This is a genomic window from Pantoea sp. UBA5923 (assembly GCF_002431095.1).
GTDB lineage: Bacteria > Pseudomonadota > Gammaproteobacteria > Enterobacterales > Enterobacteriaceae > Pantoea > Pantoea piersonii.
The window spans coordinates 1-57671 of the sequence record NZ_DJDN01000071.1 but is presented as its reverse complement, the minus strand read 5'-3'; the positions used below and the strand labels follow the sequence as shown (position 1 = coordinate 57671).

Here is a 57671-nt window from a genome sequence, read left to right as displayed (position 1 = left end):
GTAGACCTGACCGGCGCAAAGGATCCGGCGCAGCGCCAGATCCCGCTGCTGCAAACGCTGCTTAACGGCGTTGAGGCGATTGTGCAGGTCGGCGGCGGCATTCGCACGCGCGACGACGTCAGGGCGCTGCTGGATGCCGGCGCCAGCCGCGTCGTGGTCGGCTCCACGGCGGTGAAAGAGCCGGAGGAAGTGAAAAAGTGGTTTAGCGAGTTCGGTCCAGAGGCGATCGTGCTGGCGCTGGATGTGCGCATCGACGCGGCGAACCGTAAAGAGGTCGCCATCAGCGGCTGGCAGGAAGCGGCGGGCGTCACGCTGGAAGAGGTTATCGCGCAGTTTGCGCCGGTGGGCCTGAAGCATGTGCTCTGCACCGATATTTCGCGCGACGGCACCCTGAGCGGCTCTAACGTCGCGCTCTATCAGGAAATAACGGCGCGCTATCCCGATATTGCGTTTCAGTCTTCCGGCGGCATCGGCGGCATTGAGGATATCGCGGCGCTGCGCGGCAGCGGCGTTAAGGGCGTGATCGTCGGTCGCGCCTTACTGGAAGGTAAATTTACGGTTTCGGAGGCTATCGCATGCTGGCAAAACGCATAATTCCCTGTCTTGACGTGCGCGACGGTCAGGTCGTCAAAGGCGTCCAGTTCCGCAACCATGAGATCATCGGCGATATCGTGCCGCTGGCGCAGCGCTACGCGCAGGAAGGCGCGGACGAACTGGTCTTCTACGATATCACCGCCTCCAGCGACGGCCGCGTGGTCGACAAAAGCTGGGTGTCGCGCGTGGCGGAAGTGATCGATATCCCCTTCTGCGTGGCGGGCGGCATTAAAAGCGAGCAGGACGCGGCGCGCATTCTGGAATTCGGCGCCGACAAAATCTCTGTTAACTCACCTGCGCTGGCCGATCCTTCGCTTATCACCCGCCTGGCGGATCGCTTCGGCGTGCAGTGCATCGTGGTGGGAATTGATACCTGGTTTGACGAGGCCAGCGGCAAATACCATGTTAACCAGTATACCGGCGACGAAGCGCGCACGCGCGTCACCCAGTGGGAAACCCTGGAGTGGGTGCAGGAGGTGCAAAAGCGGGGCGCAGGCGAAATCGTACTGAACATGATGAACCAGGATGGCGTACGCAACGGCTACGATCTGGTGCAGCTGAAAAAAGTACGCGACGTCTGCAACGTGCCGCTGATCGCCTCCGGCGGCGCAGGCACCATGCAGCACTTCCTTGACGCTTTTGAACAGGCGAACGTCGACGGCGCGCTGGCCGCCTCGGTGTTCCATAAGCAAATTATTAATATTGGCGAGCTGAAGGGCTTTCTGAAAGAGAACGGAGTGGAGATTCGCGCGTGTTAACTGAAGAGCAACTGGCCCGCCTCGACTGGGTCAAAACCGAGGGCATGATGCCCGTTATCGTGCAGCACAACGTTTCCGGCGAAGTGCTGATGCACGGCTATATGAATCAGGACGCGCTGGCGAAAACCCTGAGCGAAGGCAACGTCACCTTTTTCTCGCGCACTAAACAGCGTCTCTGGACCAAAGGCGAAAGCTCCGGCCATTTCCTTAAGGTTGTGAGCATCACGCCGGACTGCGACAACGACACATTGCTGGTGCTGGCCGATCCTGTCGGCCCGACCTGCCACCGCGGCACCTCAAGCTGCTTCTCGCCCGCTGTGCCCGACTGGGCCTTTCTTTATCAGCTTGAGCAGCTGCTGGCGTCGCGCAAAAGCGCCGATCCCGCCAGCTCCTACACCGCACAGCTCTATGCCAGTGGCACCAAGCGTATCGCGCAGAAAGTGGGTGAAGAAGGCGTCGAGACCGCGCTGGCAGCGACGGTTAACGACCGCCACGAGCTGACTAACGAGGCTTCTGACCTGCTCTATCACCTGCTGGTGCTGCTACAGGACCAGGATCTCGACCTTAGCGCCATCATTAATAATCTGCGCGCGCGTCATAAGTAGCCAGGTTACGTTGCTCAAGACCGGGAAATCCACCGGGCCTTGAGCAACAACGAGCGTATTTTTCTCAGGAACCGCGATGACTACCCATGAAAAACTGCTCGCCCTGCTGGATCGGCATCAGGCGCGCTATCGGCTGATAACGCATGAAGCGACCGGCAAATGCGAGGCGGTGGCGGCAATCCGCGGCACCGCGGTGGGCCAGGGCGCAAAAGCGCTGGTGTGCCACGTCAAAGGCAACGGCGTCAAACAGCATGTGCTGGCGGTGCTGCCCGCAGATCAGCAGGCGGATTTAACCAGAGTGGCGGAGGCGGTTGGCGGTCGGCGCGCCTCGCTCGCCAGCCCGGCGGAAGTGGATATGCTGACCGGCTGTGTGTTCGGCGCTATTCCGCCCTTCTCTTTTCACCCCGATTTGACGCTGGTGGTCGATCCGCTGCTGTTCGAGCGTTTTGAGGAGATCGCCTTTAACGCCGGGCGGCTGGACAGGTCGGTCATAGTCAATACCGACGATTATCGCCGCCTCTGTAATGCTAACGTAGTGAAAATAATCCAGTAATTGTCATCGTGATAGCAGGCAGGTACTCTGCTTAATTCAACATCACGATAAAAGAAGATTAAATGGCTATTTACACTCCCTCACGTCTGCGCGCTGCGCTGATGACTGCTCTGCTGGCAGGCTGCGCCTTTGGCGCGCAGGCGAAAATCGAACAGGTACGCTTCGCGGTCGATCCGACCTATCCCCCGTTTGAATCCAAAACCTCGCAGGGCAAGCTGGTCGGCTTCGATATCGATCTGGGCAATGCGCTGTGCCAGCAGATGCAGGCAAAATGCGTCTGGGTGGAAAGTCAGTTCGACGGCATGATCCCGGCGCTCAAGGCGCGTAAGTTTGACGCCATCCTGTCAGATATGGGCATTACCGAAGAGCGTCTGAAGCAGATCGACTTTACCGTACCGCTCTATGACACCCATACCCAGCTGATTGCGCGTAAAGGTTCCGGCCTGCTGCCGACCGCCGAGTCGCTGAAGGGTAAAACTGTTGGCGTGGAGCAAGGCACGGTGCAGGAGCGTTACGCGCGCGCCAAATGGCAGCCGTATGGCGTGAACGTCGTGCCCTATGGCGATCAGGCACAGGTAGAGAGCGACCTTATCTCTGGCCGCCTGGATGTGGTATTTACCGATGCGGCGCAGGCGGCAAACGGCTTCCTGAAACATCCACAGGGCAAAGATTTCGAACTGGCCGGCCCGATTGTACAGGATCCGATTATCGGTCCGGGAACCGCGATTGGCCTGCGTAAAGGCGATACCGAACTGAAAACCGCGCTGGATAATGCCTTCGCCGAAATCAAAAAGAACGGCACCTTCGACAAGATCCAAAAGCAGTACTTCGCTACTGACATTTCTGTCCAGCCGTAACCCTGGAGCGACGCAACTGGTCGCCCGCTTTAATTCGGCACTATACTTTTCTTCATTTCCAGGGCGCAGCTGCGCCCCTTCTAAATGACAGGATACTCAGCGCCTTATGCATCAACAACATCATCCTCTTCTTAGCGCCTCGCTGGGCACTCAGCGCGAAATCGTCAGCTTTCACTTCGGCGAAGAAAAACACAAGCAGGTTTATATCCAGGCGTCGCTACACGGCGACGAGATCCCCGGTATGGCAGTCGCCTGGTTTCTTAAGCAGAAGCTGGCGGCGCTGGAGTCCGCCGGCAGGCTGCGCGCGAGCTTTACGCTGGTGCCGGTGGCGAACCCGCTGGCGCTGAGCCAGCACTGGAACGGCACGCATCTGGGACGTTTTCACTGCGAGTCTGGTCAGGACTTCAACCGTCGCTTCCCCGCGCTGGGCGAAAAGCTGGCGGCGGAGCTGGCCGGCTCGCTGTCGCCGAACGAAGGCGACAACAAGCGGCTGATCCGCGATGCGATCGATCGCCACTATCGCGATGTAATCGCCAAAAACGAACTGGAGGCGCAGCGGTTTACCCTGATGCGCATGGCGAGCCAGGCAGATCTGATGATTGATTTGCACTGCGACTGGGAAGCGCTGCCCCATCTCTACACCACGCCGCACGCCTGGCCCGATATCGAGCCGCTGGCGCGCTGGCTGGGCAGCGAGGTGCAGCTGCTGGCGCAGGTTTCAGGCGGGGAACCCTTCGATGAAGCCTGCTGCGAGCCCTGGCTGACGCTGGCGGAACGCTTTGGCGACAGCTATCCAATGCCGCGCGGCCTCCTGCCGGTAACGCTTGAGCTACGCGGGGTACGTGATGTCGATCCTGACCAGGCGGAGCATGACGCGGATGCGATTATCGCTGCGCTGCGCGAAGGCGGTTATATCGCGGCTGAAGAGACCCTGATATCAGCAGAAGTGGCCGCCCCGGTGATTGGCGGCGATGAGCTGGCGCTGGTGACGGCCAACGCTGACGATATTGCAGGTATGGCGGAGAGCAGCGCCGCGGCGAGCGCGCTGGAAGCGGTGGATATGCCAGAAGAGATGGGCGTTATTAAGCAGCGTCACACTGAAGGCGCAGCCGCCGTCTCCCCTGCCCTTAAACATCCCGCAACGCCGCTGGCAGGCTGCGAGTATATTCATTCGCCGGTATCGGGCCTGATTCTGCATCGCAAAAAACTGGGCGCGCATATTCGTCCGGGTGAAGTGGTCGCTGAGGTCGTCGATCCGATAACCGACAGCGTGACGCCGCTGGTGGCAGAGCACGGCGGTGTGCTCTATGCAAGGCACTGGGCGAAGTTCGCGACGGCGGGCATGCTGGTGGTCAGGCTGGCGGGAGATAAAGAGATTAGGAGCGGGGATTTGCTGGTGGGATAAAAAAAGGCTTCCTTATGGAAGCCTTTTTAATGATTAGTCCAGCCACTCGGTGTGGAACACACCTTCTTTATCGATGCGCTTATAGGTATGCGCGCCGAAGTAGTCGCGCTGCGCCTGAATCAGGTTAGCGGGCAATACTTCTGAACGATAGCTGTCGTAGTAAGCGATAGCGGCAGAAAAAGTCGGGGTCGGGATACCGTTTTGCACTGCATAAGCGACTACGTCGCGCAGCGCCTGCTGGTATTCGTCAGCGATATTCTTGAAGTAAGGTGCCAGCAGCAGGTTCGCAATATTGGCGTTTTCTGCATAGGCATCGGTGATCTTCTGCAGGAACTGCGCGCGAATGATGCAGCCAGCACGGAAGATTTTCGCGATTTCGCCGTAGTGCAGATCCCAGCTGTACTGCTCGGAAGCAGCACGCAGCTGTGAGAAGCCCTGCGCATAAGAGACGATTTTGCCCAGGTAAAGCGCGCGACGCACTTTCTCAATAAATTCCGCTTTGTCACCGGTGAAAGCCTGCGCCTGCGGGCCGCTTAACACTTTAGATGCGGCAACACGCTGTGTCTTCAGAGAAGAAAGGTAGCGGGCAAAAACAGACTCGGTAATCAGAGAGAGCGGCTCGCCGAGATCCAGTGAGCTCTGGCTGGTCCATTTACCGGTACCTTTGTTAGCGGCTTCATCCAGGATGACGTCAACCAGGTAGTTACCTTCATCATCTTTCTTAGTGAAGATATCTTTGGTGATGTCAATCAGGTAGCTGCTCAGCTCGCCGTTATTCCACTCGGTGAAGGTTTTCGCCAGCTCTTCGTTGCTCAGACCCAGCGCGCCTTTCAGTAGCGCATAAGCTTCGGCAATCAGCTGCATGTCGCCATATTCGATACCGTTATGCACCATCTTCACGTAGTGGCCAGCGCCGTCTGGACCGATATAGGTCACACAGGCTTCGCCATCTTCAGCGCGGGCAGCGATTTTGTCCAGAATCGGCGCAACCAGCTCGTAAGCCTCTTTCTGTCCGCCAGGCATGATAGATGGACCTTTCAGGGCGCCCTCTTCACCGCCGGAAACACCAGTACCGATGAAGTTGAAGCCCTGCTCAGAGAGCTCTTTGTTACGACGGATGGTGTCTTCGTAGAAGGTGTTGCCGCCGTCGATCAGGATGTCACCTTTGTCGAGATGCGGGGTCAGGGAAGCGATAGTTTTATCAGTCGCTTCGCCCGCCTGTACCATCAGCAGGATACGACGAGGTTTCTCAAGGGACTCTACAAACTCTTCGATGGTGTAGTAAGGCGCGAGTTTCTTGCCCTGGTTTTCTGCGATGACTTCGTCAGTCTTTTCACGTGAACGGTTGAAGATAGAGACGGTGTAACCGCGGCTCTCAATGTTGAGAGCCAGGTTACGACCCATCACTGCCATACCTACAACGCCGATCTGTTGCTTGGACATTACATACTCCTGTTTTGAGTCGCACTTTTAATGCACAACTTGAGAATAAAGCAATAAATATAATAACTTATAAAAGACGCAAGGTTTAGAAAATAATGCGGTTTAGAGTAAATAACATTCAGATCACTCGTGAGAACAAATTCCATCAAGAGCAATCAGTTCAAAAGCGTCACTTAACAAACAAACAAAGCAAAAATCAAAATAAATAATAGATTAGAATTCTAATGAATAGCTTTTGAAAACAACGTAATTTGAAGTAATAAATCGAGCCATTTAATAAAAATCAGTCTTTGGTCCGCGGCAAATCAGATAGGCATTTTAAATTTTGAGAGTTTCTATCCGGATCATATATCCACCCCCACTTATTAAAGTATTTACAAGCCGATTTTAGGTGATAGACTAAAAACTTTAAATCTTTATAAGAGCGCCTTTGTGATTCATGTATTACAGTTGAATCAGGACAATATCTTATAGAAAAGCCGGCCGATGTTATTCGCCGTGATAAATCCACATCTTCTAGATACATAAAATATCGAGAATCAAAACCACCTGTCCCTTTAAGGGACCTGTTACTCAATAGCATAAAACAGCCAGATATCGATGGCGCATAAAAGGATTTTGTATAATCTGCATCAGCCAGTTCATATTTTTTATTAAAATGAAAAGACAGGGTTGGAAAAAATCTTCTCATAAATAATTGCAAAGGAGAAGGTAAAAGTTTGCAACTATGCTGAATGCGGCCGTCAGGATATACTATCTTAGGTGTAGCTAAATCTACTAAATGCCTTATACTAAAATCATAAAGTTTGTCAAACTCACCATGCTCAAAGAATATATCTGGATTACATATAAGGAAGTATTTAAAATGTTCCTTATATCTTTCAATCGTAAGATTATGACCAGCGCCAAAACCGGCATTAATTTCACAAGAAAACACTTCTATTTTCTCATTAGATAGCTCTGATAACCAACCACAATGTGAACCGTTATCTAAAATGACCACTCTAGAAATACTGTCTTCAGAAATCAAACATTTGATTGTTTTTTCAACATCTTTCCAGGAATGCTTATATAACACTAGAGAAGCAATAACACTCATATTATACCTTATAATTTATTAAAGATGGCGTAACAGAAATTTGTTATGTTCCCCAGCAATGTTTGATGGTGCAACCCTGAATGGATATATATATGTAAACGTTTAAATAAACTTGACGATCTCATCTGAAAAAAAACATTAATAATATTAATAGCCTCTGTCGTCAAATATTCTTTAATTGATAACAAGTTTTTTAAATTAACATTATTCCATAGAATTTTTTGCCCATCATTTATTGTCTGTTTAAAATTCATAAATCGATTTGATAAGTGCATACCATTCCCAATCAGGTTATTCCCATGCTGCCGATAAAGAATAGTTGGCTTTTTATCATAAAATACAGTTCCTCCGCAGCCGGTTACGACTTGATACAAACTCCAGTCGTGAACTATTAATGGCTTGCCAGCAAAGAGCCTGAGTAATTCCCTTGCTTTTTTGTTGAAAACCATTGTATTGCCGCTAGCAATATTCTGAATAATTGAGTTTCCAAAACAGGGTTTCTTTACAAAATGTGGCGAAAGTCCGACAGGTAGGCTATTTTCATCAATTAAAGAAGTCCTTGAGCAGTACATGGCAGCTTTATCATTATCTAGTTTACTTAGAAAGTTCAATGCTGTTTCTAACTTGTCTTCTAACCAAATATCGTCCTGATCAGAGAAAGCAAAAAAATCAGCCTCGATATCAGAATTGTCAATTAATGCCATAAAATTTCTAGCAAAGCCTAATCTAGGCCCATTGAATATGGAGCATCGAGAATTTTTCGACTGGAAAGCATATAAATATTCCAGAGTTTTATCTTGAGAACCATCGTCTGAAACGTAAAGATGCCAGTTTTTGTGACTTTGACCGACAAATGAATTGAGCTGCTGTAATAAATAATTATCACCATTATAGGTGGCCATTAAAATCGCAACTGAGCATGAATGTTGATCCATAATCGCCTTGGTTTTGGACTTCAGTAAGAGCAATTAACTCTAAGAACAAGTAATGGTTGTTAAATAAATATTTTTTATTGTCAACCACAATACCCGTTTGGGTTTTGTTTTTGCCATCTCCAAGCGTCTTCCAGCATTTCTTTAATCCCTCTAGTTGCTCTCCAGTTAAGTACTTCATTAGCTAATGTAGGATCTGACCAACATTCGGCTATATCACCTTCGCGCCTCGCGGTGATTTCATAAGGTATTTTGACACCTGCAATTTTTTCGAAATTATATATAAGTTCAAGTACGGAATAGCCACAACCTGTTCCTAAATTAAAGACATACAGGTTTTTATTATTTTTATTATGATTCAATGCAGCGATATGACCTTCAGCTAAATCCATGACGTGTATATAATCACGTACACCTGTACCATCTGAAGTAGCATAATCGTTCCCAAAGACTTTCAATACTGATAATTTTCCCACTGCAACTTGAGTTATGTAAGGTAAAATATTATTCGGTATACCTTTAGGCGACTCACCTATCATGCCTGAATTATGTGCTCCAACTGGATTAAAATACCTTAATATTTTAACCTTAAGATTTTCATTTGCATTACAAATATCAACCAAGGCTTTTTCAACAAAATACTTGGAGGTTCCATAAGGATTGGTTGTTCCCCCAGTTTTACAATCCTCTGTAAGAGGTATTGCAGATGGGCTTCCATAAACTGTAGCCGATGAGCTGAAAATAAACTCATTTACCTGATATTTATTCATTACATCAAGCAGCTTTAAGGTGCCACTAAAATTCACATCGTAATATTCTAAAGGATGTTTAACAGACTCTCCAACAGATTTAAGACCAGCAAAGTGTATAACGCTTTTTATATCTCTGTTAGATTCAAATACTTTTTTTAAGAAAGATACATCTCTAATATCACCTTCATAAAAATCAAAATCTTTTCCAGTTAATTTCTTCACACGCTCTAGAGATGCTTCAGAAGAATTTACGAAATTGTCGACTACTACGACTTTGAATCCAGCTTCAAGTAGAGATAAAACTGTATGTGATCCAATATAACCTGCACCGCCAGTAACGAGAACACTCATATTTAATCCCTCTTAATGTCACTAATGATAAAAGCGTTCGATGAAAGATCAAAGGTATCAACTATATGGTTGGTGTCAATATTTTCAGACTCTTTTAATTGATTAAAAGCATTCAATATACTAATGTGGTTTGGATCTGCAATTTTAATTAAATGGTTATATTTAGGCTTTTCTTTAAGAAACATGTCTAATCCAACAGAGCTTTCAGTTATAACTCTCGAACCTCCAGCCAAACCTAATAAAATTCGAGGCTCAAAATTATCGCAATCATCTGCAGCAAAGTTCAGTACGACTTTCGAGCGAGAAATGTAAGAAGATAACTCTGACCAGCTTAAACCATTTTCAATCCAGACAAATTTTATATTAAGCTCTTTAAGCTTTGAGAATATATTTATTCTCCGATGGGATGCTCGACCAAAAAAAAGAATATCAATATCTCTAATATTTCCCGTGTTGAATAAGGATGTATTTACTGGAAGATAATGATAATTGAAATCAAGCCCCATGGCTTCCAAAAACCCTTTTCTTGACCTATCGTAATGATAATAATTAGAATAAGGAAATACATCTCTCAAACAGTGCATAAATTTTTTCACACCAAGCCATTGTGAGTATTTATTACAGAATGGATTGTCTGGATAAATTTCACTAGAGTACTCTATTTGATAAATACTTCTCAGCTTATATAATTGGGACCGGACTATATCACCACGGAAAACATATAGTAGATCAGGATTTATATCACTACAAAAATCTATCAATGTGCGATCATCTTTCCATGGATCATAATTAAAAGCCTGGATATTATTATCTGTAAAGGCAAAATGCGGTGAAAACCACTCAGTAGGTCCTATGTTAATTACCTTTAATTTAGTCATTATAAGTAAACCAATTAAAACGTTCAGAATAGAATTCGTTAAAGTTAAATTTTATGAGTTCGCTTTGATCATATATGACTTTTTCTTTTAATTTAACTTCAACGTGAGTATGCCATCCCAAGCTTTCTCTCTCGCTTGCAGAGCGCTCTAATCTTTTAGGCGAATACTTACTTTTTGCGTGCGCAACTGAACGAATGCTGTAATGAAAACGAGGCAAACGTATAGGGAATACTTTTTTAGCATCAAAGTTTACATCATGTCCGCCCATACTGCTTAAATCAACTTTTTCATCTCCTTGCAGCCAGATTTTATTTTGAAGGCCATAAGATATTATTGGCGATAACCGATAATATTTAAAATGAGTGACTGGATCACCAATAGTGAAAGAATCGTCGATAGGTGTAAAATCAATCATCCTTAAGGGTACGACATTATACCCCATTCTTGAAACTGCTTCTAAGACGTACCTGATATCAACATTTTGAAAAGGAGTAATTGTTATTTCATCGCTATCTTGATGAAGAATCCATCGGCCTTTAAAATTCAAGGCAATTTCGCTTTTTAAATCTAGCATTGCCTTCCAAAGATAGCTCTCTGTAGGCCCTTCAAAAGGGAAACGATGTATCTCAAGTATCGAATTTAGTTCTTTTTTTAACTTCTCAATGATTGGCCAAGTGCCATCATTAGACCAATTATCTATAACAATTTGTTCAAAACCTAGTTCTTCGTTTTTCCGTATAATCGCTTCAATGATGTCATGATCATTATAAGTAGTCATAATTAACACAGGTTTGAGAAGCGATGCATCTTCTACTTTTGCTTTAATGACTTCACGGTTAAGTTGATTGAAAGTTCTGTAGTGAAAATCATAATTACTGATAGATTTTTTATAATTTTTTATCCAGTTAGAATAACGATATAATGAAAGCATATTTTCAATGAAAGGGACTTTCTCAACAGTTTTGCGATATCCTTTTCTTACCAAATTGTTATTCTTTAAAAAGTTTATTGCTTTACGTTTCATTTTACTTTACCACCAAAAGCTAACTCAACAATGAAGTTTTTACGAGTAATATTCTCGTGCCAATTACCAAGATGTTGCAAAAGAATATCCTCATCACCGCGATGATTTTTCTGCATTGTCGAATCAGTCAGGCCTATAATGTTAAACGGATATATATTTAGATTTGGTGAATTGCCAGAAAATATCTCATTCAAAATACTTCCTTTAACTGCAGCAATAGGCTCGTCAGCACTATTGATATGCATGAAAGACTTTCCTATTTTCATACCATCTTTAGTTATAACATCAACTACAAGTTTAGTTTTCGATATAACATTAAAGCCATGATTATCTGCCAACGATATCTGCTCATCGACAGGAACTCTTAGCATAAGAGGCATCATAATAGTAGCATCGTTGTTTAGTAGATACCATGTATCATTTTCGAACTCTCGAAAGTCTAGCTCAACTGTAATATTCTTTAAATTCTTAATATTATACTCATTTTGGCAAGCCAAATTTTGGTTAAGAGTATGTGATATGGGTTCATACTCAAAGTACTTGCTGATGATACATAAAAGTGTTGCTTTTACGTTATTTAGATCATTTGAAATGGTCAACCCTGCGAGCAATCTATTCGTGAAGCCATAATCCATTAGCATTCTTGTAAATTCATCGAGTGTCCATTCTCTTACATGATATGGATTTGCAGGAGGACCATAGTCAAAAAGGCCTCTTTCTTCAGCACGATCCGGCGTTGATAGTACTATCGCCTTAGTCAAGCTTTTACATCTCATCAAAAACTCGATTAAAATCTCAGGTTTTAATAGATGTTCAATAACGTCACTACAAATAATAACTGAATCTTTCAGTTTATCTTCATCGATATCCGGAATTTCTACATCAAAGTCAGCCGTTATATATTCCGCAAAATCATATTTTTTTGAAATATTATTAATGATGAATTCATGATCTATCATGATCACTTTACAATCTGGACTATAATCTCTAACTTCAGCAACCTTAACGCCATCGCCACATCCGATATCGATTAAATATTTTGCGCCTGTTTTTTTTACAATTTCGAAAGCAGACTTATAGACCAACGGCTGGTAAATTGTAGAATTTAATGAGTCATGACCATCCACATATTTAAGATAATTAATTCGGGAGTTATAATCTACAGGAAGTCGATAATTATTTTTCATTTATTATCTCTGCAATGCAATTGTTTAATTGAATATAACCAGCCTGAGGAGAGTCTACTGTATTTGATATCCTAAGTGTAAAAGCATCATATACATGCGCTAATACTTCGCTGTTTCCGGGAACGCCATCATCCAAGCCAATAGCAATTAAATAATCACCAGGCCTAACGGAGGGAACGTCAACTCTGAATCTAATAATTCCTTGCAATCCAATATTAACTTCATTTAAGTATTCAACGCCACTATTATCGGTATTGTAGTGAAAAATAGGCTGATTTACTTCATTAAACATACCAATCGCCCATAATGGCTTGTTTACTTTATAAGCCATGACATATTTAGCTTCAACAATAAGGCTAAATTGTTTTGACTCAAACGAATGAGGATTAAGTTCACCATCAATTGAAACTTTTACCGCAGTAAAGTTAAACCCTTCTTTACATTCGATATGATTGCTGCTGCTTAACTTATTGAACCCAGACTCTGACTCAAACTGTACTTTGGTATCAACTTTTATACTTTCATTATTTTCATTGTCCAATCCACCAACCATAAAATTCTCATATGCTCGGACAACCTTTTTTGGCTCACCATCTAATTTAACCGCGCCGTCTTGTAACCAAATAGCCCTATCACAAAATAACTCTACCATTCTGGGACTGTGAGATACGAAAACAAAAGTACAGCCTTGCTCCCTTAACTTTTGGATTAACCTTAGGCATTTGGTTTGAAACTGCAGATCACCAACAGACAGGGCTTCATCAACTATTAAAATGTCAGGTTCCATTTGAGAGGCAATAGCAAACGCGAGACGTATAAACATTCCGCTTGAATAAACTTTAACTGGTTGATCGATAAAGCTACCAATATCTGCAAAGTCGATGATATTTTGCAATTTTTGCTCAGTTAACTTCACCCCATAAATACTTGAGCTTATTTCAATATTTTCTCTACCTGAAAACTCAGGATTAAATCCCGCGCCTAGCTCTAATAAAGCAGATACGTTTCCATTTACAACGATTTTCCCGCTCGATGGCGGAATAATACCAGCTAAAATCTGTAATAACGTTGACTTACCAGCACCATTTTTACCTAATATACCTATTGACTCACCTTTTTTTACCTTAAGGTTAAAATTCTTAAGCGCGAAAAAAGTAGTATTTTTCCCAAATTTTCCACCAGAAAATATATCCATAAACCTATGCTTTGGGCTAGCATACATTTTATATTGCTTTGAAATATTTTCAATTATAAGACTGTATTCAGAGGACATCTGCAAAACCTTTTTTTGATTTCATAAAGAACAAGTATCCAAAAATAGCAACTATTAGTGAAAATAAAATCGTGTTTATAAAATCATTTAATGCAGGGATTGTTCCAAATATACAAACTTGTCGCACCATTTCTATAGTGCTTGCAATTGGATTAAGATGAAAGAAAACTCTGAACTTTTCAGGAACCGCTGTAACTGAATAAAACACAGGCGAACAAAACATGAGCAACATTACTACTACGCCTATAAACTGCCCCACATCTCTAAAATATACGCCTAATGCTGATATAAGCCAACTCCCTCCTAATCCAATCAAGATAACAGGAAGGATATAAATAGGTAATAATACAATCGTAGCTGGCGGTAAACCATGGAAATAAGAATTCAATATAATCCAAGGCACAAACCCCATACAAAAATTAAACACAGCCGAAATAACATTAATTACTGGCAATATAGCAACTGGGAAGATAACTTTTTTTACAAAGTTAGCATTACCTGTAATAAGCCATGGGGAGCGTGAGACACAGTCCGAGAAAATATTATAGGTTAGCATTCCGATAAAAAGTACAATTGCAAAATCTCCTGAAGTTGTGTCGAAACCTACCCAACGAGATTTAAAAACGCTTCCAAAAACAAATGTGTAAACAAGTAAAAGCAATAAAGGAGTTATGACAGCCCACAAGTACCCTAAAAGTGAGCCTTTATATCGCGAAGCTATTTCTCTTTTAGCCAAATCAATCGTAAGCTTTATTACAGGTTTAATTTTACTCATGTTTTACTCGTATTGACAACAAACCATTCTTTAATACTTCATAGCAGTCGTTCAGTAAATGTTGATTTATAGATAAACAGCATCTTTGAACGCTTTCCCGCAACTATCTTTAGCAGAAACAACTGGAGGATTATCTTTATTGAATGGCCACTTGATATTCAGCTGTTTATCATCCCATATTATTGAATGCTCATGTTCTGGAGTATAATAGTTTGTACATTTATAAACGAACTCTGCAGATTCGCTAGTCACATAAAACCCATGAGCAAATCCTTCAGGAATCCATAATTGTTTTTTGTTGTCAGCTGAAAGGTATACACCTACCCATTGCCCAAAGGTAGGGGACGATTCACGCATATCTACTGCAACATCATAAACCTCGCCATCAACTACGCGCACAAGTTTTCCTTGTGTATTTACAGTTTGATAATGTAGGCCGCGCAGAATATTTTTTGACGATTTTGAATGGTTATCCTGGACAAACTTACGAGAGCAAACTAATTTATTAAACTTTTCATGTGACCAAGTTTCCATAAAAAAGCCTCGTTCATCCCCAAACACAGTAGGCTCGATTATTTTTACGTCTGGTATGCTAGTATTAACGACAATCATTTTAGTTTTCCATCGTAAATTGACATGAGATACTTGCCATACTCATTATTCAAATAAGGTTGCGCTAATTTTTTTAGTTGCTCGGCGTCAATGAATCCTAATCGGTAGCTAATTTCTTCAGGACAAGCTACTTTTAATCCTTGCCGCGTTTCGATAGTTTGAATAAAATTATTTGCTTCAATTAGACTTTGATGAGTGCCAGTATCAAGCCAAGCGTGACCACGCCCCATTATTGAGACCGAGAGCTCACCTTTTTGCAAGTAGAGGTTATTGATATCGGTAATCTCCAACTCGCCACGCGGTGAGGGTTTAAGGTTTTTTGCCATTTCAACTACTTGATTATCATAGAAGTAGAGACCTGTAACAGCATAGCTGCTGCGTGGCTCTTTCGGCTTTTCTACTAATGAGATTGCTTTGCCTAATTCATCAAACTCAACGACTCCGTAACGTTCTGGGTCATGAACATGATAGGCAAATACTGTAGCTCCTTTACTTTTCTGACACGTTTCTTCTAACTGCTTATAAAGGTCGTGACCATAGAAGATATTGTCGCCGAGAATAAGTGCAACCGGATCCTCGCCAATAAACTCTTCGCCAATTATAAATGCCTGGGCCAGCCCGTCAGGGCTTTTCTGAATTTTATACTGTATATCCAGTCCCCACTGCGACCCATTGCCCAGCAAGGCCTCAAATCTTGGCGTATCTTGTGGCGTGCTAATAATCAAAATTTCTCGAATACCTGCCAGCATAAGTGTACTAAGCGGGTAATAAATCATCGGTTTATCATACACCGGTAGGAGTTGCTTACTTACAGCCATTGTTACCGGGTAAAGGCGAGTTCCTGAGCCGCCAGCGAGAATAATACCTTTATTCTTTTTCACATTATCACCTTAAATTCGGGGAATTTAACATTACCCTTTGCTTTTTATTATTCGAGAATTTCATTTAACATACGTTCAACACCCATTTGCCATTCTGGTAAGGTTAGATTGAAAGTACGTCGGAATTTTTCTGTATTAAGCCGGGAGTTTTCTGGTCGTTTAGCTGGTGTAGGAAACGAACTAGTAGGCACCGGATTAATAGTCTGGACTTTTAATTCTACGCCTTTTTCTCTGGCTATGTTGATCACTTTAGTAGCATAGGCATGCCATGTAGTTTCGCCTGATGCAATTAAATGATAGATACCTGCAACGTTGTTATTCACAATAGCTGTTCTAATTGCATGCGCCGTACAATCAGCAATCAGATCTGCACCTGTTGGCGCACCATATTGGTCATTGATTACAGAAAGAGTATCGCGCTCTTTTGCCAGTTTAATCATTGTTTTAGCAAAGTTATTACCTTTTGCCGCGTAAACCCAGCTAGTCCGAAATATCAGGTGACGCGCGCAATAACGTTGAATTGCTTTTTCACCTTCTAACTTAGTCTGACCATAAACACTCAATGGGCCTGTTGCATCCTCTTCTCTCCAGGCCATGATGCCCTGACCATTAAACACGTAGTCTGTTGAGTAATGGATAAACCATGCACCAACTTCTTCTGCTGCTTTAGCGATTTCACTAACCGCTAATGTATTGATGCATTTAGCGCTTTCTTGTTCACTTTCAGCTTTATCAACAGCTGTATAAGCGGCTGCATTGACAATAATTTGCGGATTAATGGCTCTGACCGTTTCTGCTACACCCTCCGGGTCATTGAAATTGCCACAGTAGCGAGTGGAACGCGAATCAAGAGCTATCACATTACCTAATGGCGCGAGCGCACGTTGTAATTCCCAGCCTACCTGACCATTTTTGCCAAACAATAAAATATTCATCAATCGCGCTTCTCGTAGTTTTGTTCGATCCAGTTTTGATAAGCGCCACTTTTGACATTGTTTACCCAGTCAGCATTAGAAAGATACCACTCGACCGTTTTACGTAGACCCGTTTCAAAAGTTTCCGCAGGCTTCCAACCCAGCTCACGCTGAATTCTACTTGAGTCGATAGCATAACGGCGGTCATGGCCTGGTCGGTCAGCTACATAAGTGATCTGTTGCTGATATTTTTCAGGCTTCGGCATCAATTCATCAAGTAATTCACACACCTTGTAAACCACATCAATGTTTTTCTTTTCGTTGTGACCACCGATGTTATAAGTCGTACCCGGCTGAGCCTGAGTTACGACGATATAGAGTGCGCGAGCATGGTCTTCAACATAGAGCCAGTCACGAATTTGATCGCCTTTTCCATAAATCGGAAGAGGTTTGCCTTCCAGGGCGTTGCTGATAATTAAAGGAATCAGCTTCTCTGGAAAATGATACGGACCGTAATTGTTAGAACAGTTTGTAATGATAACCGGCAATTTATAGGTTCTTCCCCAGGCACGTACCAGATGGTCACTGGCTGCTTTGGTGGAAGAGTATGGGCTGCTGGGTGCGTATGGCGTAGTTTCCGTGAAGAGAGGCAGCTCACCACTCATTTCATCTGGATGCGGCAGATCGCCATAGACTTCATCAGTAGAGATATGATGAAAACGAAACGCTTGTTTGCGCTGTTCATCAAGCCCAGACCAATATTGGCGACTTGCTTCTAGCAGGCTATAAGTGCCAACAACATTGGTTTGGACGAATTCTGCTGGCCCAGTGATTGAGCGGTCAACATGGCTTTCCGCTGCAAGATGCATAACAACATCGGGCTGAAACTCATTCAGAATGGCTGAAATCGTCGCAGTATCGCAGATATCTGCCTGTCGGAACTGATAGCGCGAGCTGTCTGCTACCTCTTTTAATGATTCGAGATTGCCAGCATAAGTCAGCTTATCCACATTAATGACTTCATCCTGAGTTTCATTGATGATGTGCCTGACAACTGCCGATCCAATAAAGCCCGCGCCACCCGTTACTAAAATCTTCATAGTTTTCCATTCATCCTTTACGACACCCATACCTGCGCCCATTCAGAAGCAACTCAAACGCTTAGCTGCAGGATAGAACTGAATATTGTTTACACCATGTGTTTAAAGCAAGCTACTGGCTGATTCGGTTTGAACTGAAAAGCTCAGTTGAACATAGAACAAGCCAAAGCTTAATAAGGCACCGCCAGATCCCTTAACTGACAGGTCATACTAGCATCGATGGCTAAATATTAGCCAAAAAGAGAGAAAATGACCACGCTACCGCCCTTGGCATGCAAGCGCCAATGCAATATGCGAAAATATATTATTACTACTAACCTTTATACTTCGTATACTATTCACCCAGGACTTACCAGGTGATAATTCACAACCGTAAATAGTACCTTGTGTAGTAGCAAATTAACACAGGTTTCTATGGTCAGTCGCTGCCTTGCATGGCTCCACAAAACCGCTGTGTGATTCTCCTTTTAACCATCTGAAATTTAAGTATTACCATTTAACTTTCACTTGGGCAAAATTCATTCAAAGAGCAATCTCACGTTGAGTCAGACTGTAAGCTTAAATACTAGTTCGCATCAGATAAATCTGCTTTTTGATCGTTTAAGGTGAATTAATCTGTTTTTATTGTAGGCATCTAACCTGTTCACTAACTTAATCGTTATGTTTGATAACTTATACAAATAAAAAAGCCCGGTCTTAGACCAGGCTCGTTATTGAATTGATATTATTCAGCGAAAACCATCCGGGTTCTTACTCTGCCAGTTCCACGTATCGCGCATCATCTCTTCGATTCCGCGCGACACGCGCCAGTCCAGCTCTTTGTCTGCCAGACTCGCATCAGCCCAGAAGGCTGCCAGATCGCCATCGCGACGCGGTTTTATCTCATAAGGGATCTGCTTGCCAGAAGCTGCCTCAAATGCCTTGATCATCTCCAGCACCGAGTAGCCCTTGCCCGCGCCGAGATTGTAAGCCTTGTAACCCTCTACCTTCGGCAGATGATCCAGCGCTTTCAAGTGCCCTTCCGCCAGGTCGACGACGTGAATGTAGTCGCGCTGACAGGTGCCGTCCGGCGTCGGGTAATCGCCGCCGAATACGCCGAGCTGCGGCAGACGGCCAATCGCCACCTGCGCGATATAGGGCAGCAGGTTATTGGGAATGCCGGTCGGGTCTTCACCGATCTCGCCAGACTCATGCGCGCCGACCGGGTTAAAGTAGCGCAGCGCAATGGCTTTGAATTTTGGTTCGGCAAAGGCGAAGTCGCGCATCACGAACTCAATCATCAGCTTGGAGGTGCCGTAAGGGCTGGTGGTGCCGCCGATCGGCGTGGTTTCTACATAGGGAACCGGCGCGTCGGCGCCATAAACGGTGGCGGATGAGCTGAAGATAAAGTTATAGACGCCTGCGGCGCGCATCTCTTCCAGCAGCACGACAGTGCCAGCGACGTTGTTGTCGTAATACTCCAGCGGCATGCGGGTTGACTCCCCTACCGCCTTCAGTGCGGCGAAATGGATAACCGCCGTGATTTCATTGCTGGCGAAAAGATCGCGCAGGCAGGCGCGGTCGCGGACATCGCCTTCAACAAAGGTCGCCTTTTTCCCGGCCAGCTTCTCGACGCGATTGATTGCCTCGCGCGAGGCGTTGCACAGGTTATCCAGTACTACAACGTCGTCGCCGCGCTGCAATAACGCCAGCACCGTATGGGAGCCGATATATCCCGCCCCGCCCGTTACCAAAATAGCCATGTGTGCTCCTGTCAAAGCTGCCGCGTCGATGCGCGGCAAAACGTGAGAAAAAGTTATTTTGCCAGAATTTTCTCGATAGCGGCGCGGAATTCCTGTCCCATGCCGTTGCTGCGCAGGCCGTAAGAGACAAACGCCTGCATATAGCCAAGCTTACGACCACAGTCGAAGCTGCGACCCGTCAGCAGCGCGGCGTCAACAGGTTTCTTCTGGCTCAGGCTGGCGATAGCGTCGGTCAGCTGAATACGGCCCCATGCGCCCGGCTCGGTGCGCTCAAGCTCGCCCCAAATGTCAGCGGAAAGTACATAGCGGCCGACCGCAGCCAGATCGGAGTTAAGCGACGCTGGCTCTTCCGGCTTCTCGACGAAATTGGTGATAGTACTGACGTCGCCTGGGTTATCCAGCGGCTGCTCGGTGGTAATTACCGAGTACTCTCTGAGATCGGAAGTCGGCATATGCTGCGCCAGCACCTGACTATGGCCAGTCTCTTCAAAGCGCGCCACCATAGCGGCCAGGTTGTAGCGCAGGTGGTCGGCGGTGGAGTCGTCCAGCAGCACGTCCGGCAGCACAACCACAAAGGGGTTGTCGCCAATCATCGGGCGAGCGCACAGGATAGAGTGGCCCAGACCCAGCGGTTGCGCCTGACGCACGTTCATAATGGTCACGCCCGGCGGGCAAATAGACTGCACTTCGCTCAGCAGCTGACGTTTAACGCGTGCCTCGAGCAGCGCTTCCAGCTCGTAAGTGGTATCGAAGTGGTTTTCTACCGCATTTTTGGAAGCATGAGTGACCAGCACAATCTCTTTGATGCCCGCTGCAACGCATTCATCAATGATATATTGAATCATCGGCTTATCAACGACAGGCAGCATCTCTTTTGGAATTGCTTTCGTCGCCGGGAGCATATGCATACCGAGACCCGCAACCGGGATTACTGCTTTAAGCTTGGTCATATTTTTTCCATTTCATGAAGTGAATACGTGTGGTCGATTATGCAGTCTCGGCCAGAACAGCAAGTATAATCTTTATCTGAAAATCCGATACTAAATGCCTGTCATCCCTTAGAAATTCATCTTTTTCCCACTGTTCAGACACGCCATAAAGTGAGTAAAGACAAGCGCTAACCTACGCGCTAAAACCCTCGTCAGGGTCGGTTGCTGATAACGCGTAATGCCAGGCTAAAAAAGAATCGGGCGGCACAGCGGCCGCCCTGGATAATACCCAATGATTAGAGCCAGCGTTCGAACCACTCCGGCATAATGAACAGGTTGAAATGATTCACCAGCACAATCACCGCGATAAATAACGCTGACACTGACACCCACTGTCGCGCATAGGGCATAAAGCGGATGCCGATAACCGGCTTAATAAAGAACGGATGCGCGAAGGCAGAGATTAATACCTGCGAGATCGAGAGCGTCAGCGCCACGTAGAGCACGTTTGGCCAGATAAAAGTGGTTGCCAGCACCGCCAGCACCACCAGACTCGCCACGATATTCCAGTAGAACTCGACGTTGGTGCGGCCGTTCGCCTGCGAAATAGCGCCGGTCAGTCCGCCCATCGGACGCAGCATGCCAAACAGCAACATCAGCGGGATCAGATGGTAAACCTGCTCGTGAGACGCGCCGTACAGCACGCGCACAATCACCGGCGAGAGAATCCCGATAGCGAGGTACATTGCGCTGCTGAAGAGCATGATAACGAAGGTGCCCTTCAGGAACAGCTTTTTGAGCTGCTCGGGATCCTGCTGTTTCTCCGCGAAGCGCGGCAGCGCCAGGCGGTTAATCACCGGTGATACCAGCTTGAGCGGCTGAAGGATCAGCTCTTTTGCCAGCGAATAGATGCCGAGCATCTCTGCGCCCATAACCTTACCGACGATCAGAGCGTCCGCCTGAGTGCGCAGCTGGTTGATGGTCTGCGAGCCAAGCTGATAGATGCCGTAACGCACCGCGCTGATAAAGGTGGCTTTATCAAATTCCCAGGTGGGCCGCCACGCCTTTTCGCCGAAGGCAATCATGCAGATAATGCGGGTGAAGGCATTGATAAACAGCCCAAGGATCGCCGCCGCCACCGTCAGCGATGTAAAGCAGAGCATCGCCACGGTACAGGCAAAAGCAAACAGTTTGGTAGCCATCTCGATTTTGGCGAGCAACACCATACGTTTGGTTTTGATGTAGTGCGCCTGATACTGCGACAGGTGACCCAGCACGAGGAAGTTGAGGCTGGTCAGCATAATCAGCCCCACCAGCTCCGGCAGATGGTAGAACCAGGCGACCGGATACGCGATGCCGAGCAGGATCAAGCCGGTCACCAGGCTCAGCGAAACGTTAACCCAGTAAATGGTGCTCTGCTCGCGCCGGGTGATCTCCTGACGATGCACGAGATAGCTGCTCATCCCCATATCCTGCAACACGGTGGCGACCGCCAGAATGGCGTTGATAATCGCCAGCAGCCCCAGCTCGTGCGCTTCCAGCTTGCGCGCCAGCACGCTGAGCTGCAGTACCTGCAGCAGCGCGGCGAAACAGGTACTGCCAAACAGCCATACCGCCTGTTTTTTCAGTCCGCTCACGCCAGCTGCTCCAGCAGCCGCGCCAGTTCTCCATAGGCGATATGCTGGTTGAACTCTGTTTCGACCTTATGCCGCGCCGCCGCCACTACTGGCGCCACGTCGATATCGCCCTGCGACAGCCTGAACAGCGTATCGGCCAGCGCCTCGGCGTCATCTTCCGGCACCAGCCAGCCTGAAACGTTGTTCTCAATCAGCTCAGGAATGCCGCTGTGGAAGGTAGAAACCACCGGCAAGCCCACCGCCATCGCCTCCATCAGCGCCACCGGTATTCCTTCCATATCGCCATCGGCGGCGGTTTTGGAGGGCAGCAGGAAGATATCTGCTTCGCTGAGGGCGGCGCGGATCTCCTCCTGCGGCTTAAAGCCCGGCATGCTGACGCAATCTTCCAGTCCGGCGTTGGCGATATGCTCGCGCATCATCGCATCCTGATCGCCGTTGCCGATAATGGTGAACTCAAACTGACCGCCGCGCTGTTTCAGCAGCTCGCTGGCCTTCACCGCAACGTCGAGGCCCTTCTTCTCAGTGAGACGCGCCACGGAGACGATGCGCAGCGGCGAGTGAAACGCCTTGCGCGGCTTGAAGTTAAACTTCTCCGGCTCGATGCCCATGCGCGTAACGTGGATCTTCTCCGGCGGGCAGCCCATCTCAATCAGCTTGCGCTCCCAGAGATGACTGATCGGCAGCAGCAGCTCGCTCTGTTCGAACAGATTGACGTAATCCTGCTTGTGCTCTTCCAGAATATGGCGGCGTGAAATATCCGCGCCGTGAAACACCGTCGCCTGCTTGCCGATCAGCACGCCCAGCTCACGCAGCTTATTCGCCAGCGCGCCCGCGTAGCCGAAGTGAACGAGGAACACGTCGGCGGTATAGGGCTGGCGGGTATTCGCCACGATAGAGGGCAGCAGCAGCTTGCTGGACTGCGCGCCGTAGCGGCGTACGTTAAGCGAGCGGATCAGCGCGGGCTTCGCCACTTTCGGCAGCACCAGCTTCAGGCGCTGGTTGAGCTTGTCGATATTTGAGACTTTCTCTTCCGGCAGCAGATAGTGCGTGCGCGCCGCCAGCTGATATTCGTCAAAGGCCGCATGACGGTTCACCAGATCGCCGGGAAATACCGAGATGATCTCTACGTCATAGCCAGCGTCAATAAAATGGGTCACCTGGTTCAGCACGAAGGTCTCAGAGGCGACCGGGAAACGCATGGTGAAAAAAGTGAGTTTCATAGCATTACCCCAATACGTTGAGGATCTCTTCTGTGATCCGGTTACCGACTTCGCGCTCGTGCGCAACCGCCGTATCGACCTGCTGTTTAATGGCGTCATAATTCGCCAGCACGTCTTTGACTTTATCGATCAACGAGCCGTCCATCAGGCTCTGCACGTCGGTCGCCATCTGCGGCAGGCCGAGCTGATTCATTACGCCCATCGACTTGTGTTCATAGTTGATAGCGACGGCAGGCGTGCCGAAGTTCATTGAAATAATGGCGGAGTGCAGGCGCGTGCCGATGGTGAGGTAGCAGTGGCTCAGCAGGATGCCCAGCTCCAGGTCGTTAAACTCATCCATAATGACATGGTAATGCTCCGGGCGCTCGATGCTGTCGCGCAGCGTCAACGCCACCATGCGGTCATCTTTGGCGTAGCTGTCGATGCCGGTGCAGGTCGAGAAGGCGACCACCTGATAACCTTCGGCGATCATCGCGTTGATAACGCGGCCAAAAGCGGCTTCATACTCTTTCTGCGTCACGCCAAGACGCTTATCGAACGGCGCCAGTTCGCGCACGGTAATCGCGATAGTTTTGCGGCTGCTGATAATATTTTGCCAGTGCAGCAGGTTGTGGCTCGGCTTTTCGACGCTGCGCGCGCGCACCAGAAAGGCGGTATCGACGCCCGGCGCGACCTTGCGCGTGGTGACGCCATCCTTTTTCATCAGATCGAGACTGACCGATTCGCGCAGCACCAGGCTGTCAACCCGGTCAAAGACGAAGTTCGCCAGCGTGTTTACGCGTGGATTTTGAAAGGGGCCGACCGAGTGGCCGATCAAATAGAGAGGCTTCTTCGCCATCAGGGCGCAGAGCGCATGATCGAACTGCGTCACGCCGTAGAGATCGACGAAGAACGAGCCGCCGACCTGAATAATGGCGTCGTACTGCTTCAGGCTGTCGGTAAAGGCTTCCAGATGCGCCGGTACGGCGAAGGATTTAAACAGGCCGCCTTTTCCCAGATGCGCCATCATAATGTTCGGCATCAGCCGGTTGGCGACCTTGCGCTTTACCGTTCCAATCAATCCTTTAGCTGGCTTACTGTTGTGCAGAAACAGCGAATCCTGCTGAATCTCTTGCTGGAGCAAATAACCAGAGCTCGTTGGATAACGGCTGATCACATCAATCTCTATGTCACTGCGGGCGGCATGTATCGAATCGATCAGCCCGCGGAGAATCGCGCCATCCCCGCGATTCCCACACGTATGGTTACCCACCAGTAAAATTTTCATTAAAAACTCCGAGAAATTTCTTTTTAATTTTTCCCCGACCTTTAGGTCTGCGATGCGCCGGGTAAACAAGCCGCCCTGTCCTGACGGGCAAAAGTAAACTCTGTGTTTAAAAAAATAACCAATATGCAATGTAAAAAAGCTCCAGAGGATGCTGCTCGCGCCCTTCCCTGGGCGCGGTACGTCAAACTAATCTTTCAAGGCGAAATAGGGTACGGCGCACTGTTCACCGTTAATCACCATTGAGATAAAGCCTTTCGGCTGGCTGGTATCGACCTGCTCGGCGCTGAGCGCGCGCGACGCCAGCAGCAGATCGCCCTGCTCATTGCCGCCGATGCCCGCTTTACCGTTGTGCAGGCTAAAGCGCTGCGGCGCGGCCTTGTTGCCGGACGGCGGCGTGCCTTGCACCATACGCGCGTCGACGCGCGCGCAGCGGCCGGTGGCGAAGCGATCGCGGGCGGTGCTTTTTATCAGCACCACGGCGGACGGCGTCCAGCCCGCCAGCTTGACGAAAATACGCGCGTCGGTGTCGTGCGGCGCAAGGTAGCGCACCTCCAGCACCGGCGAGCTGCCCTCCGCCGACCAGCTCGCTTCCGCCCCGCTCTTTTTGCGCTGCACGTGGATCACCGCGCGGCCGCCGGTGGTGCGGTCTTTCAGCGGGTTCATCAGCGGCTGGCTGGTGCTGCCGTTGCTGAAGTCGGCCTGGCCGAAGATTTCGATCTCCCAGCTGTCGCCGACGTCGGGCGAATAGAGCGTGCCCAGATCAAACCAGGTCTGCTGGTTGCTGTTGTTCACCAGCCGCCAGCGCGAGGTGAGATAGTTGTACTTCAGGCTGCCGTCGGTGGCGATGCCGTAGGACTCGACCCGCGTCGATCCCATCTCCCAGGCGCTGAGCAGGCGCTCGCCCTGCGCGGAGTTGTCGATCCAGCTGCCGGACTGCAGGCTGGTCTGGCGCATATTCAGGCGTGAGTTATGGGCGATCAGCGGATTTTTACAATCTTCAATGCTCAGGGCGTCGACGATCCACTGGCCGTTAGAGATATCGCCCGGGTAGTCGCAGTGTTCGATCCAGCCGTTATGAATAATCGACTGGCCGCAGCGCGGCAGGTTCAGCACTTTGGCGCCGCGACAGTTTTGCGCGTTAAAGTTAGAGAGCTCGATGGCGGTGCTGTGGTCCCAGGCGCCCTGTTTGCGGCCTGACCAGCCCGATTTGATAACGTCGCCGGTGCAGCGCGAGGCGTACCACTGGTCGATTTTACAGTCCAGCGTATCCTGCAGGCTTAGCGACACGCCGCCGACCCGGCTGAAGCGCAGGCAGGCGCCGCGGAAGAACTGTCCGCCTTCGCATTTGTTACTGAAAAAACCCTGAGTATTGGGGCGCTTATCAGTGTTGCCGTTGAAGATCAGGTTGGAAAGCTCGACCCAGCGCGCGTCGACCTTAAAGACGAAGTCGGACTGGCCGTCAGAGACGATGGTGGTTGCGGGGAAGTAGCCGAAGTTTACCATCGCGCCAGAGAGGCGGAAAAAGCGGCGCCCCTGCTGCGAGAAATCGATGGCGGAGACAAAAAAAGTGCCCGCGGGAAACTGCACGCAGATCGGCTGATCCGCCTGTTCCGACCACTGATACATCGCCTTGATGGCGGGCGCGGCATCGGTTTTGCCGTCGGCGATGGCGCCGAAGTCAAACAGCGAAAGCCGGTTAAAATCTTCCACCACACGACGCCAGGAAAAGCCTTCACCGGCAAAGTTGACGCCGCCGTCATCGCGACCCGTCTGGAAGCTGCCGATAAACTCGCCGCCGCCCACTTCCAGTCCTTCATGCCAGCTTTTCAGCTTGATCTTCGCCCCTTCAAACAGCGGGCGGGTTTTACGGAGCTCCTCAACCGAGGCGATTTCGCCTATCAGCTGATAGCCGTCCGGCTGCGCCAGACGCTGGCTGAACGCGGCCTGGCCCGGTCGGCTGACGTCGGGCATGTTAAACAGCGTATTACCGTCGTTATCCTTCACCGTCATTGAGTGCGTCGGATCGGCGATCAGCGCGGCGTTACCCTGGACAAAGCGCGCGAAACTGCCCTTATTGAGCGCAATCGGCTGGGTAATTTGCGCCAGCTTGCCGCTGGCGTCGCGCAGAAAGACCGGGATCTGGTTACCGGCCTGGCTGGCGTCGCTGCCCGCTTTGCCGATCCAGAGCTGGCCTTCAAAGTTCTGCCAGAACTGCGGCGGCATGGCGTAGAGGTTTTCCGGCGTCAGAATCGGCACGTCGCCATTCGGCACTGCCGACGGGTCTACCGTTTTCAGAGCGACGCCGCTGTTTTTTGCCGCATGGCTGGAAAACGCACTGACGGAGAGTGCGGCAACAATGGAGGAGGCTGCGGTCTGCAAGACTTCTCTTCTTTTCATGCATCTAATCCCGTAGTCGATGGGGCCGCGCAATGGGCCATAACAGTGTTCCCTGAGGCACGTTGCAATCAGGTCCTTCCCTTGCCGCCGTTAAACCAGCGCCAGCCAGCTCTGTTTGATCTGCTTACCGTCGAATTTCAGCGCGGTAATTTTTGTTTTTTGACTCATGGCATAGAAGAGTGCGTCGTCGCTGGCGAGCTGATCCATACGCGCCAGGAAGGTCGCTTTGTCGTTCATCGGCACCAGGAAGCCATCTTCGCCCTGGTTGATAATCTCCTGCGGGCCAGTCGGGCAGTCATAGGCCACTACCGGCAGCGACCAGGATTTAGCCTCCAGCAATACCAGCGGCAGCCCTTCGTAGCGCGAGGTCATCAGCGCCATATCGCTGTCGCGGTAGTAGTCGTTGATATTACTGACGCGGCCGACAAAGTTAACGCTGCCGCTGATGCCGAGCGCCGCCGCCTGATCCTCCAGCTGCTGGCGCAGCTCGCCGTCGCCAGCGATGACCAGCGTCCATTCCGGATGGGTTTGCGCGAAGTCACGCCAGATATCCAGCAGCAGATCGAACCCTTTCTGGTGATCGAGGCGGCCGACTGCCAGCGCCTGACGGCTGCGCGTCTTGCGTTCAAAAGACTTAAAGACCACCGGGTTAGGGATTTGCTTGCTCGGAATGCGCCAGCGGGAAAAGACCTGATGGTCTTTATCGGTCAGGACGATGACCTGATCGTAGTAGCGCAGCAGCAGGTACTTGAGGAGTTTGATCGGCTTGCTGAAGGAGTTGATGGCGATATGTTCGCAGGCATAGGCTTTAAAGCGTTTCTTCTTGCCGGAGAGCAGGCTCCAGAAAGCGAACATCACGCTCAGGCGTCCCATGCTGATGAGAAATACGCTGTCGACCTCTTCGCTGTGAATACGCTTCACGATGCTTTTGATCGGATTGCTGTGTCCCTCAAAGCTGACGATATTTTTGACATGCTCAAAGGGGTAGAAGGTTTTACCGCTGCCTTCCAGCGAGTAGATGGTGACGTCATGCGTTTCGCCCAGACACTCGGACATAAAGTTACAGATGTTCTCAGTGCCGGCGTACGAATAGGCATCTTTGATCACCAGGACGATTTTTTTCATTTAACGCTACCCACCTCAAAAGAGTAAAAAGACAATCCGGTTATCGATGCTTGAGGGTAAACAGCACGCCGTTCACCATATACCAGCCGTAATAGTAATAGATTTTTAAAGGATTGTTTTTATAGATAATTCTTAATAATTCCAGGTGCCATTTAGCCGCTTTATTCTTGTTGCGCGACAGGGAATCGCCCAGTTCGTAATAGTTAACGAGAATGCTCTGGATCACGCGCGCCTGTTTGTAACGGGTGAAGAGTTCATAGAGAAACAAGAAGTCTTCGTGCCCTTTGCGCTGGAAGAAAATACCTTGCGGCGGACGGCGGAAGCAGACAGAAGAGAAGCAGACGCGATACTGCTTCTTCACAAAGCTCTCCTGTTGCAGAAAGGGTTTGCTGTAGGTGATGTCGTGATCGGCATTTTTGGTTTTGTAGTGATATTCGGTGATCACAAAATCATCGCCCGCAGCGATAGCCGCGGCCTGCTGCGCCAGTTTGTCGACGTGCCATTCATCGTCGCTGTCGAGGAAGGCGATAATCTCCTCTTTCGCCGCGCGCAGCCCGACGTTGCGGGTCTCCGCCGCGCCGAGGTTCACCTCATTGTCGAGAATGGTAATGCGCGGATCGTTACAGTGCTCGCGCACCAGCGCCAGCGAATCATCGGTAGATTTGTCATTGATCAGGTAAAGATGCCAGTCTGGCCAGGTCTGGTTCATCACCGACTGCACTGCGCGTAAAACCGTCTGACGTGCGTTATACATCGGCATCACAATGCCTACGGTGCCAACATGATTCGTCATATTCATACCTGAATAAAAAAGTATCGTTCCGGGAAAACGCTCCCGCGTCGGGGAGCAAGAAAGAGTCAGGAAACCGCTTTTTCACCGCCCAGCCGCGCCCTTAGCTTGTCTTTCACGCGGTTAAGGAAATAGGCCCGGTTGTCTTTATTGGTGAGAAAGAAGTAGCGCGCGAAGGTCAGGCTCGCCATCAGCGACTTGCCGTCCATTTTGTAACGCAGCGGCAGCTTGAAAGCCTTGTAGGTGTCGATATCGCGCGAGGTCAGATGCGGCTTCATGGCATCCAGCCAGAAAAGCGAATATTTCACCGATTCGCCTTTATGCTTGGATCCAAATTTCGTGACCAGATGGTAGGTGGCGAGCGGACGCGCGATCATGACAAATTCATAGCCGAGACGATCGGCGCGAATGCAGAAGTCATAATCCTGATGGCGGATATAGCGCGTATCGAACTGGATGCGCGCGGCGTCTTCGCGCTTCAGCACGATGGTGCTGGTCTGGATAAAGCCGTAGCAGCCGAACAGATACTCCGCCACGGTTTCGTTTTTACCCGGCGTCTGCATCGGCATGACCTTCAGGAAAGTGCCGTCCTGATAGATGTTAACCTGGCTGTAGATAACGAATTTGCTTTTGCCCTGCGCTTCCAGCTCCGCAATTTTGCGGCTGGTCTCCAGCAGCTTGTCGGCGTGCCATTCATCATCGGCGTCGAGGAAGCTGATATAGTCGCCCGTCGCCAGCTCGATCCCCTTGTTGCGCGCGCCTGCGCCGTTCAGTTTCACCTCAGAGAGCACCAGATTGATGCCCAGATCCTGATAGCGCTCGCTGTTGACTACCTCCGCCAGCGCCGCCGCATCGGCGGATTTGTCGTCAACGATAATCACTTCGAAATTGCGATAGCTCTGCGCCTTGACGCAATCCAGCGTCGCGACAATCGACTGCGACGCGTTATACGCGGGTATTACAATGGAGAAACGAATGTCCTTCATGCCAGTACCTCTTAAAAACAGGGCTGAAATCTATAAAAAACGGACTGCGTACCGCGCGGCGGCGGCGGACGCAGTCCCGTCAATCAGTAAGGGTTACCGGAGCGATAACTGACCAGGTCGTATTCCTCTTTAACTAATGGAATAGTCTAAAGCCCTGAGCGACTTCGTAGCCGACCACGGCCTGCTTAAGAGAAATCGTGTTGTAGTAGAGATAATACAAAAGAAAAAAAGCAAACATGGCAAACATAGCTGGTTTCAATACGGGCCTGACCTGGTAGATCAGAAGGGAGATGATCACCGGCTCCACCTGCAACAGGTAGTTAGAGAGACGCGCACCTGATGAATAGTTATAAAAGAAGATACGAATAGCGCCGCCGATGGCAAACGTCAGAACCAACAGATAATTGAGGCGATACTGCTGGGGGTTATACTTTTTGATCTCATTGCTCAGCATGAAATAGACAAAAATAAACACCAGCATTACGTTTTTCAGGTTGGAGATTGAAAAGACGCCCCCTTCGGCTCCTGTGGCGTACTGGTTATTGTAGTTTTCAGCCCTTTCTCCTATCGCACCCAGATGTGTCGAAATAAGCGAAACAAAGCTGGTCCCGCCAACTTTGGAAGCGGGAACGCTCAGCACGATAATTGCCACCGGCCACCAACGAGAGTCGCGGATAAACAGGAAAGGTACAATCGAGACCACCATCACTGCGGTATTATGGCTTAAAAATGACAAAACGGTGAAACCTAACGCCATCCAGTAGCGTTTCAGATAGATATACCAGATAACCCCGAGAAACAGCGCCGAGCTGAGGCCGAAGCGGATCTGGTTCATATCTTTGTTGATAAAGATATGCGCCGAGTAGAGCGCCAGCGCCACAATTGGATAGGGCGACATTTTCTTAAAGAAGACCGCGTTTATCGTCACCGCCAGCAGGCAGAAGATAAACAGGAAAATATCGGCGTTGTGCGAAAACAGCGTAGTCAGATACGCCAGAATGAAAATCAGCGGTTCATAGCGGAAAAACGCCACCGTATTGGCAAAGCCGTTGACCTGAATACGGTTGATAAAATCGGCGAAAAAGCTGCGGTACTGATAATCATCCATCCCAGTGCCGAGACCGCGGATACCGCCGAACACCACCAGCGTCGCTGCGGCGATGCAGAGCAGATAAGTCAGGATGTGCGTAGTGCGTTCGTCTTTTTTCAGCAGGATTTCCACGATCGAAATCAGCAGCAGAAACCCTGATATATACCAATATGGAGCCATGGTGTGATTCCTTAATTCCACACGTTGCCAGCCCGACAGGCATTTGCGCCCTGGCGCGAAGCTGCGCCTGAAAGCGTCTGCCTGTTGCTGAACCATTCTGTTATGGGCGCCCGCCCGGTTATGCGTGTTATGCGTGGCGTCTGGCGCGAAACACAGAATCACCTGTGTACATCGTTGCGTGTCGTCTTTAAGCGACGATAAAAAGGGGCGGTTACACCGCCCCGTTAATCGTCAAAGTTTAGCTTTTGGTCGGCTTGCCATATTCGTAGTCGTAATAGTCGTAGCCATAACCGTACGAGTTAGCCGCCTTACGCACCACGGCGTTGAGGATCACGCCCTTAATCTCGATGCCGTTCTGCGCGAAGCGCTTGAAGCTGACGTCGATCTCTTTCGTGGTGTTGGTTTCAAAGCGCGCCACCATCAGCGAGGTGCCAGCCAGTTTGCCGATAATTGAGGCATCGGTTACGGCCAGAATCGGCGGCGTATCGATCAGCACCAGGTCGTAGTTCTTGCTCGCCCAGTCCAGCAGCTCGCCCATACGGCGGTGCATCAGCAGCTCCGACGGGTTCGGCGGCACTTGGCCGCGCGGCAGGAAGTCAAAGCCATAAGGGCCGCGCTGAATCAGCGCCGGGCTGAACTCGGTTTTACCCGACAGCACGTTAGAGAGACCAGACCGGTTCTCCGCGCCGATCAGCTCATGGGTATAGCCACGACGCATATCGCCATCGATGAACAGCACGCGCTGACCCGCTTTCGCTACCAGCGTCGCCAGGTTGGCGCAGATAAAGGTTTTACCAATGCCAGGGCTCGCGCCGGTGATCATCAGGATATTGTTCTTCGCTTCCATCATGGCGAAGTGCAGGCTGGTACGCAGGCTACGGATCGCTTCGATTGAGAGGTCAGTCGGGTTGCCCAATGCCAGTAGCGTTTCGTGCGGATCGGTTTTCACTTTATGACCGCGACGCGCCAGCGCTTCGGTATCCTTCTTACGCTGCCACTCAGACAGCGGCACGCTGGCATAGACGTTCATGCCCAGCTCTTCCAGCTGTTCCGGGTTCTCGATACCGTGATGCAGCATCGCTTTCAGCAGCACCAGGCCCACAGAGACAATCAGACCCAGCAGCAGGCTGGCGGCGATGATCAGCGCTTTCTTCGGCGCGACCGGCGCGTTGGCCGTTTCCGCGTTATCGATGATGCGCACGTCGCCGACGGTGCTGGCTTTACTGATGCCCAGCTCCTGCTGACGGTTCAGCAGCTGCATGTAGATTTCCTGACCTGACTGTACGTCACGCGTCAGGCGCAGGATCTCTTGCTGCGTCTGCGGCATCTGGGAGATTTTCTTGTTCAGCTGCGCCTGTTCGCCTTCCAGCGTTTTGCGTTTTTCCAGCAGCGCGCGGTAGGTCGGGTGATCTTTAGTGAACAGCTGCGATACTTCTGCTTCGCGGAAGGTCAGCTCGTTCAGCTGGCTCTGCACGCTGACGGAGGAGTCGAGCGCCGATTTCGCTTCCAGCGACATATCCACTGATTCGTTCTGGCGGCGGAAGGTGTTCAGCTTGTTCTCAGCGTCGTCCAGCTTGGCGCGCACCTGCGGCAGCTGGTTGCGCAGAAACTCGAGGCTCTTCTCAGCCTGCTCAGATTTGCGCTCAACGTTTTGCAGCAGATAGTTATTGACGATCTGGTTCAGCACCTTGCTGATGTGGTCAGGATCTTCACCCAGATACTGCAGGCCCAGCACGCCGGTGTCTTTGCCTTTGTCAGCGACGGTGAGGTTCGCCAGCACTGAGTTAATCGCCTGCAGCTCGTTCAGTTTAGTAACGGTAAAGCTGGTGCCTTTGTCCGCCTGAATGTCGCTGACCAGCATGGTGATTTCGCCGTGCTGCTCAAGACGGCCTACCTGGCCTTTAAACAGCTCGTCGCCATCTTTACTTACGGTATAGGTGGTTGGGCCGGTCACTTCCAGCTCAACGCTGCGCTTGTCAACGGTGCGCGGGATCTCCAGACGCGAGATAGCGAGCTGCGCCGGTTTGTTGCCCATCAGGCGCGACAGCCCTTTCCCGATAACCGGAAAATATTTCTGCTCGACGACGGTATCCAGACCGAGATCGCTCACGGTCTTACCGATCACCATACGTGATTCCAGGATCTGAATCTCCGTATCGGATTCCGGCGTCGCCGGCATGATGCTTTGCAGATCGGAGAGCACGGTGCTGGTGTTTTTCTGCTCCACCTGCACCATAGCGTCGGCGCTGTAAATCGGTGTGGCAAACAGTGTGTAGAGCGTTCCCACCAGCATAAAGAAGGCGGTTACGGCGACAATGATCCAGCGGTGATCGATCAGCTGGCCCAAAAGGTGGCCAAGATCGAATCCCGTCGACTCCTCTCTTGGCGCGGTCATAACCTTATTTTTAATATTCATGGATAATCCCAACTATCGGCTTAGTACGTTGACCCATTTCTGGGTAGCGTTTTCCAGTAACCCGTAAACCTCTTCAAAGGCCTCACGACTCTTTCTGTACGGATCCGCGATTTCCTGTTGGTTGAGCCAGTGCCCAAGCAGCATGGTTTTTCCGCGCGCGGCTGGATCGATGCGACTGACCTGTTCGATGTGACGTTTCTCCATCACCAGAATCAGATCGAAATCGCGGCACATACTGGCGGTTAACTGCTGCGCTTGATGTCCCTCCAGCGAGAGGCCATGACGCGCAGCCACCTCGCTGGCGGTTTGATCCGCCGGATAGCCCTTCAGGGCGCCCAGACCCGCCGAAGCGACTCGTTTTTCCGGCAACGCGCGCTTCAGTAAGCGCTCCCCGGTTGGAGAGCGGCAGATGTTGCCGACGCAGACCACTAACACGGACGTAATCATGGCTAAACCTAGTTCGACCAGTTGCGGAAACGCAGCGCCGCTTCGCTCGCATCGTTGATGCCGGCGATGGTCGGCAGCAGCTGCGAAATCACGCGGTTCCAGCGCGTCAGCGGCGTGGAGGTGACATAGACGATGTCGTAAGGCTCAAGTTGGAACTCGGTACCCATTACCATGGCCGCCGCATCTTTGGTGTTCAGCTGATAGATGTTGGCGATCTTGGTGCGGTTGGTGCCGCGAATCGGACGGATAACGAAGACGCCGGTAGCGTCTGCGGCCGTCTGATCCATGCCCTGCGCGTTGCCCAACGCTTCCGCCAGCGTCATGCCGCTACGGTCCATCTTCAGCGTTGACTGCTGACGCACTTCGCCCATTACGAAGACTTTGAGATCGTCGTTGCGCGGCACATAGAGGATATCGCCAGGGTAGAGTAGATGGTTCTGGCTCAGGTCGCCGTTCTGCATCAGCGCCTGCAGAGAGACGCGCTGCTCGGTGCCGTTGTGCGTCAGCACCACGTTGCGCCAGTCGGCGTCTGCTGCCAGGCCACCCGCGGCGTTGATGGCGTCCAGCACCGTCAGCGGCACGTTGGTGATCGGCTGCTGGCCAGAGGTGGTCACGGCGCCGGTCACGTAAGTTTTCTGCGACTTAAAGGAGGCGATGCTGACATCGACCTGCGGGCTCTCGATATACTGCGCGAGGCGGCGCGCGATCTCGCTGCGCACTTCGGTGACTGTACGGCCGACCACGCGAACCTTGCCGATATAGGGATAGAAGATGGTGCCGTCGGAGTGCACCCAGTTGCCGGTGTCGCTGGCGCTGCGGTACTGACCGGCAGGCGTCGTCAGCTCAGGGTGATCCCATACGGTCACGTTAACCACGTCGCCAATGCCGATGCGGTATTCATAGTTCTGGATTTCGTTCTGCAGCCCTGGGTTAGCCTGCGCCACCAGCGGCTTAGGACGCATCTGCTCGACCAGGCGCGGCGTTAACGGGAAAACATTGACGTATTTGTCGATGTCATAGTTGCTGTCCTGCTGCTCAACGACATCTTTTCCGCTAGTGGAAAGGTGCTGGCCAGGAACAACCGTACACCCTGAGAGAAATGTGGCGGATACCAGCATGGGTATCAATTTCGTTTTGATTGTAATCATCTAGATCTTCGCTATCAGTTATTGATTGATAGAGGCGAAAACGCCGCTGTGTAAGCGCTGAAAAAAAATAAACTCGCCAGCCTAAGCACTGAAAATGTCTGTCATTATCACTTGCTCCCTAACTCTTTTTGTTGCTGCCGTTTAACAGGATGGAATAAGCAAATGCGTATTATTACCTTCTGCATCAATTAACGGCTTCCTTCAGCCACGATAATGGCAGCAATCGCCAATGACGTTGCCAGCGGCGGCGTCTGAATCAGGAAGCGCCCGTACAGCGCTCCCCGCACTCGCCGGCTATCAATACGCCCCATCGCGCTTCAGTACGACACCCACCGTTTTGAACAAAATGGCGATATCGTTCCACAGCGACCAGTTTTTTACGTACCACGAATCGAAATAGACGCGCGTTTCGTAATCAACGTCGTTACGACCGCTGACCTGCCACAATCCCGTCATGCCTGGCTTCGCCATCAGGTAGTAGTCGACATCCCCGGCATAACGGCAAAGTTCATCTTCAATCACCGGGCGCGGACCGACGAGACTCATATCGCCGCGCACGACGTTCCACAGCTGCGGCAGCTCATCCAGACTGGTTTTACGGATAAAGTGGCCGACTTTGGTGATGCGTGGATCGTTTTTCAGTTTGAAATCTTTGTCCCACTCGGCGCGCGCTACCGGATCGGTGCGAAGCACCTCTTCCAGCACCTCTTTGGAGTTGATCACCATCGAGCGGAACTTCAGGCATTTAAATTTGCGGCCGTTCATGCCGACGCGTTCGTGACCGTAAATCGGCGGCCCGCCGTCGCGTCCAACGAGGAAGCCGAGCACCAGCAGCGCAGGCAGCAGCATGATAATGATCGACAGCGCGCCAACGATATCGAACGCCCGCTTCAGGAAGCGCGAGGTGCGTTTCGCCAGGTTGTTATTGACGCGCAGGATCATCACTTCATGGCTGAAGATGTAGGCCATGTCGGTACCGTAGAGCGGCACGCCGCGCAGCGTCGGGATAACGGAGACCGAGCGGCAGTTATGCATCGCCAGGTTTTTTAACCACACGTCGCGGTACTGACTCTGTTCGTACTCGACTGCCACGATAAACTGCGTTTCGCTGTGGGTCAGGTTCCACAGTTCGGCCTCTTCGCGCAGCACCGGCACGCCGGAGATGCTCGCCTGCGGACAGGAGCCATCCACATCGTAAAAGGCGATAACGTCGAAACCCATCACCTCTTCGCTCTGCAACGCCTGCCAGGCTTCCTGCGCATTTTTACTGCTGCCGATGATAATGGTCTGCTTTTTCCACAGGCCATAATGATTCAGCATGTGTTTAACCACAGCGCGTGACAGCGGAATTAATATCAGCGCCAGCAGCCAGGTCAGGAACCAGACGAAACGCGACATTTGCCACTGCGACAGCGCGGTAATCGACAGGTCGATAATGGAAAAAATAAGAATGGTACGAAAAACTTCTTTCAGCTCGAACCAGAATGGCTTGCGGTAGGTAAAGTGACGCAGCCTGACCCAGAACCATCCGACGCAAATTACCGACAGGAAAATATGCGTAGCAATTTTCAAATGCAGATCTTTTTCAGAAATATCTGCCAGTGGCGAATCAGACATCATATTAATTAACGCCAGCGCTATGAATAAAGCAGCGTTAAAACAAATTAAATCCGAACCGGCCAACAACAATTTAGTGAAAAGACTTTTAAACGTAATTTCAGTATCGCGCATATTTAACTCTTTATTTTATTTCCTTTAACCCATGACGCCCTGAGCTGTGTAATAATTGAGCGAATCAGTTTCTCGTCGACATATGCGTAACTGAGGGGAGTTCCAGGGTGCGTTCACGCCAATTTCCTTATCAAGCAAACAAGAAAATTTTTATAAATACCAACAGATTACTCTGACTTCACCTGCCGTGACGCACTGATTATTTTCTAAACGTAAAAGGCGTTTCAGGCACGCTACCGCCCTTGGCTGTCGCTGCCAATACCGCTTTTGATATCCTGTTTCCGGCCTGTCATTCCCGGACCGGCTGCCTGATGCATACCCACGGGACAGATCACATTTCACAACATTGGGTGCCAAATCTGTGGGCGAATATCAACATAAGCGCAGACTTTTAACAGCACGTTGCTATACTAGTTATTACTGGCTTCTTTACAAGTAGGCCCCGCCGTCCCCTGACTATTTTAGGAAAAAGACTACCAGTCATTAGTATTGAGGCCCGTCATTCGGCAAAATTGAAAGTGCAATACCCTGCGTAAAAATCAGATTAATTCCATATTCACCACGCTAATAAATTGCCTCGCTGCTGCGATGCATTTCAAATCGATTCATCAGTTATTCACCGGCTCGCAATCTTCTCCTTTACATCACGCTGTCATAATGATGAAAGAAAACGCCCATTCGCTTTCTATTATTATCCCGCGTTGCGCGCAACGTCGGGCGCGGCGACAAGTTGTGCCCTGCGCTTCACTCCACTATCCTCAGATTTTACTGACTTCGATATATTCAGGCGGCTAAGGCATGTTGGAGGTGTTTGCGGATCCCTCGCTGTGGGCGGGGTTAATTACGCTTATCGTTCTTGAGCTGGTGTTGGGGATCGATAACCTGGTGTTTATCGCCATTCTGGTGGAAAAGCTGCCAGCTAAAGATCGCGATCGGGCGCGCGTTATTGGTTTACTGCTGGCGTTGCTGTGTCGTCTGCTGCTGCTGGCGTCGCTTTCATGGCTGGTCACGCTGACGCAGCCGCTGTTTACCCTGTACAGCCACCCCTTTAGCGCGCGCGATTTGCTGCTGCTGCTCGGCGGTTTGTTCCTGCTATTTAAGGCGACAACCGAGCTTAATACGCGGCTGGAGGGAGAGGACCACGGGCAGAATCAACATAATCGCGGCGCTAAATTCTGGCCAGTCGTAGCGCAAATTGTGGTGCTGGACGCTATTTTTTCGCTGGACGCGGTGATTACCGCCGTCGGCATGGTAAACCAGCTGCCGGTTATGATGACGGCGGTCACCATCGCTATTCTGCTGATGTTGCTGGCCAGCAAGCCGCTGACGCGCTTCGTCAACCGCCATCCCACCATCGTCATCCTCTGCCTGAGCTTTCTGCTGATGATCGGCTTTAGCCTGGTGGCGGAAGGTCTCGGCTTTGTTATTCCCAAAGGCTATCTCTACGCGGCGATCGGCTTCTCAATCGTTATTGAGGCGTTCAACCAGCTGGCGCAGCGCAACCGCCGCCGCGCCCTGTCAGCCGGGCGTTCGCTGCGCCAGCGCACCGCGGAAACCGTACTCCGGCTGCTGCGCGGCGAGGCGGATCGCGCCGAACTGGACCCGCAGAGCGCGTTACTGATCGCCGACAGCGATCAGCACGCGCTGTTTAACCGCCAGGAACGCGTGATGATCGCCCGCGTGCTCAACTTTGCCCAGCGTCACGTCAATACCATTATGACGTCGCGGCACGATATTGAGCATATTAACCTGGACGACGATCCGGCGGAGATTATGGCGCGTCTCGACCGCAATCAGCATACCCGCCTGCTGATCACCGATCAGAGCAATGAATTGCTGGGCGTAGTGCACGCTATCGATCTGCTGCACCAGTCACTGCACCACCAGTCGCTGGATTTACGCGCGCTGATCCGTCAGCCGCTGATCTTTCCGGAGCGTTTGACGCTGCTGCAGGCGCTGGAGCAGTTTCGTCAGGCGCGTACCCATTTTGCTTTTGTGGTGGATGAGTTCGGCTCGGTGGAAGGGGTAGTAACGCTCAGCGATCTGATGGAAACCATCGCTGGCAATTTACCGCTTGAAGGTGAAGAGATCGACGCCCGCTATGATGTGCAGGCGCAGGGCGAAGGCCGCTGGATCGTCAACGGCAATATTCCGCTGGAAGACCTGGCGCTCTACGTCAGGCTGCCGCTGGATGAGCGGCGCAGCTACCATACGCTGGCGGGCCTGCTGATGGATACGTTGCAGCATATTCCTGAAGAGGGGGAAACCCTGCAGGTCGGCAGCTATCTGCTGCGCACGTTGCAGGTGGATAACCATCGCGTACAGAAGGTCGAGATCCTGCAACAGCCGCAGGATCTCGATTATGAGGTGTGATTCAGGGACGCAGCAGCTTACGCAGGCTGTCGTTGTCGCTGTTTTTCGGCTGGCGATCCAGCCACTGGTTCAGACGCGACTTCGCCTCGCTCTGTAGCTGCTGACGCAACACTTCATCGACCGGCAGCGAATACTGAACGTTATTCCAGCTGCCGTACATGCGCAGCGGAATCGCCTGCTGCGACAGCAGCGTAACCAGCCGGTCGTCGCCTTTCCAGCCGGTAAGCGTCAGGCCGAAAGTCACATCCAGCTGCTGTGTCGGTATATTCACTTCGCCGCCGCCCTGTAATTTCAGGCGATCGCCCTCCCCTTTCAGATCGGTAAAGCGCAGCTCGCCGTTATTCAACGCCAGCGTGCCGCCAAGCTGGCGGATACCCTGCTCACTGCTCTCGTCGCTGCTGACCTTATCGCTGGCGCGCTCAACGGCGCGGCGCACCATCTGTTGCAGGTTAATCTGCGCCAGCCTGACGTCGCTGGCGTTCAGCTGCGCCTCACCACGCCAGTGGCGCTTGGCCGCATCCAGCGTAAGGCCTTCGCCGCTCAGGTCGCCATTAAGCGAAACCGCACCCTGCATTGTCTGCGGCATGTCGAAAGCGGCGAGCAAAGGCTGAATGGCGACATGATTCAGCACCGGCTGGAGCGCGACGCGGGTTTCCGGCTGACGAATATCGACCGTCCCCGGCGCGGAGAAATCGCCGTCGCCCAGCTTGCCATTCAGCGCGCGCAGCGTTATCAGCCCCTGCTGACTGGTTACGTCAAGGGCAAAGTCGCGCAGCGACAAGCCGCGCCACACCGCGCTGTCCGCTTTTAAATTCACCGCCAGGTTCATATCGTTAAGCGGCGAATCGAGATTGTTTTGCACGCGCGGGGCCGCAATGACCGGCGCACGCGCTACCGTTGCGTGCTGCTCCCCGCTGTTGCGGATCTGCGGCGCGTTGGCCATCAGGTTGTCGAAGTTAAGCTGCGTAGCGTGCAGCTGAAGCGCCAGCTGCTGCGGCGGCGTCAGGGTGCCGGTCGCCTCGCCCGTCAGCGCGCTGTCATTGGCGCTGAGCTGCATCTGGCTCAGGGTGAACTGCTGCGTATCGGCACGCCAGCTGCCCTGCGCACTCAGCGTGCCCTTAATGCCCTGCGGCGGTATATTGGCACCGCTTAACGCATAGGTAAGCTCGTCAATTTTACCGCTCAGGCGCTGCGGATATTGCGCGGCGTCGAGCTGGCCTTTGAGCGACAGCGTAGCGTTGCGCTGATTACGCGTCAGGCTGGTGCTTAGCTCAATATTCGCCAGATGGCGATCGTCCTGGTTGAGATTGAGATTAAGGTTGCGGAAATTATATTCTTCGCCGCCCGGCTGGCGCCAGATCAGCAGACTGTTGGCAACGCGCAGCTGGCTGATATCAAACGACCAGCCGCTGGCTGGCGCGCTGGCATCGCTGCGTCCGGGGGCGATCGGGGCGTTCTGCGGCTGCTGCGGCTCGCTCTCTGGCGTGGCGCGCACTACGGCGTTGCTCAGCATCACCTGGCTGACGCTAAGCTGGTGCGACAGCAGTGGCCAGAGGTTAACGTCAAGCCGCATATTTTCCGCCGTGACCAGCGGCTGCGATGCGCCGGGCGCGGTCAGGCTCATGCGACCGGCCAGAATGCTGAGCTTAGGCCAGACGTGCCAGCGCAGATCGTCGCTCACTTCCAGCCGATAACCACTGCGTTGCTCGACCTGCTTTACCATATAGGATCGAAAATCGTTTGGATTGACCAACAGCACCAGCGCGGTCATGCCGGCAACGATGACCACCAGTAAAATGGCCAGCGTGGTTATCACTCTCTTCATTCAATCCCCATATTCGCGGTTTAATCTTTGTCGATACGACTGGCGACAGCACCCTGCTGTCCGCGATATTTAGCGTCTTCACGACGGTTATAAGGACGCGCCGCCGGACCAGAAAGCGGCTCAAAGCTCAGCGCGCCGATCAGCATGCCAGGGCGCAGCGCCAGCGGCAGCTTACCGGAATTATAGAACTCCAGGACAATGCGGCCCTGCCAGCCCGGATCGATGCGGTGCGCGGTGACGTGCACCATCAGTCCCAGACGCGCCAGTGACGAACGGCCATCCAGCCAGCCCACCAGATCGTCCGGAATCGTAACCGATTCGAAGGTCACCGCCAGCGCCAGCTCGCCTGGATGGAGGAAAAAGGCTTCGCCTTCCGGCAGCACAATCTCATCGCTCATCACGCGATCCAGCGCAGCGCTCACTTCATCTTTCGGACCGCTCAGGTCAATAAACGCCGCCGTGTGGCCCCGGAAAGTGCGGAACTGATTGCCCAGACGCACGTCAACGGTCGCGCCGTTGATGCGTTCTACCGGCGGACGCGGATCGATGGCTAAGCGGCCATCATCCAGCCAGGCTTCAATATCGCGGTCACATAATCTCATTAACCTGTCTCCATGATATAAGTGTAGCGAACAGCCTGAATCTCGCTCGTCAGGCGGTTCGCCGCGCGTCAGACCCGACGCGCCTATTCAAAAAACTGGTTTATTTTGGCCTTGAGGATATCAATAGCGATGCGGTTTTTCCCGCCGCGCGGCACAATAATGTCGGCGTACTGCTTCGAGGGTTCAATAAACTGCAGGAACATCGGACGCACAGTTTTCTGATACTGGCTCATCACTGAATCCATAGAGCGGCCGCGTTCGTTAACGTCGCGCTTCATGCGGCGCATCAGGCAGATATCCAGCGGGGTATCAACGAAAATCGAGAAGTTCAGCTCCTGGCGCAGGCGCGCGTCGGTTAACAGCAGAATGCCTTCAAGAATAATTACTTTCTTCGGCTTCAGGTGGATACTGTCGCGCGTGCGGGTGTGTTCGACGTAGCTGTACACCGGTAAATCAATATCCTGGCCCGCTTTCAGCGCCTGCAGATGCTGCAGCAGCAGGTCATGATCCATTGCGCTGGGATGGTCGTAGTTGGTTTTTACCCTCTCTTCCATGGTGAGGTGGCTCTGGTCCTTGTAATAGGCATCTTCGGGGATGACACCGATATGCTCGTCACCAACCTGATCACGGATTTCACGATAGAGCGTGCTGGCGATTAAACTTTTTCCGGATGCGGAGGCACCGGCAATGCCCACAATCACGCACTGATGAGACTTGTCAGTCATACTTTTTAACGACCTGATACTGGAGCCTGCGCTGTACGCCGATTAAGCGTTTTGACGCAGGACGGGATGGAGAGGGTTTAGTAGGCGCTAAGTATAGGGATTTCATTCTTTTGACGCCAGAGAAAAGCCGCGGTCGGGATTTCAGAATTTACCCTTTTCAAACCGAAACCATTACCCGATAAACTAACGGGCAGTTTTGTTTTTATTTATGCGGCTGGCGCATCAGGCAGCGGAAGCGCGTTCCCGCCCGCTAATGGCGCGGGAAAATTCATGCCAGCCCACACTAAAGGAAGATTATGCACTGGAGAACACTGACCTATTTTGGCGACAGCATGCTGTTGATCCCGACTGCGGTGATCATCGCGCTGATCCTGCCGTGGAAGAGCGATAATCGCCGTACGGTCTGGTACTGGCTGCTCGCCTTTGGCCTGGCCGGTCTGCTGGTAAGCCTGTCGAAGATCCTCTTTCTCGGTTTCGGCATCGGCAGCGCCCGTTTTAACTTTACCGGCTTTAGCGGCCACAGCGCGATGTCGGCCACGCTCTGGCCGGTTATGCTGTGGCTGGTTTCCGGTCGCTGGCCAGCTCTGTTACGCCTGCTCGCTATCGGCGTCGGCTATCTTATACCGCTTATGGTGGGCTTCTCGCGCCTGGTGATGCATGCGCACTCCGCCAGTGAAGTGGCGACCGGGCTACTGCTGGGCTTTACCCTCAGTTCCGCTTTTCTGCTCAGCCAGCGCCGCACCGCGCTGAAGGGCTTTAGCTGGCCGCAGGTCGGCGCGGCCTTTTTAGTGCCGTTGATATTGATGGGCCATGGGCGCGTCGCTACAACGCAGCAGTTCCTTGAACGTTTCTCTGCGGATCTGGCCGGACTGGAAAAGCCCTTTACCCGCGCCGATCTGTTCCGCCAGTAACCCTTTCGCCTCTTTTTACGCGGCGAAAGAGCCGTCAATTAGTTGAATATCGCAGAAATTTGATTTAACAAACCCACGGCGATGGTGATGTGCTAGCATGCCCGCAAGAGTTATGACTGGCGCATTTTTCGTCATATAGACGCCGTGCGCGTTGCCGGGTTAGTGAATGAGTGTTGAACTGTTGTCCTCGCTGGACAAGCCACAAAACCGCCTGCTGAGCGCCCTGATTCTGGCGGTGCTCGCTTTTGTGCTGACGCTTTTTTGTCTGGAGCTGATCGTGTTCAGCGGGCGCATTTCGCCGCTCTGGTTCTCGACCGCGCTGATGACTATCGTGGCGTTTCGCGCCCCTTCCCGCTCTGTCCCACTGCTGCTGCTGGGCTGCGTGGCGGGCACCGGCCTGGCGACTGCGCTGATAATCGGGCCTGAACTGGCGAATCTGAAATTCACGCTGCTGAATGTGCTGCAGGCGATCCTTGGCGGCGTTGTGCTGCGCGGGCTGCTCAATCGTCAGGCGCCGCTTAACTCTCTGCTCGACTGGCTGCGCTTTGTGCTGTCGGTGGGCATTCTTACTCCCCTGCTGGGCGGGCTGCTGGCGCTGTGGATGCTGAACATCCACGGCAGCGGCACCTTGCCCTTTCTCTTAACCTGGGTGATTTCCGAAGTTATCGGCATGCTGGCGCTGGGCCCGGTGCTGTTACTGATGCCCTGGCCCCTCAGAACAGGCTCGATCAGCCTGCGACGCCTGGCGGGGTTCCTTTTTAACCTGCTGCTGACCGCAGGCGCGAGCTGGCTGGCGCTGCGCTTTATGCCCTGGCCATTCACCTTTATCGTGGTGATTTTGTTCTGGTGCGCCGTCCGCCTGCCGAAGCGGGAGGCGTTTCTGCTGTTCCTGCTTAACGCCTGCACTATTTCGCTGGTTCTGGCGCTCGGCCTGGTGAGCATTGAAACGCCCGGCAACGCGCCCGGTCAGATAGCTAACTGGCTCCCCTTTCTGCTGGTGCTGATGCCGAGCCATGTGATGGCGCTGGTAATGGATGCCTTTCAGCGTGAGAAGCACCATATCAGCGAAAGCGAAACCCGTTTTCGCCACGCGATGGAGTATTCCGCTATTGGCATGGCGCTGGTATCGCCGCAGGGCGTCTGGCTACAGGTCAATAACTCCCTCTGCCAGACGCTGGGCTTTCCCGCCGCCGAACTGAAAAAGCTCACCTTTCAGCAGATCTCCCATCCCGACGATCTGGAGAACGATCTGCAGCATGCGGACAGGCTGCTGCGCGGCGATATTGACGCTTATACCATTGAAAAACGTTACTTCCGCAAAAACGGCGAAATCGTCTGGGCGCGCCTGACGGTGTCGCTGGTGCGCGACGCCGCGCGTAAACCGCTCTACTTTATTTCCCAGATTATCGATATCTCAGAGCTGAAACAGAGCGAGCAGGTTAATCGTCATCTGATGGAGCGCATTACGCTGGCGAACGAAGCGGGCGAAATCGGCGTTTATGAATGGAACCTTGTGCGCAATAAGATGATGTGGGATCGCCATATGTACGCGCTTTTCGGCCTGCCCGCGCACCAGCAGCCCAGCCGCGAGCTGTGGCGCAGTCTGGTGCATCCGGCGGATCGCGAGCGGCTCGATCTGGCGCTGCTGACGACGCAGGAAAGCACCGACGTTTTCGATATTGAGTATCGCATTCAGCGCGCCGACGGCGTACGCACGCTGCGCACCCAGGCGCGCCGCTTCTTCAATCAGGACGGACGCCTTGAACGCATGCTGGGCATCTGCCAGGACGTGACCCACCTGCGTAACCTTACCGACGCGCTGTTTCAGGAAAAGGAGCGGATGGCGATCACGCTGGACTCTATTGGCGAAGCGGTTATCAGCACCGACAGCGAAATGCGCGTGACCTTTATGAACCCGGTCGCGGAAAAGATGAGCGGCTGGCGTCAGGAAGAGGCGGCGGGCAAGCCGTTGAGCGATCTGCTGCATATCACCCAGGGACGTCACGGCGCGCCGGTTGAGAACCTGCTGCTCCGCCGCCTGCCGACAAAAAAACTCACCCCTGAGCTGGATGACGAGCTGGTGCTGCACGCCGCTGACGGCGGCGTTGTAGAGATCCACTACAGCATAACGCCGCTGCGTACCCTGGCAGGCGAAGAGATCGGCGCGGTAATGGTGATTCAGGACGTCAGCGAATCGCGCAAAATGATGAAGCATCTCAGCTATAGCGCGCTGCATGACGCTTTGACCGGCCTGCCGAACCGCGCCAGCTTCGAACGCCAGCTTCAGCGTCTGCTGAACGACGCCGTTGAGCATCAGCATCAGCATGTGCTGGCTTTTATCGATCTCGATAAATTTAAGGCGGTCAACGACAGCGCCGGACACGCGGCAGGCGATGCGCTGCTGCGCGAACTTGCCGGGCTGATGCAGCGGCACCTGCGCGGCACCGATTTTCTGGCGCGCCTTGGCGGCGACGAGTTCGCCCTGCTGTTGCCAGAGTGCCCGATAGCGCAGGGGTGTGAGGTGGTGCAGCGCATCGTCTCGGCGGTCAATGGCTACACCTTTAGCTGGCAGAACGATACTTTCCAGGTCGGTGCCAGCGCCGGCCTGACGCAGTTCTCCGCCGCCAACGACGTCGGCGCAGAGGTCTTGTCGCAGGCGGATATCGCCTGTTATAACGCCAAAAAAGCGGGACGCGGACGGCTGACGATCTATACGCCAGAAGCGCGCTGAGCCGCTTGCCAGCCCCGCTCAGCTGCGCTAAAGTCGCCCCCTTTTTTCCGGGAGGGGCATCAGATGTTCATTGGTTTCGATTACGGTACGGCGAACTGTTCCATTGCGGTGTGCGAAAACGGCGCGCCGCGCCTGCTGACGCTGGAGCAGGGCCAGCGCCTGCTGCCGTCGATGATTGCCGCACCCACGCGCGAAGCGGTGAGTGAATGGCTCTACCGCCATCATCAGGTCGCAACGCCGGATGCGGAAACCACCGCGCTGCTGCAGCGCGCGCTGCGCTATAACCGCGAAGAGGACATCGAGGTTTCGGCCAGCAGCGTGCAGTTCGGACTGAACGCGCTGCAGCACTATATGGTTGACCCGGAAGAGACCTGGTTCGTTAAATCCCCCAAATCCTTTCTCGGTGCCAGCGGGCTGAAACCGCAGCAGATCGCGCTGTTTGAAGATCTGGTCTGCGCCATGATGCGCCATATCCGCGAGCAGGGCGAAGCGCAGATCGACGGCGCTATCGACCAGGCGGTCATCGGCCGTCCCATCAACTTTCAGGGGCTGGGTGGCGACGAAGCCAACGCCCAGGCGCAGGGCATTCTGCTGCGCGCCGCGAAGCGCGCCGGTTTCCGCGACGTAGAGTTTCAGTTTGAGCCGGTCGCGGCAGGACTCGAATTCGAAGCAACGCTGGATAAAGAGACGCGCGTGCTGGTGGTGGATATCGGCGGCGGCACCACCGACTGCTCGATGCTGCTGATGGGGCCGGAGTGGCGCAAGCTGTCGGACCGTCGTCAGAGTCTGCTCGGCCACAGCGGCTGCCGCGTCGGCGGTAACGATCTCGACATTATGCTGGCGTTTAAAACCCTGATGCCGCTGCTCGGCCTGGGCGGCAAGACGCAAAAAGGCACCGCCCTGCCCGCTCTGCCGTGGTGGAACGCGGTGGCGATTAACGACGTGCCGGCGCAAAGTGAATTCTATTCCGCCGTCTGCGGCAAACTGCTGCGCGATCTGGTGCGCGACGCGGAACAGGGCGAGCTTGTGGCGCATCTGCTGAAGGTGTGGCAGCAGAAGCTCGGCTATCGTCTGGTGCGCGCCGCGGAGGAGAGCAAAATCGCCCTTTCCGATCGCGCCTCCTTCGACGCCAGCCTCGACTTTATCGCCCCGCAGCTGCACGCTGCCATCAGCGACGGAATGTTGCAGGAGGCGATCAACCAGCCGCTGGAGCGCATTCTGGAGCAGGTGCATCTGGCGCTCGCCAGCTGCGACACAAAACCAGAGGTGATTTATCTGACGGGTGGCAGCGCACGTTCGCCGGTGCTGCGCGCCGCGCTGCAGCAGGCGCTGCCGGATACCCCCGTCGCCAGCGGCGATGATTTTGGTTCGGTAACGGCCGGTCTGGCGCGCTGGGCAGAGGTGATGTTTCGTTAACGTGCCAGCCTGAACGGGTGTGACAGAGAGCGGAGAGGTTCAGGAAGCGAGAGGCGGGGTGCCCAGAGCAAGATGCCCTGCGACAGGAACAACAATTAAGCGGCCCGTAGCGGGCCGCTTGCTGTTTTATCAGAAGTTGATATTGGCGCTGATGCCGCCAACAAAAGCATCTTTCACTTCGCTTACCGCGCCTGGCGCAACGATATATTGCAGGTTCGGACGCACCTGCAGCCATTTCGCCAGCTTCACGTTGTAGTAAAGCTCGTAGTTATATTCCGAACCATCCTGAATCGGCAGATAGGTCGGGCTGTTGAAGTCCGTCTCGCCGTTAGCGGCGTTCTGCTGACGCTGCGCGCGCGTGTAATCACTGTTGACGTGAATGCGAGCCGCGGCAATGCCGATCTCATCTTCCGGACGCGCGTCAAACGGCCCCGCCCAGGTAAAGGCGATCGACTGATAGTTATCGGTCTTCGAGGTTTTGTGATCGTTCATTACCGCCTGAACGGTCACGCCGATACCGCGGCTAACGTCGCCGCCCTGCGCGGTCAGCTGCTGTTGTAACAGCACATAGCCGCCATAGGCGTGATCTTTATCCTGATAGCCGCCGTCGCGCCAGCTGCCGTAAACGTCACCGTTAACCGACGAGTAGTAGTAGCCGATGCGGTAGTTACCCGGCAGCTTGTCCGGGCCAAGAGTCGGTTTCCAGCCCAGTTCCACCGGCACCATATTGCCCTCGGAGTTGCTGGTATCCAGACGGAAACCGTCGCCGCGATCGTAGTTGGCGCTGTTCTGGTTATAGAAACCGACCTGGAAGAAGACCTCCGGCGTGATGTTAACTTTTACGCGTCCGCCCCACTGTGATACCGGCCAGTTAAACCAGCGGTCGCCGCGCCAGTTACCCGCCTGCCCGCTGCCGAACGCCAGGTTCTGGAACTTGCTGTCGAAGTTATCGAAATCTTCGCCGACGGTGACGCGACCCGCTTTCAGGTTCACCACGTTGTCAAACAGGCCTTTACTCAGCCAGAACTGTGTCAGACGCCAGGTTTGTCCGCGTCCATACACTTCCTGCACTGAAGAGAGCATGCCGGTACGGCGATCGGCCACCTGATCGGAAATATTCTGGCCGTCGCGGTTGGTGATGGTCATCTGGAACTGTGCATCCTGCCAGTCGAGCAGCTTCTGCAGATCGAAATTGGCGCCGAACGCCCACTGATCGCTGTAGCGCATTGAGGTGTTGGTGTCGGCGCCGCCGCCGAGGTTCGATGCGCTTTCCATGGTGTAATTAACGTCAAATTTAATGCCGTCGTTTTCCAGCTGCGTTCGCGTGCCGCCCCAGTCGCCAAACATATAGGGCGAGTCGTAGCTGAACGCGTCTGCGGCCACAGCAGAAGCGCTAAGCATGGCGAACATCAGGGAGCCGGCCGCAACACGGCGCAGCGGGAAATGTTGCACTGCTTTTTTTCTGTTCATAATCGTTCTTCTTATCTGAATGAAGGTTATTTCCACGCAGAGGATAGTGCTGCGAAAAGTTCAACTTTTGTAAAAAAGTGCGCACGAATACGCAAAGAGACAGATTCTTCAAACAAGTGTGAGGGGGATCGCTGAACGGAAACGCGGTCAGGACGACCGCATTATATGGCACGCAAATTAAAGACGAGGCGTAAACGCCCCGTCTAACGTGCTTAGCTGCTGGCCTGCGCCAGTTTTTCGATCTCTTCTCGGGTAAGACGCAGCTGCGTCGCGCCGATCAGATCGTCCAGCTGTGCCAGCGAGGTGGCGCTGACGATGGGTGCGGTAATACTCGGTCGCGCAATCTGCCACGCCAGCGCGACCTGGGTCGGCGTCACGTTATGCGCCTGGCTGATTTCATCAAGGGAGGCGAGGATCTTCAGGCCGCGCGGATTAAGATATTTATCCACCACGCCCTGGCCGCGCGCGCTTTTGCTGGCGTCCGCGGCGCTGCGGTATTTGCCGCTCAGAAAGCCGCTTGCCAGCGAATAATAATTAATCACGCCGAGGCCGTGTTGCGTCGCCACCGCTTCCAGCGCCGACTCATAGCCTTCGCGATCGTAGAGGTTATATTCGGGCTGCAGGGTCGCGTAGTGGGCCAGGCCCTGCTCTTCACTGATCTTTAGCGCCTCCTGCAGACGCGGCGCGCTGTAGTTAGAGGCGCCGATAGCGCGTACTTTGCCTTCTTTAATCAGCGAATCGAACGCGGCCAGCGTCTCCGCCAGCGGCGTATCCTCATCATCGCGATGCGCCTGGTAGAGATCGATATAGTCAGTTTGCAGACGGCGCAGCGAATCTTCTACCGCCTGACGGATATACTGCGGCTTCAGGCCGGTTTTCTCCGGCGACAGCTCCATGCCTACCTTGGTCGCCAGCACGATGCGGTCGCGTTTGCCGCTCTTTTTCAGCCAGTTGCCGATAATGGTCTCTGACTCGCCGCCTTTATTGCCCGGCGCCCAGCGCGAATAGACATCGGCAGTATCAATAAACCACAGCCCTCTTTCCACCAGCGCATCCAGCAACGAAAACGACTTTTCCTGATCCAGGGTCCAGCCGAAAACGTTGCCGCCGAACGTCAGCAGCGGCACCTGAATGCCCGTATCACCGAGCTGACGGGTTTCAACCTGACTCATCCTTTTCTCCTTCTGCAGTAAATAACCTGTCCAAAAGCATAGCAAAAGCTAAAACATCTCTTTATACGTAATTCCTCCATAAGTTTGTTCCATGAGGGATACTCAGTCCGTCCTGACAGATATCCTTAATTCCTTCAACTTCTGCCCGCTTTGCGGGTCTACACTCTGCTATTTGCAGGCTGCCGCGTTTCAGCCTGCGTTTTGGGGATTTCGCTACTGCTGGAGAGCAAACGATAAGATGAACCGACCTTCCTTGTTGAAAAAAAGCCTGCTGGTGCTGGCGGTCATTGCCGCCGCCGCAGGGGGATACTACTGGTGGCATCATCCGGCGCAGCCCGACGCCGATCCTCAGGCCGCCGCCCGACCGCACCGCGGCAAAGGGGGCGCAGGGGGCGCGCCAGCGCCGGTTCAGGCCGCCGCCGCCGTTAGCCAGAGCGTGCCGCACTTTCTCAGCGGGCTTGGCACCGTGACCGCCGCCAGCACCGTTACGGTGCGCAGCCGCGTCGACGGCGAGCTGATGGCGATTCACTTTCAGGAAGGAGAGCAGGTTAAAGCGGGTCAGCTACTGGCGGAGATCGATCCGCGACCTTATCAGGTCGCCTTAACCCAGGCGCAGGGCCAGCTGGCGAAAGACCAGGCGACGCTGGCCAACGCTCGCCGCGATCTCGCGCGCTTTGAGAAACTGGCGAAAACCTCGCTGGTGTCGCAGCAGGAACTGGATACCCAGCGTTCACTGGTGAGCGAAACCCTGGGCACTATCAAAGCGGACGAAGGCAGCGTCGCCAGCGCCCAGCTTAATCTTACCTACAGCCGCATAACCTCGCCGATTGCGGGCCGCGTCGGCCTGAAACAGGTCGATGCAGGCAACTACATCACCAGCGGCGACACTAACGGGCTGGTGGTGATCACGCAGACCCATCCCATCGATGTTCTATTTAGCCTGCCGGAAAATGACCTGCCCGACATTATGCAGGCGCAAAAAAGCGGCCAGCCGCTGGTGGTCGAAGCCTGGGACCGCAGCAACCAGACGCTGCTGACGCAGGGCACGCTGCTCAGCATCGACAACCAGATTGACGCCACAACCGGCACCATCAAGATAAAGGCGCGCTTTGACAATCAGGACGACAAGCTCTTTCCTAACCAGTTCGTTAACGCGCGGCTGAAGGTCAATACCCTGCAGAATGCGATTGTGATCCCCACCGCCGCGCTGCAGATGGGCAATGAGGGCCACTTTGTCTGGGTGGTCAACAGCGACAACAAGGTGAGCAAGAAAAGCGTCACTGCCGGACTGCAGGACAGCCGCCAGGTGGTGATCACCGCCGGGCTTAGCGCAGGCGAACGCGTAGTCACCGATGGGCTGGATCGCCTGACGGAAGGGGCGCAGGTTGAAGTGGTTGCGCCGCAGAGCACCGCGCTGAAAAGCAGCCGCGCGGCGCAACCGGCGAAAGGAGCGCGCGAGTAATGCAGGTAATGCCTCCTGACGCCAGCGGCGGGCCGTCGCGTCAGTTTATTTTACGTCCGGTCGCCACCACGCTGCTGATGATCGCGATTCTGCTGGCGGGCATCCTCGGCTACCGGTTTCTGCCGGTTTCGGCGCTGCCGGAAGTGGACTACCCCACCATACAGGTGGTAACGCTCTACCCCGGCGCCAGCCCGGACGTCACGACCTCCTCCATTACCGCGCCGCTTGAACGCCAGTTCGGCCAGATGTCGGGACTGAAACAGATGGCGTCGCAAAGCTCCGGCGGCGCATCGGTCATCACCCTGCAGTTCCAGCTTACGCTGCCGCTCGACGTCGCCGAGCAGGAAGTGCAGGCCGCCATCAACTCCGCCACCAGCCTGCTGCCCAACGACCTGCCCAATCCGCCGGTCTACAGCAAGGTTAACCCCGCCGACCCGCCGATCATGACGCTGGCGGTCACCACCAGCAGCATGCCGCTGACCCAGGTGCAGGATATGGTGGAGACGCGCGTCGCGCAGAAGATCTCTCAGGTCTCCGGCGTGGGTCTGGTGACGCTCTCCGGCGGTCAGCGCCCGGCGGTTCGCGTGCAGATGAACGCCCAGGCGCTGGCGTCGCTGGGCCTCACCAGCGAACAGGTACGTACCGCCATCAGTAGCGCCAACGTCAACTCGGCGAAAGGCAGCCTCGACGGCCCGGAACGCTCCATTACTCTTTCCGCCAATGATCAGATGAAGTCGGCAGAGGATTATCGCCAGCTGATTATCAGCTATAAAAATGGCGCGCCGGTGCGGCTGGGCGATGTCGCAACGATCGAACAGGGGGCGGAGAACCGCTGGCTCGGCGCCTGGGCGAACCGCGAGGCCGCCATCGTGCTTAACGTACAGCGGCAGCCGGGCGCCAATATTATCGCCACCGCCGATAATATCCGCGCGCTGCTGCCGTCGCTCACCGCTACGCTGCCGAAGTCGGTGAAGGTGCAGCTGCTGAGCGACCGCACGACCAATATCCGCGCCTCGGTCACCGATACCCAGCACGAGCTGATGCTGGCGATTGGCCTGGTGGTGATGATTATTTATCTGTTTCTGCGCAACGTGCCTGCGACCATTATCCCCGCGGTCGCCGTACCGCTCTCGCTGGTTGGCACCTTCGCCGCGATGTATTTCCTCGGCTTCTCCATCAACAACCTGACGCTGATGGCGCTGACTATCGCCACCGGCTTCGTGGTGGACGACGCTATCGTGGTGATTGAAAACATTACGCGCTACCTGGAGAAAGGCGAAACGCCTCTTGTCGCCGCGCTCAAGGGCGCAGGCGAAATCGGCTTTACCATTATCTCCCTCACCTTTTCGCTTATTGCGGTATTGATCCCGCTGCTGTTTATGGGCGATGTGATTGGCCGTCTGTTCCGCGAGTTCGCCGTCACGCTGGCGGTGGCGATCCTTATCTCCGCCGTGGTCTCGCTGACGCTGACGCCGATGATGTGCGCGCGTATGCTGAGCGCCGAATCGCTGCGCAAGCAGAACCGCTTTTCGCGCGCCAGCGAAGCCTTTTTCGAACGGGTGATCGCTGGCTATGGCCGCTGGCTGCGTAAGGTGCTGGCGCATCCCTGGCTGACGCTGTCGGTCGCGCTCGGTACGCTGCTGCTTACCGTACTGCTGTGGATCCTTATTCCGAAAGGCTTTTTCCCGCAGCAGGATAATTCGATTATTCAGGGCACGCTGCAGGCACCGCAGAGCGCCTCTTACGCCAGCATGGCAGAGCGCACGCGCGACGTCGCCTCGCTGATTATGAAAGATCCGGCGGTGCAGAGCATGACCTCATTCGTCGGCGTGGACGGCACCAATGCGGCGCTTAACAGCGCGCGCCTGCAGATTAACCTGAAGCCGCTAAGCGAACGCGATGACCGTATCCCGCAGGTGCAGCAGCGGCTGCAGCAGCGGGTAAGCCACCTTCCCGGCGTAACGCTGTGGCTGCAGCCGGTGCAGGATCTTACGATTGAAACCCAGTCGAGCCGTACGCCCTATCAGTTTACGCTCCAGTCCGGCTCGCTGGCGTCGCTCAGCAGCTGGGTGCCGAAGCTGCTGGACGCGCTGCGTCAGTCTCCTGAACTGCGCGATATCAGCAGCGACTGGCAGGATCAGGGGCTGGAGGCGTACGTTAACGTCGATCGCGACAGCGCCAGCCGCCTCGGCATCAGCATGGCCGATATTGATAACGCGCTCTATAACGCCTTCGGCCAGCGCCTGATTTCGACCATTTACACGCAGGCGAACCAGTACCGCGTGGTGCTGGAACAGGACAACCGCGCCACGCCGGGCCTGGCGGGTCTGGAAGGCATCCGGCTGGCCAGCGCCGACGGCGGCAGCGTGCCGCTCAGCGCTATCGCGAAGATTGAGCAGCGCCACAGCGCGCTCAGCGTCAACCATCTCGATCAGTTCCCGTCGGCGACCTTCTCCTTTAACGTCGCCGACGGCTACTCGCTGGGCGACGCGGTGAAAGCGGTCAGCGCGGCGGAAGAGCGGCTCGGTATGCCTGCGGAGCTGATGACCCAGTTCCAGGGCAGCACGCTGGCGTTCGAGGCGGCGCTGACCAGCACTGTCTGGCTGATCGTTGCGGCCATCGTGGCGATGTATATCGTGCTCGGCGTGCTCTATGAGAGCTTTATCCACCCCATCACCATTCTGTCGACGCTGCCCACCGCTGGCGTCGGCGCGCTGCTGGCGCTGATGCTGAGCGGCGGCGAGCTGGATATCATCGCCATTATCGGCATTATTTTGCTGATCGGCATCGTGAAGAAGAACGCCATCATGATGATCGACTTCGCGCTGGCCGCCGAGCGCGAACAGGGCATGGCGCCCTTTGACGCTATCTATCAGGCGTGCCTGCTGCGTTTTCGTCCGATCCTGATGACCACGCTGGCGGCGCTGCTGGGCGCCCTGCCGCTGATGCTCAGCACCGGCGTCGGCGCGGAGCTGCGCCATCCGCTCGGCATTGCGATGGTGGGCGGGTTGATCCTGAGTCAGGTGCTGACGCTGTTTACCACGCCGGTGATCTATCTGCTGTTTGATCGACTGGGTCAGGCCGCGCGCCGCCGCTTTAGCGGTCGGGAGGCGGAGCAGTGAGGCTATTTGCGCTCTTTATTCATCGCCCGGTCGCCACCACGCTGCTGACTATCGCCATTGCGCTGGCGGGCGCGCTCGGCTTTCGCCTGCTGCCGGTGGCGCCGCTGCCGCAGGTCGATTTTCCGGTCATTGTCATCTCCGCCTCGCTGCCGGGCGCGTCGCCGGAAATTATGGCCTCGTCAGTGGCGACGCCGCTGGAGCGCTCGCTGGGACGCATCGCCGGCGTCAGCGAAATGACCTCTACCAGCTCGCTTGGCAGCACGCGCATTATTCTGGTATTTGACTTCGACCGCGACATTAACGGGGCGGCGCGCGACGTGCAGGCGGCCATCAACGCGGCGCAAAGCCTGCTGCCAACCGGGATGCCAAGCCGCCCGACCTACCGCAAGGTTAACCCGTCGGACGCGCCGATTATGATCGTGACGCTGACGTCGGATATCTATAATCCCGGCCAGCTTTACGACTACGCCTCCACCCAGCTGGCGCAGAAACTGTCGCAGATTGAAGGGGTCGGCGACGTGACGGTCGGCGGCAGCTCGCTGCCTGCGGTGCGCGTCGCGCTGAACCCGCAGGCGCTGTTTAACCAGGGCGTTTCGCTGGACGCGGTGCGTGAGGCGATCGCCAACGCCAACCAGCGTCGTCCGCAGGGCGCGCTGGAGGATCGCCAGCAGCGCTGGCAGCTGCGCACCAATGACGAACTGAAAACCGCCAGCGACTATGCGCCGCTGGTGGTGCACTACAGCAACGGCGCGGCGGTAAAGCTCGCCGACGTCGCCAGCGTGCGGGACTCGGTGCAGGACGTACGCAACGCGGGGATGGCGGACGGCAAGCCCGCGGTGCTGCTGCTGGTGCGTAAAACGCCAGAGGCGAACGTGATCGATACCGTTGACCGCATTCGCGCCGAGCTGCCAACGCTGCATGAAACCATTCCCGCCGCCATTGATCTGCAGATCGCGCAGGACCGCTCGCCCACCATCCGCGCCTCGCTGCATGAGGTCGAGCAGTCCCTGACCATCGCCGTGGTGCTGGTGATTATGGTGGTGTTTGTTTTTCTGCGATCCGGGCGCGCTACGCTCATCCCCGCCGCTGCAGTGCCGGTATCGCTGATTGGCACCTTTGCCGCGATGTACCTCTGCGGCTTTAGCCTGAATAACCTGTCGCTGATGGCGCTGACCATCGCTACCGGTTTCGTGGTGGATGACGCCATCGTGGTGCTGGAGAATATCGCGCGCCACGTCGAGGCGGGCATGAAGCCTTTGCAGGCGGCGCTGACCGGCGTGCGTGAGGTGGGCTTTACCGTACTGTCGATGAGCCTGTCGCTGATCGCCGTCTTTTTGCCGCTGCTGATGATCGGCGGGCTGATAGGCCGCTTTTTCTCGGAGTTCGCCATTACGCTGTCGGTGGCGATCGCCATCTCTATGGTGGTCTCGCTTACCCTCACGCCAATGATGTGCGCTTACCTGCTGAAGCCGCACAGGGCGCGCAGCCAGCCGCGTCGGCGCGGCGCGGGCCGTATGCTGCTGGCGATCCAGCAGGGTTACGGCCGCTCGCTGGGCTGGGTGCTGAACCATGCGCGCTGGGTGTTGTTGCTGCTTTTCGGCACGATCGCCCTCACCGTCTGGCTGTTTATTCAGGTGCCGAAAACCTTTATGCCGGAGCAGGATACCGGCCGACTCTCCGGCTCTATTTCCGCCGATCAGAGCATCTCCTTTCAGGCGATGCGCCAGAAGCTCCAGGATTTTATGGTGATCGTGAAAGCCGACCCGGCAGTAGAGAGCGTAGTGGGCTTTACCGGCGGGATGCGCACCAACAGCGGCTCGATGTTTATTTCGCTGAAGCCGCTTTCAGAGCGCAGCGAAAACGCGCAGGCGGTTATTGCCCGTCTGCGCGCGAAGCTGGCGAAAGAGCCTGGCGCGAATCTCTATCTCAACGCGGTGCAGGATCTGCGCGCCGGCGGCCGCGAATCAAACGCCAGCTATCAGTATTCTCTGCTCTCCGACGACCTCGCCGCGCTGCGCGAATGGGAGCCGAAAATCCGCCAGGCCTTCTCCGCGCTGCCGCAGCTGGCGGACGTAAACTCGGATCAGCAGGATAAAGGCAGCGAAATGGCGTTGCTCTACGATCGTGAAAGCATGTCGCGCCTCGGCATCGATGTCTCTCAGGCGAACGCGCTGCTGAACAACGCCTTCGGCCAGCGGCAGATCTCCACCATCTATCAGCCGCTGAATCAGTACAAAGTGGTGATGGAGGTCGATCCGCGCTATACCCAGGATATCAGCGCGCTGAATCAGATGTTTGTGATTAACGACGACGGCAAGGCGGTTCCGCTGTCGTGGTTCGCCCGATGGCAGCCCGCCAACGCGCCGCTGTCGGTAAACCATGAAGGGCTCTCCGCCGCCTCGACCATCTCCTTCAACCTGCCGGAGGGCGTTTCGCTGTCGGAAGCCTCTGCGGCGATCGACCGCACGATGATTGCGCTCGGCGTGCCCTCCAGCGTGCGCGGCAGCTTCGCCGGCACCGCGCAGGTGTTTGAGCAGTCGCAGAGCAGCCAGCTCTGGCTGATGCTCGCCGCTATCGCCGCCGTCTACATCGTGCTGGGGATCCTCTATGAGAGCTACGTTCATCCGCTGACAATCCTTTCGACGCTGCCCTCGGCGGGCGTCGGCGCGCTGCTGGCGCTGTGGGTCACGGACCAGGGCCTGGGCGTGATCGGCATCATCGGCATCATCCTCCTGATCGGCATCGTGAAAAAGAACGCGATCAT

General features: G+C 53.3%; 45 protein-coding genes (1 of these 45 running past the window's edge). 13 read left to right on the top strand and 32 right to left on the bottom strand.

Features of this window, described 5'->3' with window-relative positions; all coding sequences use genetic code 11:
• The 6 genes from hisA to B3797_RS16875 form a co-directional block, all read left to right on the top strand.
• A protein-coding gene (gene hisA, locus B3797_RS16900) for a 1-(5-phosphoribosyl)-5-[(5-phosphoribosylamino)methylideneamino]imidazole-4-carboxamide isomerase (protein ID WP_311791665.1) crosses the window boundary here: on the top strand, positions 1–594 show its 3' portion. It extends 144 nt beyond the left edge of the window; 594 of the gene's 738 nt are visible here — the last part of the coding sequence; its start codon lies beyond the left edge, outside the window; it ends in the stop codon at positions 592–594.
• Entirely contained in the window at positions 576–1352 is a 777-nt protein-coding gene (hisF, locus tag B3797_RS16895) for an imidazole glycerol phosphate synthase subunit HisF (protein ID WP_311791664.1), read from the top strand. Before hisA ends, hisF begins: the two co-directional genes overlap by 19 nt.
• A complete protein-coding gene (gene hisIE, locus B3797_RS16890; protein WP_311791663.1) occupies positions 1346–1957 on the top strand; it encodes a bifunctional phosphoribosyl-AMP cyclohydrolase/phosphoribosyl-ATP diphosphatase HisIE in 612 nt (203 codons plus the stop codon). Before hisF ends, hisIE begins: the two co-directional genes overlap by 7 nt.
• Positions 1958–2033: 76 nt before the next feature.
• Positions 2034–2510 (top strand): YbaK/prolyl-tRNA synthetase associated domain-containing protein, encoded by a 477-nt coding sequence (locus B3797_RS16885; protein WP_311791662.1) that lies wholly within the window; start codon positions 2034–2036, stop codon positions 2508–2510.
• Positions 2511–2572: 62 nt separating this feature from the next.
• The gene (locus B3797_RS16880; RefSeq protein ID WP_311782570.1) at positions 2573–3367 is read left to right on the top strand and encodes an ABC transporter substrate-binding protein; all 795 of its coding nucleotides are present in this window, start codon (positions 2573–2575) and stop codon (positions 3365–3367) included.
• 106 nt (positions 3368–3473) lie between these two features.
• Positions 3474–4772 (top strand): M14 family metallopeptidase, encoded by a 1299-nt coding sequence (locus B3797_RS16875; RefSeq protein WP_311782571.1) that lies wholly within the window; start codon positions 3474–3476, stop codon positions 4770–4772.
• Positions 4773–4805: 33 nt separating this feature from the next.
• Here the strand turns inward: B3797_RS16875 and gndA are convergent, their stop codons facing one another.
• From gndA to wbaP, 27 genes are all read right to left on the bottom strand, one after another.
• Entirely contained in the window at positions 4806–6215 is a 1410-nt protein-coding gene (gene gndA / locus B3797_RS16870; protein ID WP_311791661.1) for an NADP-dependent phosphogluconate dehydrogenase, read from the bottom strand.
• A gap of 283 nt (positions 6216–6498) precedes the next feature.
• A complete protein-coding gene (locus B3797_RS16865) occupies positions 6499–7314 on the bottom strand; it encodes a glycosyltransferase family 2 protein (protein ID WP_311791660.1) in 816 nt (271 codons plus the stop codon).
• 8 nt (positions 7315–7322) lie between these two features.
• Positions 7323–8249: a glycosyltransferase family 2 protein gene (locus B3797_RS16860; RefSeq protein WP_311791659.1), complete on the bottom strand. Its 927-nt coding sequence runs from the start codon at positions 8247–8249 to the stop codon at positions 7323–7325.
• An 80-nt stretch (positions 8250–8329) separates the two neighbouring features.
• Entirely contained in the window at positions 8330–9349 is a 1020-nt protein-coding gene (gene galE / locus B3797_RS16855; protein WP_311791658.1) for a UDP-glucose 4-epimerase GalE, read from the bottom strand.
• 2 nt (positions 9350–9351) lie between these two features.
• Entirely contained in the window at positions 9352–10227 is an 876-nt protein-coding gene (locus B3797_RS16850; protein ID WP_311791657.1) for a hypothetical protein, read from the bottom strand.
• Positions 10220–11251 (bottom strand): glycosyltransferase family 2 protein, encoded by a 1032-nt coding sequence (locus B3797_RS16845; protein ID WP_311791656.1) that lies wholly within the window; start codon positions 11249–11251, stop codon positions 10220–10222. The genes B3797_RS16850 and B3797_RS16845 overlap by 8 nt, the downstream gene beginning before the upstream one ends.
• Positions 11248–12438 carry a methyltransferase domain-containing protein gene (locus B3797_RS16840; RefSeq protein WP_311791655.1) on the bottom strand — a complete coding sequence of 397 codons (1191 nt, stop codon included), beginning with the start codon at positions 12436–12438 and terminating at the stop codon, positions 11248–11250. The genes B3797_RS16845 and B3797_RS16840 overlap by 4 nt, the downstream gene beginning before the upstream one ends.
• A complete protein-coding gene (locus B3797_RS16835; RefSeq protein ID WP_311791654.1) occupies positions 12428–13711 on the bottom strand; it encodes an ABC transporter ATP-binding protein in 1284 nt (427 codons plus the stop codon). Before B3797_RS16835 ends, B3797_RS16840 begins: the two co-directional genes overlap by 11 nt.
• Positions 13701–14486, bottom strand: coding sequence for an ABC transporter permease (locus B3797_RS16830; RefSeq protein WP_311791653.1), 786 nt, complete (start codon positions 14484–14486; stop codon positions 13701–13703). Before B3797_RS16830 ends, B3797_RS16835 begins: the two co-directional genes overlap by 11 nt.
• Positions 14487–14552: 66 nt before the next feature.
• A complete protein-coding gene (rfbC, locus tag B3797_RS16825) occupies positions 14553–15098 on the bottom strand; it encodes a dTDP-4-dehydrorhamnose 3,5-epimerase (protein WP_311791652.1) in 546 nt (181 codons plus the stop codon).
• Positions 15095–15979 (bottom strand): glucose-1-phosphate thymidylyltransferase RfbA, encoded by an 885-nt coding sequence (gene rfbA, locus B3797_RS16820; protein WP_311791651.1) that lies wholly within the window; start codon positions 15977–15979, stop codon positions 15095–15097. Before rfbA ends, rfbC begins: the two co-directional genes overlap by 4 nt.
• Positions 15980–16026: 47 nt before the next feature.
• Positions 16027–16914, bottom strand: coding sequence for a dTDP-4-dehydrorhamnose reductase (rfbD, locus tag B3797_RS16815; RefSeq protein ID WP_311791650.1), 888 nt, complete (start codon positions 16912–16914; stop codon positions 16027–16029).
• A complete protein-coding gene (gene rfbB, locus B3797_RS16810; RefSeq protein WP_311791649.1) occupies positions 16914–17993 on the bottom strand; it encodes a dTDP-glucose 4,6-dehydratase in 1080 nt (359 codons plus the stop codon). The genes rfbD and rfbB overlap by 1 nt, the downstream gene beginning before the upstream one ends.
• Before the next feature lie 728 nt (positions 17994–18721).
• Entirely contained in the window at positions 18722–19735 is a 1014-nt protein-coding gene (gene galE / locus B3797_RS16805) for a UDP-glucose 4-epimerase GalE (RefSeq protein WP_311791648.1), read from the bottom strand.
• 53 nt (positions 19736–19788) lie between these two features.
• The gene (gene galF / locus B3797_RS16800) at positions 19789–20685 is read right to left on the bottom strand and encodes a UTP--glucose-1-phosphate uridylyltransferase GalF (RefSeq protein ID WP_311791647.1); all 897 of its coding nucleotides are present in this window, start codon (positions 20683–20685) and stop codon (positions 19789–19791) included.
• A gap of 275 nt (positions 20686–20960) precedes the next feature.
• Positions 20961–22301: a lipopolysaccharide biosynthesis protein gene (locus B3797_RS16795; protein ID WP_311791646.1), complete on the bottom strand. Its 1341-nt coding sequence runs from the start codon at positions 22299–22301 to the stop codon at positions 20961–20963.
• Positions 22298–23521 carry a glycosyltransferase gene (locus B3797_RS16790; protein ID WP_311782582.1) on the bottom strand — a complete coding sequence of 408 codons (1224 nt, stop codon included), beginning with the start codon at positions 23519–23521 and terminating at the stop codon, positions 22298–22300. The genes B3797_RS16795 and B3797_RS16790 overlap by 4 nt, the downstream gene beginning before the upstream one ends.
• A gap of 4 nt (positions 23522–23525) precedes the next feature.
• A complete protein-coding gene (gene wcaK, locus B3797_RS16785; protein WP_311791645.1) occupies positions 23526–24788 on the bottom strand; it encodes a colanic acid biosynthesis pyruvyl transferase WcaK in 1263 nt (420 codons plus the stop codon).
• Between the two features lie 186 nt (positions 24789–24974).
• The gene (locus B3797_RS16780; RefSeq protein ID WP_311791644.1) at positions 24975–27185 is read right to left on the bottom strand and encodes a phage tailspike protein; all 2211 of its coding nucleotides are present in this window, start codon (positions 27183–27185) and stop codon (positions 24975–24977) included.
• 90 nt (positions 27186–27275) lie between these two features.
• Positions 27276–28310 (bottom strand): glycosyltransferase, encoded by a 1035-nt coding sequence (locus B3797_RS16775; RefSeq protein WP_271152892.1) that lies wholly within the window; start codon positions 28308–28310, stop codon positions 27276–27278.
• 40 nt (positions 28311–28350) lie between these two features.
• Positions 28351–29103 carry a glycosyltransferase family 2 protein gene (locus B3797_RS16770; RefSeq protein ID WP_120454182.1) on the bottom strand — a complete coding sequence of 251 codons (753 nt, stop codon included), beginning with the start codon at positions 29101–29103 and terminating at the stop codon, positions 28351–28353.
• A gap of 65 nt (positions 29104–29168) precedes the next feature.
• Entirely contained in the window at positions 29169–30086 is a 918-nt protein-coding gene (locus B3797_RS16765) for a glycosyltransferase family 2 protein (RefSeq protein WP_311782585.1), read from the bottom strand.
• A gap of 133 nt (positions 30087–30219) precedes the next feature.
• The gene (locus B3797_RS16760; protein ID WP_311791669.1) at positions 30220–31356 is read right to left on the bottom strand and encodes an EpsG family protein; all 1137 of its coding nucleotides are present in this window, start codon (positions 31354–31356) and stop codon (positions 30220–30222) included.
• Between the two features lie 238 nt (positions 31357–31594).
• Positions 31595–33772, bottom strand: coding sequence for a tyrosine-protein kinase Wzc (wzc, locus tag B3797_RS16755; RefSeq protein ID WP_311782587.1), 2178 nt, complete (start codon positions 33770–33772; stop codon positions 31595–31597).
• Positions 33773–33784: 12 nt separating this feature from the next.
• On the bottom strand, positions 33785–34219 hold the full coding sequence (locus B3797_RS16750; protein WP_311782588.1) for a protein tyrosine phosphatase: 435 nt from the start codon (positions 34217–34219) through the stop codon (positions 33785–33787).
• A gap of 8 nt (positions 34220–34227) precedes the next feature.
• Positions 34228–35367, bottom strand: a complete 1140-nt coding sequence (locus B3797_RS16745) for a polysaccharide export protein (protein ID WP_311782589.1) — start codon at positions 35365–35367, stop codon at positions 34228–34230.
• 297 nt (positions 35368–35664) lie between these two features.
• Positions 35665–37098, bottom strand: coding sequence for an undecaprenyl-phosphate galactose phosphotransferase WbaP (gene wbaP / locus B3797_RS16740; protein WP_311782590.1), 1434 nt, complete (start codon positions 37096–37098; stop codon positions 35665–35667).
• 798 nt (positions 37099–37896) lie between these two features.
• Here wbaP and B3797_RS16735 point away from each other — a divergent pair.
• The gene (locus tag B3797_RS16735) at positions 37897–39471 is read left to right on the top strand and encodes a TerC family protein (protein WP_311791643.1); all 1575 of its coding nucleotides are present in this window, start codon (positions 37897–37899) and stop codon (positions 39469–39471) included.
• Position 39472: 1 nt separating this feature from the next.
• On the opposite strand, the gene asmA is transcribed toward B3797_RS16735, so the two are convergent.
• From asmA to udk, 3 genes are all read right to left on the bottom strand, one after another.
• Complete coding sequence (gene asmA, locus B3797_RS16730; RefSeq protein ID WP_311791642.1) at positions 39473–41296, bottom strand: outer membrane assembly protein AsmA; 1824 nt, start codon at positions 41294–41296, stop codon at positions 39473–39475.
• Between the two features lie 20 nt (positions 41297–41316).
• The gene (gene dcd, locus B3797_RS16725) at positions 41317–41898 is read right to left on the bottom strand and encodes a dCTP deaminase (protein WP_033750209.1); all 582 of its coding nucleotides are present in this window, start codon (positions 41896–41898) and stop codon (positions 41317–41319) included.
• An 83-nt stretch (positions 41899–41981) separates the two neighbouring features.
• Positions 41982–42623 carry a uridine kinase gene (gene udk, locus B3797_RS16720; protein ID WP_081140483.1) on the bottom strand — a complete coding sequence of 214 codons (642 nt, stop codon included), beginning with the start codon at positions 42621–42623 and terminating at the stop codon, positions 41982–41984.
• 296 nt (positions 42624–42919) lie between these two features.
• Between udk and B3797_RS16715 the strand changes: the two genes are divergently transcribed.
• From B3797_RS16715 to yegD, 3 genes are all read left to right on the top strand, one after another.
• A complete protein-coding gene (locus tag B3797_RS16715; protein ID WP_311791641.1) occupies positions 42920–43534 on the top strand; it encodes a phosphatase PAP2 family protein in 615 nt (204 codons plus the stop codon).
• A 166-nt stretch (positions 43535–43700) separates the two neighbouring features.
• A complete protein-coding gene (locus B3797_RS16710) occupies positions 43701–46265 on the top strand; it encodes a diguanylate cyclase (protein WP_311791640.1) in 2565 nt (854 codons plus the stop codon).
• Between the two features lie 63 nt (positions 46266–46328).
• Positions 46329–47681: a molecular chaperone gene (gene yegD, locus B3797_RS16705; RefSeq protein ID WP_311791639.1), complete on the top strand. Its 1353-nt coding sequence runs from the start codon at positions 46329–46331 to the stop codon at positions 47679–47681.
• A 129-nt stretch (positions 47682–47810) separates the two neighbouring features.
• On the opposite strand, the gene B3797_RS16700 is transcribed toward yegD, so the two are convergent.
• Together B3797_RS16700 and B3797_RS16695 are read right to left on the bottom strand one after the other, a co-directional pair.
• Positions 47811–49151, bottom strand: a complete 1341-nt coding sequence (locus B3797_RS16700) for a carbohydrate porin (protein WP_311782595.1) — start codon at positions 49149–49151, stop codon at positions 47811–47813.
• Between the two features lie 212 nt (positions 49152–49363).
• On the bottom strand, positions 49364–50323 hold the full coding sequence (locus tag B3797_RS16695) for an aldo/keto reductase (RefSeq protein ID WP_311782596.1): 960 nt from the start codon (positions 50321–50323) through the stop codon (positions 49364–49366).
• A 238-nt stretch (positions 50324–50561) separates the two neighbouring features.
• Here B3797_RS16695 and B3797_RS16690 point away from each other — a divergent pair, with 238 nt between their 5' ends.
• The 3 genes from B3797_RS16690 to mdtC form a co-directional block, all read left to right on the top strand.
• A complete protein-coding gene (locus tag B3797_RS16690) occupies positions 50562–51785 on the top strand; it encodes an MdtA/MuxA family multidrug efflux RND transporter periplasmic adaptor subunit (RefSeq protein WP_311791638.1) in 1224 nt (407 codons plus the stop codon).
• Entirely contained in the window at positions 51785–54907 is a 3123-nt protein-coding gene (locus B3797_RS16685) for an MdtB/MuxB family multidrug efflux RND transporter permease subunit (RefSeq protein ID WP_311791637.1), read from the top strand. The genes B3797_RS16690 and B3797_RS16685 overlap by 1 nt, the downstream gene beginning before the upstream one ends.
• On the top strand, positions 54904–57671 hold a 2768-nt coding region (gene mdtC, locus B3797_RS16680), incomplete at its 3' end, for a multidrug efflux RND transporter permease subunit MdtC (RefSeq protein ID WP_311791636.1). The genes B3797_RS16685 and mdtC, both read left to right, overlap by 4 nt.

Bases quoted from the DNA above. Each gene is read 5' to 3' on its own strand.
- B3797_RS16880 (WP_311782570.1), top strand. From the start codon at position 2,573: ATGGCTATTTACACTCCCTCACGTCTGCGCGCTGCGCTGATGACTGCT.
- B3797_RS16835 (WP_311791654.1), bottom strand. From the start codon at position 13,711: ATGTCCTCTGAATACAGTCTTATAATTGAAAATATTTCAAAGCAATAT.
- B3797_RS16830 (WP_311791653.1), bottom strand. From the start codon at position 14,486: ATGAGTAAAATTAAACCTGTAATAAAGCTTACGATTGATTTGGCTAAA.
- B3797_RS16775 (WP_271152892.1), bottom strand. From the start codon at position 28,310: ATGAAAAAAATCGTCCTGGTGATCAAAGATGCCTATTCGTACGCCGGC.
- wbaP (WP_311782590.1), bottom strand. From the start codon at position 37,098: ATGCGCGATACTGAAATTACGTTTAAAAGTCTTTTCACTAAATTGTTG.
- wzc (WP_311782587.1), bottom strand. From the start codon at position 33,772: ATGAATATTAAAAATAAGGTTATGACCGCGCCAAGAGAGGAGTCGACG.
- B3797_RS16770 (WP_120454182.1), bottom strand. From the start codon at position 29,103: ATGACGAATCATGTTGGCACCGTAGGCATTGTGATGCCGATGTATAAC.
- B3797_RS16885 (WP_311791662.1), top strand. From the start codon at position 2,034: ATGACTACCCATGAAAAACTGCTCGCCCTGCTGGATCGGCATCAGGCG.
- B3797_RS16780 (WP_311791644.1), bottom strand. From the start codon at position 27,185: ATGAAAAGAAGAGAAGTCTTGCAGACCGCAGCCTCCTCCATTGTTGCC.
- galE (WP_311791648.1), bottom strand. From the start codon at position 19,735: ATGGCTATTTTGGTAACGGGCGGGGCGGGATATATCGGCTCCCATACG.
- rfbC (WP_311791652.1), bottom strand. From the start codon at position 15,098: ATGATTGTCGTTAATACTAGCATACCAGACGTAAAAATAATCGAGCCT.
- yegD (WP_311791639.1), top strand. From the start codon at position 46,329: ATGTTCATTGGTTTCGATTACGGTACGGCGAACTGTTCCATTGCGGTG.
- B3797_RS16875 (WP_311782571.1), top strand. From the start codon at position 3,474: ATGCATCAACAACATCATCCTCTTCTTAGCGCCTCGCTGGGCACTCAG.
- B3797_RS16850 (WP_311791657.1), bottom strand. From the start codon at position 10,227: ATGACTAAATTAAAGGTAATTAACATAGGACCTACTGAGTGGTTTTCA.
- B3797_RS16840 (WP_311791655.1), bottom strand. From the start codon at position 12,438: ATGAAAAATAATTATCGACTTCCTGTAGATTATAACTCCCGAATTAAT.
- B3797_RS16700 (WP_311782595.1), bottom strand. From the start codon at position 49,151: ATGAACAGAAAAAAAGCAGTGCAACATTTCCCGCTGCGCCGTGTTGCG.
- galF (WP_311791647.1), bottom strand. From the start codon at position 20,685: ATGACCAAGCTTAAAGCAGTAATCCCGGTTGCGGGTCTCGGTATGCAT.
- B3797_RS16845 (WP_311791656.1), bottom strand. From the start codon at position 11,251: ATGAAACGTAAAGCAATAAACTTTTTAAAGAATAACAATTTGGTAAGA.
- asmA (WP_311791642.1), bottom strand. From the start codon at position 41,296: ATGAAGAGAGTGATAACCACGCTGGCCATTTTACTGGTGGTCATCGTT.
- rfbB (WP_311791649.1), bottom strand. From the start codon at position 17,993: ATGAAGATTTTAGTAACGGGTGGCGCGGGCTTTATTGGATCGGCAGTT.
- B3797_RS16690 (WP_311791638.1), top strand. From the start codon at position 50,562: ATGAACCGACCTTCCTTGTTGAAAAAAAGCCTGCTGGTGCTGGCGGTC.
- B3797_RS16685 (WP_311791637.1), top strand. From the start codon at position 51,785: ATGCAGGTAATGCCTCCTGACGCCAGCGGCGGGCCGTCGCGTCAGTTT.
- rfbD (WP_311791650.1), bottom strand. From the start codon at position 16,914: ATGAATATTTTATTGTTTGGCAAAAATGGTCAGGTAGGCTGGGAATTA.
- B3797_RS16695 (WP_311782596.1), bottom strand. From the start codon at position 50,323: ATGAGTCAGGTTGAAACCCGTCAGCTCGGTGATACGGGCATTCAGGTG.
- B3797_RS16865 (WP_311791660.1), bottom strand. From the start codon at position 7,314: ATGAGTGTTATTGCTTCTCTAGTGTTATATAAGCATTCCTGGAAAGAT.
- B3797_RS16790 (WP_311782582.1), bottom strand. From the start codon at position 23,521: ATGAAACTCACTTTTTTCACCATGCGTTTCCCGGTCGCCTCTGAGACC.
- B3797_RS16760 (WP_311791669.1), bottom strand. From the start codon at position 31,356: ATGGCTCCATATTGGTATATATCAGGGTTTCTGCTGCTGATTTCGATC.
- galE (WP_311791658.1), bottom strand. From the start codon at position 9,349: ATGAGTGTTCTCGTTACTGGCGGTGCAGGTTATATTGGATCACATACA.
- hisF (WP_311791664.1), top strand. From the start codon at position 576: ATGCTGGCAAAACGCATAATTCCCTGTCTTGACGTGCGCGACGGTCAG.
- B3797_RS16735 (WP_311791643.1), top strand. From the start codon at position 37,897: ATGTTGGAGGTGTTTGCGGATCCCTCGCTGTGGGCGGGGTTAATTACG.
- B3797_RS16715 (WP_311791641.1), top strand. From the start codon at position 42,920: ATGCACTGGAGAACACTGACCTATTTTGGCGACAGCATGCTGTTGATC.
- B3797_RS16860 (WP_311791659.1), bottom strand. From the start codon at position 8,249: ATGGATCAACATTCATGCTCAGTTGCGATTTTAATGGCCACCTATAAT.
- wcaK (WP_311791645.1), bottom strand. From the start codon at position 24,788: ATGAAAATTTTACTGGTGGGTAACCATACGTGTGGGAATCGCGGGGAT.
- dcd (WP_033750209.1), bottom strand. From the start codon at position 41,898: ATGAGATTATGTGACCGCGATATTGAAGCCTGGCTGGATGATGGCCGC.
- udk (WP_081140483.1), bottom strand. From the start codon at position 42,623: ATGACTGACAAGTCTCATCAGTGCGTGATTGTGGGCATTGCCGGTGCC.
- B3797_RS16745 (WP_311782589.1), bottom strand. From the start codon at position 35,367: ATGATTACAATCAAAACGAAATTGATACCCATGCTGGTATCCGCCACA.
- gndA (WP_311791661.1), bottom strand. From the start codon at position 6,215: ATGTCCAAGCAACAGATCGGCGTTGTAGGTATGGCAGTGATGGGTCGT.
- B3797_RS16750 (WP_311782588.1), bottom strand. From the start codon at position 34,219: ATGATTACGTCCGTGTTAGTGGTCTGCGTCGGCAACATCTGCCGCTCT.
- B3797_RS16765 (WP_311782585.1), bottom strand. From the start codon at position 30,086: ATGAAGGACATTCGTTTCTCCATTGTAATACCCGCGTATAACGCGTCG.
- B3797_RS16710 (WP_311791640.1), top strand. From the start codon at position 43,701: ATGAGTGTTGAACTGTTGTCCTCGCTGGACAAGCCACAAAACCGCCTG.